This window comes from Cohnella candidum (assembly GCF_003713065.1).
GTDB lineage: Bacteria > Bacillota > Bacilli > Paenibacillales > Paenibacillaceae > Cohnella > Cohnella candidum.
Genome location: NZ_CP033433.1, coordinates 456,439 through 514,109, shown reverse-complemented (window position 1 = coordinate 514,109; position 57,671 = coordinate 456,439). Strand labels below are relative to the sequence as shown.

The 57,671-nt window shown below is 57.2% G+C and carries 49 protein-coding genes and 1 riboswitch (2 of these 50 only partly in view); of the genes, 3 read left to right on the top strand and 46 right to left on the bottom strand.

Annotated elements, in window-relative coordinates; all coding sequences use genetic code 11:
- The 19 genes from EAV92_RS02405 to EAV92_RS02315 all read right to left on the bottom strand — a co-directional run.
- Window positions 1-950, bottom strand: the 5' portion of a protein-coding gene (locus tag EAV92_RS02405) for an ABC transporter substrate-binding protein (RefSeq protein WP_123039597.1). Its footprint begins 439 nt before the window's first position; the window shows 950 of its 1,389 coding nt (coding positions 1-950); the start codon lies at window positions 948-950; its stop codon lies beyond the left edge, outside the window.
- A gap of 147 nt (window positions 951-1,097) precedes the next feature.
- Window positions 1,098-2,585 carry a response regulator transcription factor gene (locus EAV92_RS02400; RefSeq protein WP_123039596.1) on the bottom strand — a complete coding sequence of 496 codons (1,488 nt, stop codon included), beginning with the start codon at window positions 2,583-2,585 and terminating at the stop codon, window positions 1,098-1,100.
- Window positions 2,578-4,347, bottom strand: coding sequence for a cache domain-containing sensor histidine kinase (locus tag EAV92_RS02395; protein ID WP_123039595.1), 1,770 nt, complete (start codon window positions 4,345-4,347; stop codon window positions 2,578-2,580). The genes EAV92_RS02400 and EAV92_RS02395 overlap by 8 nt, the downstream gene beginning before the upstream one ends.
- 315 nt (window positions 4,348-4,662) lie before the next feature.
- Window positions 4,663-5,532: an NAD-dependent epimerase/dehydratase family protein gene (locus tag EAV92_RS02390; protein WP_123039594.1), complete on the bottom strand. Its 870-nt coding sequence runs from the start codon at window positions 5,530-5,532 to the stop codon at window positions 4,663-4,665.
- Between the two features lie 365 nt (window positions 5,533-5,897).
- Entirely contained in the window at window positions 5,898-6,902 is a 1,005-nt protein-coding gene (locus EAV92_RS02385; protein WP_123039593.1) for an ABC transporter ATP-binding protein, read from the bottom strand.
- Window positions 6,903-7,700, bottom strand: a complete 798-nt coding sequence (locus EAV92_RS02380) for an ABC transporter permease (RefSeq protein ID WP_164472609.1) — start codon at window positions 7,698-7,700, stop codon at window positions 6,903-6,905.
- A gap of 5 nt (window positions 7,701-7,705) precedes the next feature.
- The gene (locus tag EAV92_RS02375) at window positions 7,706-8,503 is read right to left on the bottom strand and encodes an ABC transporter permease (RefSeq protein ID WP_164472608.1); all 798 of its coding nucleotides are present in this window, start codon (window positions 8,501-8,503) and stop codon (window positions 7,706-7,708) included.
- Window positions 8,500-9,459 (bottom strand): glycoside hydrolase family 43 protein, encoded by a 960-nt coding sequence (locus EAV92_RS02370; protein ID WP_123039590.1) that lies wholly within the window; start codon window positions 9,457-9,459, stop codon window positions 8,500-8,502. Before EAV92_RS02370 ends, EAV92_RS02375 begins: the two co-directional genes overlap by 4 nt.
- A gap of 87 nt (window positions 9,460-9,546) precedes the next feature.
- Window positions 9,547-11,700: a 3-keto-alpha-glucoside-1,2-lyase-like domain-containing protein gene (locus EAV92_RS02365; protein WP_123039589.1), complete on the bottom strand. Its 2,154-nt coding sequence runs from the start codon at window positions 11,698-11,700 to the stop codon at window positions 9,547-9,549.
- Between the two features lie 101 nt (window positions 11,701-11,801).
- Window positions 11,802-13,559, bottom strand: coding sequence for a glycoside hydrolase family 2 protein (locus tag EAV92_RS02360; RefSeq protein ID WP_123039588.1), 1,758 nt, complete (start codon window positions 13,557-13,559; stop codon window positions 11,802-11,804).
- Between the two features lie 19 nt (window positions 13,560-13,578).
- Entirely contained in the window at window positions 13,579-14,925 is a 1,347-nt protein-coding gene (locus EAV92_RS02355) for a family 43 glycosylhydrolase (RefSeq protein WP_123039587.1), read from the bottom strand.
- 74 nt (window positions 14,926-14,999) lie between these two features.
- A complete protein-coding gene (locus EAV92_RS02350) occupies window positions 15,000-17,072 on the bottom strand; it encodes a methyl-accepting chemotaxis protein (protein WP_123039586.1) in 2,073 nt (690 codons plus the stop codon).
- Between the two features lie 39 nt (window positions 17,073-17,111).
- Complete coding sequence (locus EAV92_RS02345; RefSeq protein ID WP_123039585.1) at window positions 17,112-19,562, bottom strand: family 43 glycosylhydrolase; 2,451 nt, start codon at window positions 19,560-19,562, stop codon at window positions 17,112-17,114.
- A gap of 67 nt (window positions 19,563-19,629) precedes the next feature.
- Window positions 19,630-21,387 carry a glycoside hydrolase family 2 protein gene (locus EAV92_RS02340; protein WP_123039584.1) on the bottom strand — a complete coding sequence of 586 codons (1,758 nt, stop codon included), beginning with the start codon at window positions 21,385-21,387 and terminating at the stop codon, window positions 19,630-19,632.
- Window positions 21,388-21,409: 22 nt separating this feature from the next.
- On the bottom strand, window positions 21,410-22,474 hold the full coding sequence (locus EAV92_RS02335; RefSeq protein ID WP_123039583.1) for an acyltransferase family protein: 1,065 nt from the start codon (window positions 22,472-22,474) through the stop codon (window positions 21,410-21,412).
- The gene (locus tag EAV92_RS02330; protein WP_123039582.1) at window positions 22,471-23,277 is read right to left on the bottom strand and encodes a carbohydrate ABC transporter permease; all 807 of its coding nucleotides are present in this window, start codon (window positions 23,275-23,277) and stop codon (window positions 22,471-22,473) included. Before EAV92_RS02330 ends, EAV92_RS02335 begins: the two co-directional genes overlap by 4 nt.
- Window positions 23,277-24,167 carry a carbohydrate ABC transporter permease gene (locus EAV92_RS02325; protein WP_123039581.1) on the bottom strand — a complete coding sequence of 297 codons (891 nt, stop codon included), beginning with the start codon at window positions 24,165-24,167 and terminating at the stop codon, window positions 23,277-23,279. The genes EAV92_RS02330 and EAV92_RS02325 overlap by 1 nt, the downstream gene beginning before the upstream one ends.
- Window positions 24,168-24,249: 82 nt before the next feature.
- The gene (locus tag EAV92_RS02320) at window positions 24,250-25,608 is read right to left on the bottom strand and encodes an ABC transporter substrate-binding protein (RefSeq protein ID WP_123039580.1); all 1,359 of its coding nucleotides are present in this window, start codon (window positions 25,606-25,608) and stop codon (window positions 24,250-24,252) included.
- 181 nt (window positions 25,609-25,789) lie between these two features.
- Window positions 25,790-26,740, bottom strand: coding sequence for an ArsR/SmtB family transcription factor (locus EAV92_RS02315; RefSeq protein ID WP_123039579.1), 951 nt, complete (start codon window positions 26,738-26,740; stop codon window positions 25,790-25,792).
- Window positions 26,741-27,218: 478 nt separating this feature from the next.
- On the opposite strand from EAV92_RS02315, the gene EAV92_RS02310 reads away from it, so the two are divergent.
- Complete coding sequence (locus tag EAV92_RS02310; RefSeq protein ID WP_123039578.1) at window positions 27,219-27,962, top strand: MBL fold metallo-hydrolase; 744 nt, start codon at window positions 27,219-27,221, stop codon at window positions 27,960-27,962.
- 69 nt (window positions 27,963-28,031) lie between these two features.
- On the opposite strand, the gene dgoD is transcribed toward EAV92_RS02310, so the two are convergent.
- The 8 genes from dgoD to nrdR form a co-directional block, all read right to left on the bottom strand.
- Window positions 28,032-29,180, bottom strand: coding sequence for a galactonate dehydratase (gene dgoD, locus EAV92_RS02305; protein WP_123039577.1), 1,149 nt, complete (start codon window positions 29,178-29,180; stop codon window positions 28,032-28,034).
- A 16-nt stretch (window positions 29,181-29,196) separates the two neighbouring features.
- Window positions 29,197-30,813: a response regulator gene (locus EAV92_RS02300; protein WP_123039576.1), complete on the bottom strand. Its 1,617-nt coding sequence runs from the start codon at window positions 30,811-30,813 to the stop codon at window positions 29,197-29,199.
- Window positions 30,788-32,578, bottom strand: a complete 1,791-nt coding sequence (locus EAV92_RS02295) for a sensor histidine kinase (protein ID WP_123039575.1) — start codon at window positions 32,576-32,578, stop codon at window positions 30,788-30,790. Before EAV92_RS02295 ends, EAV92_RS02300 begins: the two co-directional genes overlap by 26 nt.
- Window positions 32,579-32,629: 51 nt before the next feature.
- On the bottom strand, window positions 32,630-33,448 hold the full coding sequence (locus tag EAV92_RS02290; RefSeq protein ID WP_123039574.1) for a carbohydrate ABC transporter permease: 819 nt from the start codon (window positions 33,446-33,448) through the stop codon (window positions 32,630-32,632).
- Window positions 33,441-34,325 (bottom strand): carbohydrate ABC transporter permease, encoded by an 885-nt coding sequence (locus EAV92_RS02285; protein ID WP_123039573.1) that lies wholly within the window; start codon window positions 34,323-34,325, stop codon window positions 33,441-33,443. Before EAV92_RS02285 ends, EAV92_RS02290 begins: the two co-directional genes overlap by 8 nt.
- 77 nt (window positions 34,326-34,402) lie before the next feature.
- Window positions 34,403-35,782, bottom strand: a complete 1,380-nt coding sequence (locus tag EAV92_RS02280) for an ABC transporter substrate-binding protein (protein ID WP_123039572.1) — start codon at window positions 35,780-35,782, stop codon at window positions 34,403-34,405.
- Between the two features lie 181 nt (window positions 35,783-35,963).
- The gene (locus EAV92_RS24375) at window positions 35,964-36,137 is read right to left on the bottom strand and encodes a hypothetical protein (RefSeq protein WP_164472607.1); all 174 of its coding nucleotides are present in this window, start codon (window positions 36,135-36,137) and stop codon (window positions 35,964-35,966) included.
- A gap of 72 nt (window positions 36,138-36,209) precedes the next feature.
- A riboswitch (cyclic di-GMP riboswitch) is annotated at window positions 36,210-36,296 on the bottom strand.
- Window positions 36,297-36,408: 112 nt separating this feature from the next.
- The gene (gene nrdR, locus EAV92_RS02275) at window positions 36,409-36,870 is read right to left on the bottom strand and encodes a transcriptional regulator NrdR (RefSeq protein ID WP_123043526.1); all 462 of its coding nucleotides are present in this window, start codon (window positions 36,868-36,870) and stop codon (window positions 36,409-36,411) included.
- Between the two features lie 119 nt (window positions 36,871-36,989).
- On the opposite strand from nrdR, the gene EAV92_RS02270 reads away from it, so the two are divergent.
- Window positions 36,990-37,214 carry an alpha/beta-type small acid-soluble spore protein gene (locus tag EAV92_RS02270; RefSeq protein ID WP_123039571.1) on the top strand — a complete coding sequence of 75 codons (225 nt, stop codon included), beginning with the start codon at window positions 36,990-36,992 and terminating at the stop codon, window positions 37,212-37,214.
- Between the two features lie 81 nt (window positions 37,215-37,295).
- On the opposite strand, the gene EAV92_RS02265 is transcribed toward EAV92_RS02270, so the two are convergent.
- From EAV92_RS02265 to EAV92_RS02235, 7 genes are all read right to left on the bottom strand, one after another.
- Entirely contained in the window at window positions 37,296-37,877 is a 582-nt protein-coding gene (locus EAV92_RS02265) for a lytic transglycosylase domain-containing protein (protein ID WP_123039570.1), read from the bottom strand.
- On the bottom strand, window positions 37,874-38,470 hold the full coding sequence (gene coaE, locus EAV92_RS02260) for a dephospho-CoA kinase (RefSeq protein WP_123039569.1): 597 nt from the start codon (window positions 38,468-38,470) through the stop codon (window positions 37,874-37,876). Before coaE ends, EAV92_RS02265 begins: the two co-directional genes overlap by 4 nt.
- A 13-nt stretch (window positions 38,471-38,483) precedes the next feature.
- Window positions 38,484-39,188: a sporulation membrane protein YtaF gene (gene ytaF, locus EAV92_RS02255; RefSeq protein ID WP_123039568.1), complete on the bottom strand. Its 705-nt coding sequence runs from the start codon at window positions 39,186-39,188 to the stop codon at window positions 38,484-38,486.
- A gap of 91 nt (window positions 39,189-39,279) precedes the next feature.
- Complete coding sequence (mutM, locus tag EAV92_RS02250) at window positions 39,280-40,179, bottom strand: DNA-formamidopyrimidine glycosylase (RefSeq protein ID WP_123039567.1); 900 nt, start codon at window positions 40,177-40,179, stop codon at window positions 39,280-39,282.
- A gap of 109 nt (window positions 40,180-40,288) precedes the next feature.
- Window positions 40,289-42,967, bottom strand: a complete 2,679-nt coding sequence (gene polA, locus EAV92_RS02245) for a DNA polymerase I (RefSeq protein ID WP_123039566.1) — start codon at window positions 42,965-42,967, stop codon at window positions 40,289-40,291.
- Window positions 42,968-43,120: 153 nt separating this feature from the next.
- Window positions 43,121-44,350: an EAL domain-containing protein gene (locus tag EAV92_RS02240; RefSeq protein ID WP_164472606.1), complete on the bottom strand. Its 1,230-nt coding sequence runs from the start codon at window positions 44,348-44,350 to the stop codon at window positions 43,121-43,123.
- A 131-nt stretch (window positions 44,351-44,481) separates the two neighbouring features.
- Complete coding sequence (locus tag EAV92_RS02235; RefSeq protein ID WP_123039564.1) at window positions 44,482-46,293, bottom strand: GGDEF domain-containing protein; 1,812 nt, start codon at window positions 46,291-46,293, stop codon at window positions 44,482-44,484.
- A 172-nt stretch (window positions 46,294-46,465) separates the two neighbouring features.
- Between EAV92_RS02235 and EAV92_RS02230 the strand changes: the two genes are divergently transcribed.
- Window positions 46,466-46,924: a GNAT family N-acetyltransferase gene (locus tag EAV92_RS02230; protein WP_241158518.1), complete on the top strand. Its 459-nt coding sequence runs from the start codon at window positions 46,466-46,468 to the stop codon at window positions 46,922-46,924.
- A gap of 69 nt (window positions 46,925-46,993) precedes the next feature.
- Here EAV92_RS02230 and phoU (EAV92_RS02225) read toward each other — a convergent pair whose 3' ends face one another.
- The 12 genes from phoU (EAV92_RS02225) to EAV92_RS02170 form a co-directional block, all read right to left on the bottom strand.
- Entirely contained in the window at window positions 46,994-47,650 is a 657-nt protein-coding gene (gene phoU, locus EAV92_RS02225) for a phosphate signaling complex protein PhoU (protein WP_123039562.1), read from the bottom strand.
- 40 nt (window positions 47,651-47,690) lie between these two features.
- The gene (gene pstB, locus EAV92_RS02220; RefSeq protein ID WP_123039561.1) at window positions 47,691-48,449 is read right to left on the bottom strand and encodes a phosphate ABC transporter ATP-binding protein PstB; all 759 of its coding nucleotides are present in this window, start codon (window positions 48,447-48,449) and stop codon (window positions 47,691-47,693) included.
- Between the two features lie 10 nt (window positions 48,450-48,459).
- The gene (pstA, locus tag EAV92_RS02215; protein ID WP_123039560.1) at window positions 48,460-49,347 is read right to left on the bottom strand and encodes a phosphate ABC transporter permease PstA; all 888 of its coding nucleotides are present in this window, start codon (window positions 49,345-49,347) and stop codon (window positions 48,460-48,462) included.
- A complete protein-coding gene (gene pstC / locus EAV92_RS02210; protein ID WP_123039559.1) occupies window positions 49,344-50,270 on the bottom strand; it encodes a phosphate ABC transporter permease subunit PstC in 927 nt (308 codons plus the stop codon). The genes pstA (EAV92_RS02215) and pstC (EAV92_RS02210) overlap by 4 nt, the downstream gene beginning before the upstream one ends.
- An 88-nt stretch (window positions 50,271-50,358) precedes the next feature.
- On the bottom strand, window positions 50,359-51,309 hold the full coding sequence (locus tag EAV92_RS02205; protein ID WP_420888799.1) for a phosphate ABC transporter substrate-binding protein PstS family protein: 951 nt from the start codon (window positions 51,307-51,309) through the stop codon (window positions 50,359-50,361).
- Window positions 51,310-51,548: 239 nt separating this feature from the next.
- A complete protein-coding gene (phoU, locus tag EAV92_RS02200) occupies window positions 51,549-52,208 on the bottom strand; it encodes a phosphate signaling complex protein PhoU (protein ID WP_123043524.1) in 660 nt (219 codons plus the stop codon).
- A gap of 37 nt (window positions 52,209-52,245) precedes the next feature.
- Complete coding sequence (pstB, locus tag EAV92_RS02195) at window positions 52,246-53,001, bottom strand: phosphate ABC transporter ATP-binding protein PstB (RefSeq protein ID WP_123039558.1); 756 nt, start codon at window positions 52,999-53,001, stop codon at window positions 52,246-52,248.
- A 112-nt stretch (window positions 53,002-53,113) separates the two neighbouring features.
- Entirely contained in the window at window positions 53,114-53,959 is an 846-nt protein-coding gene (gene pstA / locus EAV92_RS02190; RefSeq protein WP_123039557.1) for a phosphate ABC transporter permease PstA, read from the bottom strand.
- Window positions 53,956-54,915 carry a phosphate ABC transporter permease subunit PstC gene (pstC, locus tag EAV92_RS02185; RefSeq protein WP_123043523.1) on the bottom strand — a complete coding sequence of 320 codons (960 nt, stop codon included), beginning with the start codon at window positions 54,913-54,915 and terminating at the stop codon, window positions 53,956-53,958. The genes pstA (EAV92_RS02190) and pstC (EAV92_RS02185) overlap by 4 nt, the downstream gene beginning before the upstream one ends.
- Window positions 54,916-55,008: 93 nt before the next feature.
- A complete protein-coding gene (locus EAV92_RS02180) occupies window positions 55,009-55,863 on the bottom strand; it encodes a phosphate ABC transporter substrate-binding protein (RefSeq protein WP_123039556.1) in 855 nt (284 codons plus the stop codon).
- A gap of 27 nt (window positions 55,864-55,890) precedes the next feature.
- Entirely contained in the window at window positions 55,891-56,964 is a 1,074-nt protein-coding gene (locus EAV92_RS02175) for a TolB family protein (protein ID WP_123039555.1), read from the bottom strand.
- A 138-nt stretch (window positions 56,965-57,102) separates the two neighbouring features.
- Window positions 57,103-57,671: the 3' end of a methyl-accepting chemotaxis protein gene (locus tag EAV92_RS02170; RefSeq protein WP_123039554.1), read on the bottom strand. Its footprint extends 577 nt past the window's final position; 569 of the gene's 1,146 nt are visible here — the last part of the coding sequence; its start codon lies off the right edge, out of view; its stop codon occupies window positions 57,103-57,105.

Sequence of the window (57,671 nt, the reverse complement as noted above, 5' to 3'; positions counted from 1 at the left end):
TCGGGATTGTTCTGAACGAGGGCCGGCACGGCGAAGGTCAGCATCGGATAATGGGCGCCTTTGCCTTCCGCCAACATCTTGAGGCCCGCGTCATACGTCGTTGCCAGGAAGTCTTTGTTGTAGTAGCCGACGGTCTCCTCTAGTTTCTGGAAGCCACGGAGCGCGGCGGGCGTCGTCGCGTACTTGGCTTTGTTCCCTGTGTAGTCGGCAGCAAAGTTCGGCATCTGCGCCTGGACGTTGAAGTAATCCGCCAAGACGATCAGCTGCGAAGTCCACGTATCCTTATAGGAGCCGATCATCGCCGTAATCCCTGCGGCCTTGATTTTCTTGTTGTTCTCCATCAGCTCCGCCCAAGTTTTCGGTACGGAAAGTCCGAGTTGGGCGTAGATTTTCTTGTTGTAGAACCATCCGCCGCCCATCGTGGAGCCGACGGGAGCGCCGTAAATTTTGCCGTTGAACGATACCGTCGGCTTGAACGAATCGATCACGTTCGCCTGGAACGGTTCGTTCGTCAAATCCATCATGTTCTGTTCGGGATTGAGCGCCTGCATCAGCGATCCGGAGTTGTAGAAGAAGACGTCGTTCATGTCGCCGGTGGACAATCTCGTCTTCACGAAGTTATCCCCTTCGCTGCCGGTCGGGCGGGTTTCCGTCTCGATCGTGATGTTCGGGTATTTAGCCTGGAACGCGTCTACCAGCGCTTTCGAATAGACGACGGTATCCTGGTTGTTGTCCACCAGCAGGGTCAGTTTCACTTTCTCCTGCGGTTCGCTCGAAGCGGATGCGGATGCGCTGGGCGAGGCGGAACTCGCGGATGGAGAAGCGCTGCCGGAAGCGGATGGGCTGGAGCTGCTTTCTTTGTCGGACGAGCCGCCTCCGCAGGCGGCAAGCAGGCCGGTCAGCAGCATCACGCTGGACAGCACGGCGAGAAACTTTCTGGGTTTGCTCATTCGTTTGGTCCCCCTGATTCTTTCGAAAATAAGGTTCGTTTGAAGGGCCCGGGTACCCTTTGAACTTATTCTAGAAGAAAGCGCATTCAGCAGACAGCGCCATATTCTTTAGATCGGGTTCCGTTTTTTTTGTATCCGTTCCCGGTTTTACGAATCTTTGAACTGGCCCGGCGTCTGTCCCGTGTACTTCTTGAATACTTCCGTAAAATGGCGGTGCGTCAAATAGCCGACCTTCTCGCTGACCTCGTTCACCTTGAGCCCTTTGCGAAGGAGACTCTTGGCCCGTTCCATGCGGAACCGGGTCAAATACTTGATGTAGGTCTCCCCCATCACTTCCTTGAAAAGCACGCTGAGATAGGTCGCGTTAAGCCCGACATGATCCGCCACCTCCTGCAGCGAGACGTCGCGCGCGAGGTTGCTTTCGATATACCTCCTGGCTTGCTGCACGGCCGTATGCTTGGTATTCTCCCGAAGATTCATGCCGCTTTCCGCGATGCTCTCCATCCGGTCCCGGAACCATGCGGTCAACTTGCCTTTAGCCGCCATCTCCCGGATCTCCAGATGCGGAACGAAGGTTTCCGGCGGCACATACGACCGGCCCGCCTCGACCCCGGTTTCTTTCGCGGCTTCCCAAGCCGAATAGATGAGCTTAAGCATTTCGCTTTCCGCCAAATCCGGATCGAGTTTGGACGTCTGGATCCATTGGATGAACCGGTCCACCTGTTCCATCAACATGGCTTTGTTGCCTGCCCGCATGCTGAGAATGATCGCTTCCTCTCTTTCCGGCAATTCGTTCGAAGAGGTCATCCTTCCGCCGAGTTCGCCGAACGGCAAAAATCCTTTGACGCCAAGAAACAAGGCCGATCTTAATGCCCTCTGCGCTTCTTTTAAGCTGTCCGGAACTTCTCCAGGTTCCATGCGTTCGTTACCCAAACCGACGGCAACGTTCGCGTTCTCCAAATCGGCGGAGACATCGTCCCAATACGTATTCGACAACTCCATCAGGCAAAAAACGACCGCCAAATAACTTTGATCGCTTCGCAGATAGACGGTACGGTAAGCCGGGTGATCCGGCAGCTTGAACGGCTCCACGGCAGCCAAAACCGTAATCCCGTGCACTTGACCGGCCTGCGGACCGAATACTTCCCGCCACTTGTTTTCCGCCTCCCGGCCGCGCAGCAGCAAATCCCAAACCGCTTTCTCCAGCAGATCGTGTTTGCTTGCCTCCCACAACCGTTCCAGTTTTCGGGTTTCTTCCTGTTTTCCGATTTGTCCGAGCGCCTTGCGAAGCGCCTGCTCGATGCTGATTTCCGTGATCGGCTTTTCGATGTAATCCACCACGCCGAGCCGGATCGCCCGCTTGACGTAATCGAATTCGTTGAAACCGCTGAAAACGATGCAGCAGGTTTCGGGAGCCTCGTCCATGATCTCCCCGATCAGCTGCAAGCCGTCCTTTCCGGGCATGCGGATGTCCGTCAGCACGATATCGGGACGAATTCGGCGGAACAGCTCCATCGCGGACAAGCCGTCGGATGCCGTGCCCGCCAATTCAATGCCCAGCCCCTTCCAATCCACCAGGGCGCCGAGCGCCTCCAGGACAATAAACTCGTCGTCGAAAAGAACCGCTTTAAGCATGCTGCCTCACCTCTTCCGGAAACGGTTTGAAGCGGATCTCGATGCGGGTTCCCTTCCCGGGCTTGCTATAGACGGTAAAAGAGCTGGAAGGGCCGTAATAGAGCGTCAGCCGCTCCTTCACGTTCCTTAACCCGTACCCCTGCTCCGTCCGGGCCGTGTCTTCCATGCCCACGCCGTCGTCTTCCACGGCAAACTCCAGGAAATCGCCGTTCCTCCGCCCCTCGATCCGAATGCTTCCATCGCCCACCTTGGGCTCCAACCCGTGATAGATCGCGTTTTCGACCAAGGGCTGAAGAATGAGTTTGAGCATCTCGATGCCCATGATGGAAGGATCGATGTCGGTCTCGTAATGAAAACGGCCATTGTAGCGGATGTTCTGGATCGTCATGTAATGCTCGATATGCTTCAGTTCCTTGTAGACCGGGATCGTCTCGCGTCCCTTATTCAAGCTAAGTTTAAAGCTTTCGGACAGCGCCAGGGCCATCGCCGCGGCTTCTTCCGTCTTCTTGAGACGGGCCATCCAGTAAATCGAGTCGAGCGTGTTATAGAGAAAATGCGGTTTGATCTGTGCCTGCAAAGCGCGCAGCTCCGCTTCCCGCTCTTTCAGCTCCGAATGGAACAGCCGGGCGTCCAGCTCCTCGTTTTCGAGCGCCATCCGCTTGAAGGTTTCGCCGATCGCGCCGACTTCGTCTTCCCGAAAAACGCCGCCGAAATCGCGGGAGCCTTTATTCCAATCCACCATCATTTTCTTGAGCTGCAGCAGAGGCCGGGTGATGCTCCCCGAAACGACGAAGGAGATGGCCAGCGCCAAGAAGGCGAGCAGAGCCGCGATGAGCGCGGTCGCCGTGCCGATCCGGTTCGATTGCTTCAGCAATTGCTTTTCTTCGATGATATGGACGAAGGTCCAATTCGTCGTCTGGTTGCGGAATTCGCTGATCAAATAACCGCGGCTCTCCAATTCGTCCCGGATTTGTTGAAAGCTGCCCGGCTTGATTCCCAAGTCCGCCGGCAACTTCGCCGGAAAGAGGATGCGCGCCGGGTCCCCGGAAGAATCGATGGCCAGAAACCGCCCGTTCTCCTCGCTGCCGTTAAAGACGCTGCCGAACATCGATTTCGACAAGTTGGTCACCAGAAGGCCGATCGGTTTCCCGTCTCCGATCGCCGAATCCCGGAACAGCTTGACGGTGGAGAAAGTATCCGCCTTGTCGCCGAGCACGTTATAGCTGAAAAACACGACTTTGCCCTGAGCGTCGAACGCCCGCCGGTACCAGTCCGTGCTTTCGATCGCTTGTTTCTTGCCCGGAATCTCGTAAATCCCGGCGTCATCCGATCGGCCGAGACAATAGGTTTGATAATGGAGGTCGAAAATGCACATGGAGTCTACGTAGCGGGTATCGAAGGAGTTGCTGTTGATCACCCGCTGCAGGCGGTTAATCGTGAGGGTGTTCATTTCGCTCAGCTCTTCGCTGCTCTTGACTTCGCTTTCCCGCAAGTCATTGCGGATCTCGTCGTTGAGTACAATGAACCGGTTCAAGTTCACCACGTTACGGAACAGCAGGTCCGCCACCTCGCTGGAAGTCTGCAGGTGGTCGTAGTTGGTTTGCGTATTGTTTTGGGTGATCGTGCTGCGCGCGATATCGAAAGAGATATACCCCAGCAAACAAAGCGGGGGCAGGGAAAGCAGGATCATCGTCGTGAAAAATCGGCTGCGGACCTTCCGGAAACGGAAGCGGGTCGCAAACTTGCGCATGCTGCCGGCCATGGCCTTCTCCCCCCGGTAGGCCAACAAGCTGCCGAGAATCGCGATCCGGGCAGCTTGTTTTCTAAGTATTCTATTATTGTAAGCCAGAAGACCCCCTCCAGAGGAAGCTATTTTTTTTGGGGTGGTGTCCGTTTTTTTTGGGTGGGCGCAGCTATCCGATATAAGGTGATTATATAATAGGCGAAATGGGAGAATGGTGGGGAGAAGTGACAATTTGGAGGGGTATAAATGACAAAAAGCCATCCACCGTAAAAGCCGTCAATAACTGGATTACGTGGATGGCATTATACCAATAATCTTAATACGGCCGGGAAGTTAGGGCAGCTCGGAAGGAACCCAAAGGTTCGTGACATCGATTTCCCGCTCATCGCGCTCTTTCAAGTCGCGCAGAAAATCCAGGAAACCGATTTGCGGCTTCCAGCCCAGCACCTCCGCGGCTTCCGAGAGGTCGTGCTGTTCGACTTGTTCCGGAAGAGGGATTTGATATTTTACAAGCAGCTCCCGTGCGCCCGGAACTTGCTCCTCGCACCATGCCGGTCCGAGATTCCGAAAATCTTGGATCACCTGCGCTGGCATTCCATGATTCGTATGTACGATCGTGCGGAACAGGCCGATGCGTTTCTCCAAAGCCGCTTTCACGGATGCGACGGTGGCGGCGGCGACGTCTCTCCGATCCACGCCGTTTCGAAGCAGGCGCTCCCCGAATTCCAAGTACGGACGCGGGATGAATTCATGGTAACGCAAAATCGCGATCGATGCGTTCGTCATTTCGTGATAAGCCTTGCAGAGATCCTCTCCGATGACCTTCGAAACCCCGTACACGGACCACCAGCCATAAGCCATTGAAGACGCATAAACGATCGATTGGATTCCCTCTTGCCGGCAAGCCTCCAGCACGTTAAAGGTACCGTCGACGTTCACGGCGAAAATCGTGTCGTCGCTCACCGGCGGATTGTGCGCGCAGTGCCATGCGGCTAGGTGCACGACCGCGTCTACGCCTTCTACCGCTCGCCGAACATCGGCAGGAGTGCGGGTATCGCATCGGATAAATTCGAGTTTTTTCAAATCTTCCGCCTGCGGAGGAAAGACGTCCGCCATGCGCACGATAAATCCATCCTGCTGGAATGCACGGCAGACGGCTTGTCCGCCGTTTCCGGAAGCGCCGGTAACAAGGATTTTCGCCATCGTTTCCACACCTTTCGTTTCGTATCCTACTAAACAACATCATAGGGATATCGCGGGTGTCAAATGAATAGAGGGATGTAACGGATATATGGAAAATTGTTACTGAACTTCGCTCCCTCTTCCGAATCTGTTACAGCAGTTCGAATTTGCACACTTATTTCGGTCCTCCGACTCTATCGGTTAAATGTAATTCGATTTTGCACACTTAGAACCGCGATTTTTAACTCCGCAATCTTAAAACGGCCTCTAAGTGGGTGAAATCGAACTGCAGCGGCGACAATCGGCATCTCCCCCCCTGCAAGTGGGCAAAATCGAACTGCAAATGCGGCCAGTCCCAACCTCGGCGTACGCATTTATCAACATGATTACGCCAACGCCAATTCTTTCTCTTCCCCCTGTTCTTTCAGCGTGTACAGCTGTCGGATGATCTCTTCGATTCTCGGCTCGGATACCGTAAGATTCTGGATCGTCAAATGTTCGCTGAGCTCCCGGATCAATCCGGCGACCTGGTCGTCATGCGTGATGCGGAACCACAAACGGCCGCCCTCCTCCTTCTCGATTCGGGGCCCTTTCCATCCCGCGGCTTCCCAACCCGCCGTTTCCACGACCACGTAACGGTGGCCGCCGAAACGGCGGGTCATTTCCTGCATGCTGCCGTCATAGAGAGACCTGCCTTGATCGATGAAAATCACCCTGCTGCAAAGCTTCTCGATATCGTCCATGTTGTGGGTCGTCAGCATGATCGTGATCTTTTTCTCTTCGTTGATCGTTTTCAGGAAGTTTTGGATTTTCTCCTTGGCGACCAAGTCCAGGCCGATCGTCGGCTCATCGAGGAACAGCAGCTTCGGGTCATGCAGCAAGGCGGCGGCGATATCCCCGCGCATCCGTTGACCTAAGCTCAGTTGCCTGACGGGTGTCTGGAGGAAATCCCTCATTTCGAGAATTTCCGTGAACATCTCTATGTTCTGCCGATAACGCGCAGGCGGAATGTCGTAGATCGCCCCGAGCAGACGGAAAGATTCGTGAAGCGGAAGATCCCACCAGAGCTGCGTGCGCTGTCCGAAAACGACCCCGATGTTCGAGGCATGCTCCTTGCGCTGCTTGTACGGTTCTAAGCCTAGAATACGAATGTTCCCGGAAGACGGAACCAGCACACCCGACATCATTTTGATCGTCGTGGATTTTCCCGCTCCGTTCGGCCCCAAATAACCGACGAACTCCCCTTCTCCGATGCTGAAGCTCAATCGGTCAACGACCCTCTTCACGGTGCCTTCTTGAGAAAACAGGGATTTTAACAGGCCTAGAGCTCCCTCGGCTTTGCCGTTCACTTTGAATTCGCGAACCAAATCGTTGACTTCGATGATACTCATTCAGGAACCAGCTCCTTTGTAGGCGTCCAAACCGAGTTTCCAGAACCGATAGGCGATAGCGGCCATGATGACCGCCGCCACCGGAGGTGCGTACACCAGCACGGATGAGAACGGGACGTCGGCCTGCTTGTCGAAAAACATCGCGGACGGAAAATAACTGATAAACGCAACGCCGAGCACGAATGACAACACGATTTGCACGGCCTTGTTGTAAACCGTCAGCGGAAATTGGTTGAATTGGAACAGAAACGCATTCAGGATCGTGCGCAAGCCTTCCGCTTGATAAGTCCAAAATCCGACGCAGCCGACGATCGTATACAATGCCCATTGGATCAAGGCTCCGCTCAGCACGATCAGCAGCAGGAACAGCAGCTTTCCCGCATTCCAGCTATGAAGGTGCGTTCCGGAATAGACCATGCCGATGAGGCCGGAGCTCATGTCTCCGAATCCGGCAACGGTGACCATGCTGGTCGCATAGGAGAAGAGCGGGTTCAGCGGCCGAATGAGAAACCGGTCGAATTTCCCTTCCCGGATAATATATTCGATCCTTCTGATTTGCTGGAACGTGATAATGAACACGCCATGGGTCACCTGGAACAAGGCCGCGAGGAAAATCAGCTGGTAGTAGTTCCAACCCTGCACTTCCGGCACCCGGCGGGTCAGCACCCAGATCAGGATGAAGTTGCCGATCCCGACCAGGCCGACGCCCCCGATGCCGATGAAGAAATTCAGCCGGTAAGCCGACCGGGAGCGGATGTTGGCCATTTGCAGCATCCAATACAATTTCACGAGACGCATCAACTTTAACCTCCGGTCGTGACGAGACGACGATTCAGTGTAGCAAGGACCAACTGGCCGGCCGCGAGCAGGACGATCGTCCATACGGCTTGAAAACCGACCGCCCCCCACGCTTCGGCGCCCGAAACCTTCCCGATCCAGATCGACAGGGGAATGGAATACATCCCTTGGAACGGAAGCCATTGCAGCACGGCTTGCATCTTCTCCGGGAACAGCCATAACGGAATGAACGAGCCCGAGCACAATTGGATGACCGTGTTCTTCATGAACCAGAAGCCCCATATTTCCGTAAAAGAAAAAGCGAGCATCGCGATCAGAAAATTAAGCGTAAAACCGAGCGCCACCGCGAACAGCAAACTCATCAGGAACGGAAGGACGTTGCCGAGAGTCGGCAGTTTCATCCGAAATAAGAGAAAGGAAGCCGTGAATAACGGTACGACGTTATACAGTAGAGTCGACAAGCTGACGCCGATTTCTTTGCACAAATAGAAAAACTGGTAGTTCCAAGGCTTTTGGAGCTCGAAGACGACATCTCCCGTCGACACGCGGTCGGCGATTTCGTACAACGTGGATTGTCCGAACAGCAGGACGAGCATGCTGGAGAGCATGGCGTAAGTCGCCATCTCCTGCAAAGAAACACCCGTGTTTGACGGCATGCCCGTACCGCTTCCGTAAATCGCGATCCACGTTTCCCGCATGGCGACGACCAGCAGGAACGAGCCAAGGATTTTGAACAGCAGGTCCATCCGGTAAACCTGCGTGTTTTTGAAGGTGACCGCGATGCACGCGGCGTATTTTCTCATGGCGCCTCCTCGCCAGACGGCACGGGATAATCGACATCCGGTACCCACGGACTGCCGAAATCCGGCGTTCCATCCGCCGCCCATCCGAATCTCTGCATATGCGTCCGCCGGTTTTGCGCGCCTCCGTTCGATTCCGGGATCGCGTGGTAGACGATCCAATCTTCGGTGCCGTCGGGAGAACGGGTGAAGCTGTTGTGCCCCGGCGCGAACACGCCGTTCTCCGGCGCCTTCTTGAATACCGGACGATCATTCTTCGTCCATGACGCCGGATCCAACAGGTCGCTGCCCTCCTCCGCGGTAAGCATGCCTAGCGAATAATCATCCGACCACGTCGTACTGGCCGAATAGATGAGGAAAACCTTCCCGTTCCGGACGAGGAAGCAGGGCCCTTCGTTAATCGCCATGCCCCCTTGCTTCTCCCACTCGAACTCCGGCTTCGTCAGCAAAGCTTCCGAACCCTCCAACGTCCACGGATTCGCCATCTTCGCGGCGTAGATCGCCGAACCGTAATCGGGAAAATGCCCGTAACCGGCGTACATGAAATACAATTCGCCGCCATGCTGCAGCACCGTGCCATCCAAGCCGGCGATGGCCGTGTTGACTGCCCCTTTCAAGCTCCAAGCACCGGACATCGGATCGTCGCTATCATTCTCCAATACGTATATCCTTCGGGAGGCGTCCCCGCTCCCGTCGCTTGCCGTGTAATAGATGTACCACTTGCCCTGGATATGATGGATTTCCGGCGCCCACAGTTCCCGGCTCCCCGGGCCTTCCTGCGGCGGAATCCAGACGGTAACCGGCCGTTCCCGTCCGATCCGGCTCATGGAGTTGGACTTGTACAGCTCCAGGCGATCTCTTTCCGTCACCATGAAATAGTAGTTTCCGTCGTCATGACGGTACATCCAAGGATCCGCGCCTTTGGACTTGATCGGATTGCGGAATGCAGCGTTGTTCATATGTTGTTCTCCTCCCATCCTGCTTTGCTTGCCTCTCTATATATTAAAAAGAGGGTAACCCTGTCCCAGCGGTTACCCCCACGTAAATCAGTAGACCTTCAAGTTGTCGAAACTCACGTTGTTGCCGAAGCCGCCTCTGACGCCGAAAGAACCGTTATTGAAGGAAGAATCCGTCACGTCGATCCGCAGTACGTTGTTCACGTACACCTGGATGCGGAAGCCGGTGATGACGATTTTGATTTGATGCCAGGTGTTCGCGGGAAGGGACGCCGCCGCGCTGCCCAGCTGGGTGTAATTGTTGTTGAATTTGCCCAGCCATACCGTACCGTTCATGTCGATGCCGGCTCCGTACCCTTTGAAGCTGTCAGTGCCGACGCCCGGACTAGAGACGTTCCAGATCAGGCTGCCTTGCCCGCTGTTGTTGACCCGGATGCTGCCTTCGATCGTGTAGTTCGTCCCGGTAACCGGGGTGTTCAGAACCGACTTGGAAATCGCCGCGTCGGAAGCGACGGTATATTCCCCGGAAGCCACGCTCCAGGTGCCGCCGTAATGCGTCCAGCCGCCGTCTTCGTTGCTCGCGAAATCGTTCGAGTAAGTGAACGGCGTTACGGTGACGTTGTCGAACGTGGCGCTGTTCCCGAAACCGCCGCGCACGCCGATCGTCCCCCGCTTGTAAGTCGTGTCCGTAAAGTCGATTTTCAGGACGCCGTTGACGTAGACCTGCATGCGGCCGTTGTTTTTCGCGACCTTCAAATGATAGGTCGTGCCTGTCGCGATCGTCATCGGAACGCTCGCGAGCGAGGTGAAGCCGTTGTTGAATCGGCCGAGCCACACCGTGCCGTTCGAATCGATGCCGGCGCCGTAGCCGACGAACCCGTCCACGTTCACCGAAGGCCCGGTCACGTCGAAAATCAGGCTGCCCTGCCCGGCGTTGTTCAGCTTCACGTCCGCTTCCACGCTGTAATTCACGAGCGAGACATAAGGCGTGACGATCGATTTGTCCGCATTCGCCGACGTTACGGTGTACGCGCCGCCCGTTGCCGACCAGGTTCCTCCGTATCGGGTCCAGCCGTTATCGTTGCCGGCCGCGAAGTCGTTGAAGTAAGACGTCGCGAGGGAAGCGAACTTCATCTGCACGTTGTGCCCGCCCACGGAGCGGGGCGCCGACGTCATGCCCGCGATCTCTCCGGGTCCCGTCTGGTACAAGCTGCTCCAATAGTAATCCGGGAAGCTGCCGGGCCACAGCGCCGTATCGTTGAGGTACCAGGTCGCGCCGTAATCGTTGCTGAACGAGAGCTGGTTCGTGTTGGACGTCAGCGCCAATCGGCCGTCGCTTAGCGAGATCACGTAGGGAGCGCCGGACTGATTCGGCACTTGCGTGCCGATTCCGCTCGCCCAGGTGAAGCCGTCGTTCGAAATCTTGTAGTAAATGTTGCAGCCGTTCGTCCCGCAAACCTCGGATGTCAAGATGTACTTGCCGTTGTTCATTTTGGTCCAGACCGGCATGCCCGGACGGGAGGCCGAATTGGCGGGATTCCATACCGCGAAAATCTCGGAGCCCCAAGTCGCCCCGTTATCGGTCGAAATCTTCTCCGAAATGATCTGGCTGTACGCCGGGCTTTCCAAGGCATTCTTCTCGTTCGCGTAGAACACGGCAAGACGTCCGTCGCCCAGAACTCCCAGATGCGGCTCGTAGACGCCGCGGTCCGGGTTGCCCAAACTGCCGGGCGCGCCATTGTTCTGGTCGATCGTGCTCAGATACGTCCAGTTCGCGCCCAGATTGGTGCTTTTGTAGACGTCCAGCCGATACGACTCCTGCCACCGGACGGAGCGGCAGGCGAGCAGGATGTCCCCGTTCGGAAGCTGGAACATCTGCCCGTTATCCATGTCCCTGCCGGGATCCGCCAGCGTGGCGATGACGGTCCACGTCCTTGCGTTGTCCGTGCTCCGGGCGACCTGCAGCTTGGTTCCGCCGCTCGCCGTTTTCGTGTATCCGTTGTTATCGTAGATCGTGTAGACGGCCAGCCAGTTGCCGTTGGTCAATTTCAGCATCCGGCCGTACTCCGAACCGAACGTACCCGGGGAAAAGCCGCGGGCGTCGGTGCCGGCGTCGGTGAAGGTAGGCATGTTGTTGACGGTGATCGCGCTTCCGATCGAAGCGGGACCGCCCTCGGCGAAAACCGACGTCGCGAAACCCAAACCAAGCAGGATCGTGATGAAAAGAGTGAGCGTCTTTTTCATTACTATTGCCTCCTATAGGGTCCTATGGCTCGAACGACCGTATTCTGCCTGACCGGGTGCCTCTTCTCTTCTCTTCTCTTCCCTTCGCCGGCCTCCTTTCCTTAAGCGAGGTTGATCGCTTTGATTATGTCAAGCGGAAGCTTCGGCTCGCGGTTTTCCGTGAGAAGGCCGTTCACTTCCTGCTGGACATCGGACACTTGCGTGTAGCAGTAGCCGCAAACATAATCGAGGTCTTTGATCGCCTGCGTAATGCTGCGGAACCGCGCGATGAACGCTTCGTCCGAATCGACCTGGTTGCCGTAGCCCCATCCCTTGTCGGTCTGGAAAGCGATGCCCCCGAATTCGCTGACGATGATCGGCTGTCCCCGGTATTCGTAACCCTGCGCGAACGCGTACTTCCAGTTGTTGAACGCGATTTCGTTGTTCGTGATCGCGTCCTTGTTCGTGTAGCGCTTGAATAAAGCTTCGCCGGCTTCTTCGTAATCGTGCAGTGTGAGGATATCCGAAACCGTATGCTCCCAGCCGTCGTTGACGACGACAGGACGGTACGGGTCGAAAGATTTGGTCAAATGGTAGATCGCTTCCGTGAACTGTTGCTGCTTGACGTCCGCGTACACGTTGCCGATGCCCCACGACTCGTTAAACGGCACCCAAGTCACGATGCAAGGATGGTTGTACTGCTGCTGTACGATCTCCAGCCATTCGCGGGTGAAGCGGTCGACGGCTTCGTCGTTGAATTCGTACGTCGCTGCCGCCTCGGACCATACCAGCACGCCCTTCACGTCGCACCAATAGAGGAAACGCGCGTCTTCGATTTTCTGGTGTTTGCGCACGCCGTTGTATCCCATCGCCAGGATCGCGTCGATGTCCTTGAGAATGGCTTCCTCCGATGGCGGCGTCAGATGGCTGTCGGGCCAATAGCCTTGATCGAGGATAAGGCGCTGGTAAATCGATTGGTTGTTCAGCAGCACTTTGCCCTTGTGGATCGACACTTTGCGCATGCCGAAGTACGATTGAACGCGGTCGACGACGCGGTCCCCTTCGGTCAGGACGAACTCTACTTCATACAATTTCGGGCTCTGCGGGCTCCACTGTTCTACCCGCCATTCCCTCGTCTCGCTGATCAGCTCGACGGTGGCCGAGGTCGTAGAACGGTCGACGCCGATGCTCGTTTCCTTGACCGGTAAGCCGTCCATCGAAATTTTCGTCGTCAGGCGCAGCGGCTGTCCCGCCGCGTCGCCCGCCACGCGGTAATCAAAGCGTACGGCGTTGGCGTCTAGATCCGGCGTAATTTTGACGGAAGAGACATGGCTGCTCTCCACGTATTCCAGCCACACCGTCTGCCAAATCCCGGTCGTCTGCACGTACCAGCAGCCGAAGTTTTCTTTCCTCCAGCGCTGTTTGCCCCGCGGCTGCGTGACGCTGTCGCTGTCCTCGACCTTCACGACGACGCTGTTCGCCGCATCCTTCAGCAGGTAAGGAGTGACGTCGAACGAAAACGCGGAATACCCGCCTTCGTGCCGGCCGACGTAAGTGCCGTTCACCCACACTTTCGCCACATAGTCCACGGCTTGAAAATGGAGTACGATCCGTTTGCCCTGCTGCTCAGCCGGAATTTCGAACGTGCGGTGATACCAGACGTAAGGGTGGAAGGTCTCTTCGCCGATGCCGCTGGCTTTGGTTTCATAGACGAACGGAACTTCGATTTTGCGGTCCCCTTGGAAGTTGGAAAACCACTGCAGGGCTTCGCCTTCATTCGCGTCGTCGAAACGGAAGTCCCATTGGCCGTTCAGATTGAGCCAGTCCTGGCGTACGAATTGGGGTCTCGGATAATCTTTGCGGTACATGCTCAGTGCCATTTTGGCTTCACCTGTCCTATTATGGTTTGGTTTGCGGGGGCAGCACGTCGATCGCGTCGAGCGAAAGCCAGGAATCCCCGCCGCTGAATTTCACTTCATTGCTTCCCTTCTTAAGGGGAACCGGAATGTAATCGTTCGACCATTCGCCGTTGAAACCGGCGTCCAGCGAAACGTCGACTTTGAGTTTGCCGTTCACCGTCACCGTGAGCTGCTCCACGACCGCGCCTTCATTCAAATAACGCAGCGCGAGCGTGTACAAGCCGTCCTTTTCGACTTCGATGTTGAAGGTGGCCGAGCGGGCGCCGTCCTTATCGCTGCCGACCGTTTTGCCTCCGGAGGCGTCCTCGCGATCCTTCACCAGCAGGCCTTCCAGCTTCGCTTCTTCCGCTTCCAGCCGCACGCGGCCGTTCTCGCCGGAAGGCAAGGCCAGCGCCGTCCGGGTCGAAACCGGCTTGCCGAAGTTCGGCGTGCCGTCGTCGTTCCATTGGAACGGCTGGATGCGCACGTTCCGGTCCCAGCCGGCGCCTGCCGTCTTGGCCGCATGGTAGACGATCCAATCCTCTTTGCCGTCCGGCGATTTCACGAACGAGGCGTGGCCCGGACCGAATACGTCGTCCGTTTTGGCGAATGCCGGCTCGGGGTGCTTCTTCCACGAAGCCGGATCCAGCAGGTTGCTGTCCGGATCGGCCGACAGCAATCCAAGCGTGTAGTCGTCCGTCCAGCTTCCGCTGGCCGAATAAACGATGTTGATTTTCTTGTCGGAAACCAGCACCTCCGGCCCTTCGTTGACCGTCGGCTGCCCGATCGTTTCCCACGCCAATTCCGGTTTCGAAATTTCGACCCGGTTCCCGCTGATCGTATACGGGTTGCTCATCGGCGCGATGTAAAGCTTTTGGGTGACGTTTTCGTCGCCTTCCCAGCCGGACCAGACGAAGTACAGCGAGCCGTCTTTCTTGGTCAGCACGGTGCCGTCGATCGCCCATTTGTCGGTCGGGTCGGTGATCTGGCCCATTTCTTTGTAGGCGCCGAGCGCGTCGTCGGTTTCGGATTGCAGCACGTACATCCGATGGGTTTCGTTGCTGCCGTCGTCCGCCGCGAAATAGATGTACCATTTGCCCTGGATCCAATGGAGCTCCGGCGCCCAGATGTCCGACGAAGCCGGTCCTCCGCCGGATGGCTGCCACACGGTCGCCGTTTCCGCCGCCGCGAGATCCGTCAGCGAATTCGATTTCCACAGTTGGATCGCATTGCCGACGGTATGCATGTAGTAATAATAGCCATCCTTCCGGACCACCCATGGATCCGCCCCACTTTTCATGATCGGGTTATAGAAGGTTGCCTCCCCGGTCTTCTTGCCGTCTTTCATACTGCATCCTCCCAACCACAAAGCAGAGACCGTCAGAACGCTGAGCGTCAATAGCAACCAAGATCGCCGACGCTTCACGAAGCCAATCCCCCTTCATTGTCGCCGCCTTCCGCGGACACGAATTTGCCGAGAGAGTCGTGAAGCTCCGCCGACAACCGGTCCAATTTCCCGGACAGGCCGACCAACCCTTCGCCGATGCCCGACTGCTCCGAGCTCAGGGAAGCGACCTGCTCCGTCGTGGCCGAAGATTGCTGGGCGACGGCGGTGACGCTGCCCATCGCGTCGCTCAGGATTCCCTGTGTGGCTTCGAGTTCTCGAACCGCCTCCAGCACGAGAGCCACCCGGTCCGCGAAGCCGTCCATGCGTTCCCCGACCCGCGCGAAAATTTCGTCCGCGCGTTTGACCGAAGCCGTCTGCGCTTCAAAGACGGGATAGGCCGCAGCCAGGCTGCCGACGACCGCGTCGATCTCGCCGTGGATCCGGTCGGTAATCTGCCCGACCACGTCGATCGATTGCCGCGATTGATCGGCCAGCTTGCGGATTTCGTCCGCGACGACCATGAAGCCTTTGCCCGCGGCGCCTGCTCTTGACGCTTCAATCGCGGCGTTAAGCGACAGGATGTTCGTCTGCTTCGTCATGCTTTCCAGCACTTCAAGGATTTTGCGGATGGAGGACGCGCTTTCCTTCAGCAGGCGGACATTCTCCGCCATAGAGCGGGTCAAATCCTCCGTAACCTGCGTCTTGTCCAGCAGGTCCTTCATGTATTCGGCGCCCTGCTCGCCCGCCGCACGGACGTCCGCCGCGTTGCGGCCCATCTCGTCGCTGGCCGCCCTCATGTTCCGCATCTGGCTGCCGATCCGCTCCACCACTTCAATGCCGCGCTCGGCTTCCATCGATAAGCTCGTGGCGCCGCTCGCGATTTCCTCCGTCGCGACGGCGATTTCCTTGGCGGCCAGCGCGGTGCGCCGGGACGCCTCGGACAAGTCCTGCGACGTGACCCGAACTTGGTCGGCGGAGGACTTCGCACGGTTCACGAGCTCGCTCAGATTGCCGATCATCGCGTTAAAGTTGTCGGCGAGTTCACCGATTTCGTCCGAACGCCGCATCTTCGCGCGGATGGACAGGTCGCCGTTCGCTCCTTGTTTCATCATTTGCGCCAGCGAGCGCAGCGGCGTTCCGATCATCCGGACAACCGCATACCCGGTGCCGAGCGCAACCGCGATCGCGGCTGCAACCATGAGCAGGGTCATGTTCAGGATCGATTTCGTTTCTTTGTAAAGCTCCTTCTTGGGCAGCGTTCCGACGGCGTACCAACCCGTCGATTGGATGGGCGAGACCACGACCAGGCTGTCCGTGCCTGCCACGGCGGCATCCAACGTTTTCGCGTCGCTGCCGCCTCCCGTGCGGACCGGCGACGGGTCCGCGAGCTGTTCCGGATTCACCGTATACACCATATGGTCGTCCGCGGATACGACGTACTTTTGGCTGCCCGCTCCCAGATTCACGTCGTTCATCAGCGCTTCGAGCTTCGCCATCTTGAACTCGATGCCGAGCACTTTCGGCTTCGCGCCTTCACTGGCGCTTTTCAGCAGCATGCCGACCGCGAACGCCGAATTGCCGCCTTTGTTCAGGTAGCCTTCCTTGGCCGTTTGAAACCACGCCGCATCCCCGTCGGCTTCCGCCGTTTTCTTCAACCATTCGGCGTCCGTCGCCGCCCCCCTCGTGGAGGAGCCGGTGATTTCCGTCCCGTCGGTCTCGTAAATGCCCCAAGCATAGATCAGATCGCCGTCCGACAAAATGAGCGACGTTTTACGTTGCACCGCGTCTACCGCATCCAGCGAAGAATCCGAGCCGGCTTCCGACTTGTCGTAGGCGAGCAGAGCGTCGGCGATTTCGCTGTCCCCCGAAATTTGCTTGGCCAGGCTATTCAGTTGGGCGAAAAACAAGTCCAGCTTGGAGCCGGTCTGCACGATCGTCTGCAGGGACGCGTCCGTCACCTTGTTTTGAAGCATTTTTTTGGACGTCTGGTACGAAGCTGTTCCCAGCACGGCGACGAAGGCCGTAATGCTGACGAAGAAAACGAGGAACAGCTTCATGCCGACGGATTTCAGCGGATTTCCTTTGAACCTGCCTGCTCGGGTCCACATGGAATCGAATTTCCTCCTCAAAGTTAGAAGCCGGTTTCGTTAAGGCTTGCCTCCCGCGGGTTCAATCCGCACCTTGTCGAACCTCGACGCGGTGCCGACCGATTTCAATCCGGCTTTGCCCTGCAGGAACGCGCGCCCGCTCTTGTCCTCATACTCGAGAACCGGTTTGCCGCCGTCCCCGGCATAGACCGTGAGCCGGCTGCCCTCAGCCAGGACCTTCAGATGCACCATCTCGCCGGGCTTCGGCGTCGCGAATGCAGCATCCGCCAGCGGAACCGTGTCGTAATCGTGTTTGACGAGATGGATGCCCTTCGCGTCCACGTAGACGAAGTAGCCCTGCAGGAAATCGTCGCGGTTCTGATTCTGATCCATGCCGTTCGCCGGATTGGCGACCCGGACGAGCAGTCCGGTTTGCCCGCCGTCCTCCGGCACGGTGAGGTCCGCTTCCACGGAATAATCGGTCCAACCGTAGTCGCCGATTACCGTCTTCGCGGGTTGCAGCGACGAGGCGCGAAGCTGGCCTTGTTTCACGGACCAACCGCCTTCGTAACGCGTCCAACCGAAATCGTTCTTGTCCTCGAAGTCATCCTTCACGGCGGTAACCGGGGCATAAGCCGCGGTCTCCATCTTCGCGAAATCCATCGAGCCCTTGTCGACTTCGAGCGTCAGCCGTTGATAGCCGGCTTCTAATTTCATACCGACCGCGGATACCGTTACCCATTCGCCGGTTTTACCGGCAGGCACTTCAATTGCCGGGATCACTTCGGTATCCCCGTCCTTCAGGCGGAATTTCACGCCATCCGACCCGGGCGCGACCCGAAAATGGAAGTTGTAGGTCCCGCTCTTCGGGACGCTGACGAGATAAGAGAGCTTCTTGCACGCTCCAAAATTCTTCACGACGGCGCCTTCCTCACCGGCCTGCGCGATGCCGAGCTTCAAGGCCTCGCCGGCTTCGTCGTCCGCCGCGTTCACGAATCCCGGCAACGGCGCATAGGCATGCCGAACGCCGCTGCCGCCGACGCTTCCGCTGAAGGCGACGTAGCCGAACCGGGCTTTAGCGCTCTCCGCCGCATAGCCGATCTTCCCTGCGCCCGCGGCATCCTTGAGCGCCAGGTCAAGCAGATGCATCCCCTCAACGTAGATGCGGACCGTCTTGCCGCTCACTTCCAAGCGAAGCGTCTGCAGCTGGCTGATGTCGAGGTCACCCGGCAGCTTGGCCGACCCGGTCACCGCGACCTTACCGCCTTCGCGTACTTCCGCGGTCAATTGCCCGGATTGCGCATCGAGCATCGCGATGCCGTAGTTCTTGTCGTTCTCGTAGGAGAACACGGCGCCGGCTTTCCCTGCTCCTCCGTCCAGCCGAACATGGAATTCCGCCGTGTAAGCCGACGGTGTTTCCGTCTTCGCAAGCAGCATCGAGCGGCCTTCCTTGCCCGCCGCGTCCACGCTTAGTCCGTCCTTCGCGTTAACGCTCCAACTGCCATCTCCGGCCGTCTTCCAATCCTTGCCGAGGTCATTCCGTTCGAACCGATCGGCGAAAGCCGGCAGCTCGGGCGCCGGCTGAGCGTCCGATGTCGGACCCCAAACCCGAAACCCGTCCCCGTTCCAGACGATCCGGTCCATGTTCATATGCCGGAGCGGTCCGACGACCCCATGGCCTTCAAGGTTGTGATAGATCATGTACTGGGTATCCAGATCGGGTCCGGTCACAACGGAGTTATGGCCCAAACCGACCGTCGCTCCGTCCGAACGCAGCAGGACCGGATTGTCTTCGAAACCTCCGAAGCCTTGCAGCGGAGAATCGCTGACCGCGGCATCCACCCTGTATCCGGCGCTGAAGACGTGGTTGCCGGTATACGTCATGTAATACTTGCCGTTCCGCTTGAATACGGTCGGCCCTTCCGTCCATCCGCCCATGTAAGCTCCGGTCTGATCCTCTTCGGGAGCGACCGTCAGCGGATCGCTCATCGGGGCCGCTTGTATGCCATTCGGTCCAGCGTAGTAGAAGTACCACTGCCCGTCGTCGTCCACGAACGTCGAACCGTCGATCGTCCGCCCGAAGTTGCCGGTCGCGACCCTGAAAGGTCCGGTCGGGCTGCCGCTTTCCAGCACGTAATGGCCTTGCCCCGCCGGAGACGTGTACATATAGAACTTTCCGTTCCAGTAGCGTACTTCCGGGGCGTAAGCCCCCGTCGTGAGCGGATCTTCCGTGCAGAGCCCTTCGTATTTCCAATCCGCCAAATCCGCCGAGCGCCACACTTTCACGCCGGCGTCGGTGTCCCTCGTGCTGACGTAGAGATAATAGTAGCCGTTATAGGAAAACACGAACGGATCACCCAGCCCGTATTCCCCCCACTCATCCGGAAGGGAGATCGGGTTGGTGTAGGTGCGGGCCGGCAGTTTCGGCGCATCCTCGGTCTGCGGGGTGCAGCCCGCCGCGAGGAGACCGGCGAGGAGGAGCAGCATGCCGGCCCCGCTTTTTCTACTCATGACAGAGCACTCCTTAGCAAAAACGACGGAGGGTCCGATAGAGACGTCCGTCGTTTCCTTCGCTTCGTTACCGGCCTTCGACGATCCGGCGGATCGTTTCCAGCGGGATTTTGGGCTGGCGGTCGTACGTCAGGAGCCCGTTGATTTCCTGCTCGACGTCGGTCAGCTGCGTGTAGCAAAAGCCTTGAATGACCGGCGATTTCAGCATCGGGACGATGACGTCCTCAAGCCGTTTCGTATAGTCCTCTTCATTGGCTGCGCCGGAATATCCCCAGCCTTCCCAATCGCTCTTCTTGAACGAGATGCCGCCGAATTCGGTCATGAGGAGCGGCTGGCCTTCGTACGGGAACCCGGGCACGAGAATCCAGCGGTTGCCCGGACGCGCGGACAACGCTTTATCGACCTCGGAATAACGCTCCGTCAACACCTCGCGGCGCCATTCGTAATCGTGGATGGTCACCAGGTCCGTCTTGACGAGCTCCCAGCCGTCGTTCGAGATGACGGGACGGGTCATGTCCAGCGATTTGGTCATGTGATACATGGCCAATGCGTGCTGCTGCTGCTGCTGGTCCACGAGAATGTTGGTGACGCCCCAGCTTTCGTTGATCGGCACCCAAGCCACGATGCACGGGTGATTGTAATCCCGTTCAACGGCCTGCAGCCATTCCCGGGTCACGCGGCCCACGTACGTCTCGGAGAAGTGATAGGCGTTCGCCATCTCGCCCCACACGAGCAAACCGAGCCGATCCGCCCAGTACAGGTAGCGGGGATCTTCGATTTTCTGATGCTTGCGGGCGCCGTTGAAGCCCATTTCCTTCGTGAGCTCGACGTCGCGGCGCAAATCCTCGTCGCTCGGCGCGGTCAGCAAGCCCGCAGGGAAGTACCCTTGGTCCAAAACGAGCTTCATATAATAAGGACGGTTATTGAGCAGCACGACGCCGTCTTCGATGGAAATCTTCCGCATCCCGAAATAGCTGCTGACGTTGTCCGTTTCTTGCCCGTCCACGAGCAGCGTAAGCTGCAGATCGTACAGGTTCGGCTTCTCCGGGCTCCACCAGCGTCCCAAACCATGGTCGTTAAAATCATGGATGCCGATCGTCCGGGATTCCGTTTCATTCGTCACCTTGAACGTATCCTCGGTGACCGGCATTCCCTGGAACGTGATCGTCGCCCGCATCGAAACTTCCGCCCCCGCCGGCAATCCGCCGAAAAACGCTTGCAGCTTCAGTTCGTTTCGATCGATGTCGGGCGTCAGGCGAACGCGGCGCACGTGCGTTTCCGCGACGGGCTCCAGCCAGACGCTTTGCCAAATGCCGGTCGTCCGCGTATAGAAAATGCCGGCGGACTTCTCTTCCCAGAACTGCTTGCCCCGGGGAAGCGTGACGTCTTTGCTGTAGTCCACCGCTCTTACGACGATCACGTTTTCCCCGTCCGTCAGCACGTCGGTGATGTCCGCGTGGAACGGCGTGTGCCCGCCTTCGTGCGCGGCCACGCGTTTGCCGTTCACCCATACGGTGGCTTCATAATCGACGGCGCCGAAGTGCAGGTGCAGCCGTTTACCCTTGTACTCGGCAGGAACCGCTAACGTGCGGCGATACCAGACCACGTCATGGAACGACGTGTCGGCAATGCCGCTCAATTCGCTTTGATAGCAGAACGGCACTTGGATCTTCTTCGAGAACGGGCGGCTGCCTTCGTTCCAGCCTTCGCGTTCTCCGACGTTGCCGTCGTCGAATTCGAAATCCCATTCGCCGTTCAGATTCATCCATTGGCCGCGTACGAATTGCGGCCGCGGATACTCTGATCTTCTCTGTAGCTCAGTCATCTCTCTCCTGCTCCTTTTGCTCTTACGATGGGGTAGACATAGATGGTTTGGTTTCAGCAGGTTTCGATTTCGGCGGCTTGGTCACGATCCAGACGCTGAACGAGACGACAGCCAGGAAAACGAGGGCCATCCAGAAACCATCCGATGCGCTGACCATGAAGTTGTTGGGCTGCTGGTTGTTTTTAAGCGCGAAAATGAGTACGTTGCTCATCACGAGATACCACAGGACGTTACGTCCCATCGCTTCAAAAATCATGAAAGGTTTAGGGTAACGCTCCATCAGGCGGGCCAGCAAATAATAGCCGTATAACAGCAGCGCGGGTCCGACGATCCACCAGACGGACGGCGGAAAACGTTCCGGCAGCGGATGCCCTTCCGACGACAGCCACTTCCACAGGAAGGCCGCCGAAGCCAGCACCGCGCCTGCGAGAACGCGCCAATCCCACACGATGCGGTATCGCGCGAACAGCATGCCGATTAAATAGTACGGAAAATATTGCACGACGGGGAACGAGGCGAAATCCCGCGTCCCGATCAGCGGCCCCAGCTTCATCGCGTGAATGGAACCGTAGGGGATGAACGTCGTCAGCAGCAGCAGGCCGGCAACCGCGAAGCCGAGCCATTTGCGTTCGGCCAGCCATTTCAGAGGCACGAACAGGACGAGCCCAACGACCATCAAATACGTGAACGAGGCCAGAAATTCCGACCAGCCGGGCATGTCCTGAAGCAGCAGTATCGGCTTGATGTTGTTCCACTCCAGCAGCCTGCCGTCGATGAACAGCCGGTAGGCCGTGCCGGAAACGTAAAACGCGACGAGCGTCTTCAACGCGGTCATCAGCATGCGCGGCGCGGATTCGCGGAACGGCTTGTTATAGTAGGCCAATTGGGAGACGTAGCCGAAGCTGAACACGAACCCGGAAAACGTGATCAGGTTGATCAAATCGATCCATATTTGGCCGTTCGGGTAGATCTGCTGATCGCTGAAAAACTGAAGCGTATGGCAATACACCATACCGAGCACGAGCAAGCCTTTGAAGAGGTCGATGGCCCTCTCCCGCTTCCTCGCGGGCGCGGCAGCCTTGCTCACCCTTTAATCCCCGACAGGCTGACGCCTTTGACGATTTGCCGTTCGAAGATGAGGAACAGCAGGATGATCGGCAAGGAGGAAATCGTGTTGACGACCATCGGTTTCACGTAGTCCTCCGAGTAAGAGCTCATCAAGGTCGGGATTCCCATTGGAAGCGTGAACAGGTTGTCGTCCGTCACGGAAAGGAACGGCCACAGGAAGTTGTTCCAGGACCCGATGAACGTCAGGATCGCCATGGAAGCGAGCGCCGGACGGGTCAGCGGCAGCATGATGTTCATGAAAATCCGCCAGGTGCCGCCGCCGTCGATCTGAACGCTTTCGATCAGATCGTTCGGCACGCCGTCGAAGAAGCTTTTGAGCACGATGACGGCGACCGGCGAAGCCAGTACCGGAATGATCAAGCCTTGATAGCTGTTCAGCAGCGACTGGTCTTTGGCGACTTGGTACAACGGAATGATGATCGCTTCGCCTGGGATCAGCAGGCCCGCGAGCACGACGAAAAACATGAGCGCGCGGTAACGGAACGGGATTTTCGATAACGCGAATCCCGCCATCGCCGCGAAAGTCACGGTCAACAACGTCACGCAGATCGCGACGAGGAAGCTGTTGCCGATCCAGTTGGTGAGCTTGGTGCCCATCAGAATCTGGTGATAAACCGCGAAGGAATAAGGCGGCGTAAACCAGTCAACCAACGTGATGATTTTCATGCCTTCTTCTTTAATGGAAACGACGAGCATCCAGACGATCGGGGCGACGAAGAAAAAAGCCGCGAGGATGGAAATGATGCGATAAAACCATTTCATTACGCTTGCGCCCCTTTCCGGTTGTTCATCCAGTACTGAATGGCCGACAGGACGAGCAGAATGACGAACACCACGTAAGACATCGTCGCGGCGTATCCCAGGTCGTTTTTGCGGAAGCCCGTCGTGTAGATCAATTGGATGATCGGCCGCGTCTTGTCGAGCGGTCCGCCGCCCGTAATAATGTAAATCTGCAGGAACACCTTGAAGGAAGCGATGATCTGCAGCATCGTGATCGTTTTCGTGATCGGATTCAAATAAGGCAGCGTGATTTTCCAGAACACGTGCCGGTCGCTGGCGCCGTCCAAGCGAGCCGCTTCGTAAATCTCATCCGGGATATCCTGCATGGCGGACAAGTAGAGAATGAAGTTAAATCCGACCGTCCACCACAAGGTGATTACGGACAACGCGACCCAGGACAGGTTCAGTTCCGTCAACCAAAAAAGCTCGGTGCCGGACGGAAGAAGGCCGATGAGATGCAGCAGCGAGTTGACGAAACCCATATAGGGCTGGAATATGAAAAGTCCGAGATAGGAAGCGACCGCAACGGAAAGCACGCTCGGCAGGAAGAAGACGCTGCGGTAAAACTTCTGCAGACGCGATTTTCGATTGGCGATTAACGCGAGTACGATCGCGAGCACGATCATGGTCGGTGTCGTGATCAGAACGAATATCGTGGAGTGCCAAATGGCTGCCCAAACTTCTTGGTCGTGGAACATCTTCGTGTAGTTGTCCCAGCCGATGTATTTCATCTTTCGAATCAGGGTCCACTTGTAGAACGTCATTTCGACCCCTTTGATCATCGGCCAAATCGTATACAAACCATAAATCACTAAGAATGGAAGCAGGAATAGCAACGCCTGCACGTCCGCTCTCAGTTTGTTCATTCTCATTGCGCCTCACCTCTTCCCTATTTGGTCGACAAGCTTGCGGCACGGGGCCGCAAGCTTGTCGAAACCGTTTGAAGGTCGGAACCTATTCTTTCAGTACTTTATCGATTTCCGTGGAAATTTTGCCCATCGCGTCCGCCGGCGCCATTTTGTTCGCCCAAACTTCGTTCAGGTACTTGAAGAGCGCCAGGTCGCGGATTTGCCAGGATTTCGTGGAATGGCTCATGAACTTAACCGTATCGGCTACTGCGACATAGTCACTGCGGTATGGCAAAGCCTTAAATTCCGGCTTCTCCAATACGGACGGCTTCGACGGGATATGGCCCGCTTTCGCCCAGATTTGGCCGTTGTCCGCTACCCAGTTCGCGAAGGTAATCGCAGCTTGGCGTTTCGCCGGGTCGTTGTCTTTCGTCGCCGGCAGGATGATCGTATGGGAGTCGCCCCACGTAGCCGGTTGGTCGTAAATTTGCGGGATCGGCATAGCGCCGAAGTCGAGACCTTTCGTCGATTCCCAAGTACCCGTCGCCCATACGCCCGTCATCATGACGGCAGCCGTACCGCTCTGGAAGTTCTTGTAGAAGTCGGGGTCGTTCTTCTTGATGAGGCCTTTGGTGTACAGGTCTTGAATGTATTGCGCAGCTTTCGCGCCTTTGTCTGCGTCTACTTGAGCCTTCGTGCCGTCTTGGGAGATGACGTCATTGGCGCCCAGTTGGTGATACAGCGCCCACCAGAGACGGTAAGGGTCGTCATTCGTGTTGGACAGCGCGAACGGCGTGATTTTCGGCAGTTTTTCATGAATCGTGGTCAAGAATTTGACGAAACCGTCCGCTCCCGGCTCGATGACCGGTTTGCCGTCTGCGCCGAGCACGCCGGCGTCGGTCAGCAGCTTCTTGTTGTAGTACATGATGAACGGATGCGTATCGATCGGAACGGCGTAATGCTTGCCGTCTACGACGGTAGCGTTCAGCAGGTTCTGGTTAAAGGAATTCCAGTCGACTTGCGCAGCTTGAGCGGCATCGTCCACTTCCGTCGCGACGCCTTGATCGATCAGGTCAGGCAGGCGGGACGTGTGGGAAATGCCGATGTCCGGGCCGTTGCCGTTGCCGACGGCCGTGATCAGCTTCGTATAGTACTCGCCCCATACGAGCTTCGTGTTTTTGACTTCGATGTTCGGGTGCGTTTTGTTGAATTCGTCGATCAGAGCTTGCATGTTCGCGCCGTCGCCGCCGTCGAACAAGGTCCAGAAAGACAGGGTTACTTTTTGGCCGCTGTCGCCGGACGGTGCAGCGCTTTCAGAAGCGGCCGCGGAAGACGCGGGAGCGGAAGAGTCGCTCGGAGATGCCGAAGGCGAAGAACTGCTTTCGTTTTTGCTGCCGCCGCACGCGCTCAGCAACAGGGAAATCGAGAACAGCAACGCCAAGACCAATCCAAAACTTTTTTTCATGTTTGCCTCCCCTTAGGAATAAAATGGATTTTTAGGTACAAAACACTTTAGTTGTTTTATTACATATTGTTTGTACCTATGAGCCTATCTTAATGCCTATAACAAAAGTTGTCAACGGTTTCATTTAAAAACTTTGTAATAAAACAAAAAATAAAAACCTTTAATTACAGGAATTTTGTAATTAAAGGTCGTTTGTTCCAACATCCTCGAGAGAATAGTGAACCTTCATCATGATGTCCTGCTCGTAGTCACCGAATTGCCGGCCGAACAGATTAACGCCCCCCTGGTGCACGGCGTCCGGTTTCACGCCGATCCGCAGCCGGATATTGGGGCGGTACATGAGCTTGAGATCGTCGATGACGATGTCCGACACCTTCACCATGTCCAGCGTCGTCCGCTCCCTGTCGATCCGCCAAGTCTTCAGCAAACCGTATTGGGTCGTCCAATCCAGCCACCAGGAAGGATTGAGTTTTCCCCTTCGGTCTCCGAAATCGCCGGGGCTCGTCCAAGTCCCGATTTCGACGCCGTTGAGCCAGAGCGTAATGTCGGAAGGCCAGTTATTGTCGTAGTTCGGAGCTTCCGAGCACATTTCCAGAGACAATTCCAGCGAATCGATGCGCGCACCTTGAGGCACTTCCAGCGGCAGCAAATATTCGACGTAACCCTTGCGGAACCAAATGATTTGGGCGCCGATATGCTTCGGGTGATAGAAGCTCGCAGGCTCGTCCTCGCGAACGATCATGCCGTCCGAGTTGGCCATTCCGCACGTCGGATGAACCTCGCAATCGCTGTAGTGGCCGATCGGCATCTCCATTTCGTAAACGCGCAAAGCGCCCTTCGGCACGGCTTTCTCCAGATTGCAAGCGATGTGAATGTCGTCATAGTTCCGGGTACAGACTTTCATGGCACCCCGGGAAGCCGGCAGCAGCTCCGTGTTGATCAGCTTGGCGGCCTCCAGAACTTTGATATTGTTCGCGACCGTCGATACGGGCAGCTTCAGCGTCTCCGCGATTTCGACGACATTCAGGTTTCGGTTGCTCAGCAATCGGAGAATGTCGATTCGGGCCCGCGTCGAGAGGGCATGCGCCACCGTCACGAGTTTGTCGGGTTCATTGAAGTTAAGCTCGAGCACGTTCCAAACCGCCTTTCTTCTCGAATGTTTGTTTCTTACAACGATTTTACATTCAGAATTGAATTAAATCAATATTTTTGAAATAAATCATAGTTTTCGTTTTGTTATAAATCCAACGATGATCATTTCATCTTAATTTCTTTGTGAGAATGTTACACACGTAGAGGGAGAAACTCCCGTTGGAGTGGGGCTTCGCCGGGATTGGCTGCTGTAGAGGGAGAAACTCCCGTTGGAGTGTGGTATCGGCGGGATTGGCCTGCTGTAGAGGGAGAAACTCCCGTTGGAGTGGGGCTTCGGCGGGATTGGCCTGCTGTAGAGGGAGAAACTCCCGTTGGAGTGGGGATTGGTTGTTCCTTGACAAAAATTTATTTTTATGTTATGATAATTTATTTACTTATTTACACGGAATCTTCCCTTTGCTAAGATGTCCTCGGGATCATGACGGATCAAGTGCCCGTCAATTGAAGGAGGTATCCTCATGCAGAAGGAACATGGAATCGAAATGTTGAAAATCGAAGCCGCGATGATGGGGAGAACGGAAACGGTGTACCCGGTCCTCATCTGGGACGAGAAGGATGCCGTGCTTATCGATACCGGTTATCCCGGCCAGCTTCCCCTGATCCGTGCAGCCGCCTCTGAAGCCGGCAAACGGCTGGAGGAACTCACGAAAGTGCTCATCAGCCACCAGGATATCGATCATATCGGTTCGCTCCCCGCCCTGCTGGAAGAACAGCCGGATCTCGAAGTGTCGGCTCATCCGCTTGAACAGCCCTACATCCAAGGAGAAAAGAGGCTCCTCAAAATCACGGACGAAGCCATCTCCCAGGCGGTCGCCGCCATGCCGCCGAACGTTCCAGAGGAGTGGAAAACGGCATTTCGCAGAACGCTCGAAAATCCGCCGAAGGGACGCGTAGACCGGCTCCTTGCCGGCGGAACCACGCTGCCCTTCGGCGGAGGGATCGTCGTCATCGAGACTCCCGGACACACCCCCGGACATCTCAGTTTCTATCATTTGCCGAGCCGCACCCTGATCGCTTGCGACGCGCTAACGATCGAAGGCGGAAAGCTTGCGCCCCCCGCCCCCCATCTATGCTCCGATCCGGATCAGGCATTGCGTTCCCTCAAACGGTTCGAGGAATTCGACATTCAGCGCCTCATCTGTTACCACGGCGGTTTTTACCGAGAAAATGCCAACCACGATATCAACGCCTTGAATGCATAGCGTCCATATCTTAACGGCGGACTGCCGGAGATGGTAAGGGGGAGATGCCGCTCATCGCGGCATCTCCCCTTACCACTCTGCTACCGTCCCGTCTTCCTGACGCCAGACAGGATTCCTCCACCGATGCCCGATCGCAGCCATTTCGCGCACTTTGTCCTCATCGATTTCGATTCCGAGCCCGGGTCCCGTCAAATTGTCCACGAATCCGTCCCGATAACGGAAAACGAGCGGATCCTTCAAGTAATCCAATAAATCGCTCCCCTGATTATAATGGATGCCCAGGCTTTGCTCCTGAATGAAAGCATTGGGCGTGCACGCGTCCATTTGGAGGCATGCCGCCAAGGCGATCGGCCCAAGCGGGCAATGAGGAGCCACGGCCACGTCGAAAGCTTCGGCCATGGCCGCGATTTTGCGGGTTTCGAGAATCCCGCCGGCATGGGACACGTCCGGTTGGATAATATCCACCATGCCCTGCGACAACAGCTCCTTGAACCCCCAGCGTGTATACATTCGTTCCCCCGTCGCGATCGGACATGACGTGTGCCTTGCGATCTCCCTGAGCGCTTCGTTGTTTTCCGGAAGGACGGGCTCTTCAATGAACATGGGCCTAAACGGCTCCAGCTCCTTGGCGAGAATTTTCGCCATCGATTTGTGGACGCGGCCGTGGAAGTCGATGCCGATCCCGACGTCTTTCCCGACAGCGTCGCGCACGGCCGCGATGCGCGCGATCGCCGCATCCAGCTTACCGTTGGAATCGATATAATGGAGCTCCTCGGTCGCGTTCATTTTCACCGCGGTAAAGCCGGCTTCGACCTGACGCTTGGCCGCCAGGCCGACGTCGCTCGGGCGGTCCCCCCCGATCCATGAGTACACCCGCGTTTTGTCCCGGCAGGCGCCGCCGAGCAATTCGTAAATAGGTGCGCCAAAGTACTTTCCCTTGATGTCCCACAGTGCCTGTTCGATGCCCGAGATGGCGCTCGACAGGATGGGACCTCCGCGGTAAAAGCCGGCCCGGTAAAGCACCTGGAACAGATCCTCGATCTTCATCGGGTCTTGGCCGACCACGTAATCGGCCATCTCCTCGACGGCGGCCCTGACCGTGTCGGCTTTTCCTTCAACGACCGGTTCCCCCCAGCCCACGATGCCGTCATCCGTTTCGATTTTCAAGAACAACCACCTGGGCGGCACCGTAAACAGTTCCATTTTCGTCACTTTCATGCGCGATTTCTCCCCTTCAAGAATATTGATCCCGGTAATCCTGAGGCGTCATGCCGAAAGCCTTCTTGAAAGCATGATGGAACGAATGAGGACGCTGATAACCCAATTGCGCCGCGATTTCGTAAATTTTAACCCCGCTGTTCTTAAGCAGGAATTCCGCTTTCTCCATGCGGACCCGCTGCACGTAGTCGCTCAAATTTTCGCCGGTTACGAGCTTATAAATTTTCGAGACATATACCGGGTGCAGGTAGACGTGCTCGGAAATGGATTGCAGCGAAACGTCTTTGAAGACGTTCTGTTCGATAAAGCCGCGGATTTCGTTGATGAGCGCGGCGCGCGAATGCTTCGTCTCCTGGTCCATGTCGTCCCGGATCCGCTCGAGCCCGCGCAGCGACCATTCCTTCAATCCTTTCACGGTGCGGAACGGCTTTCCGTCCGACATCCTGTCGAAGTCTTCCCCTAGCAGTTCGCCGAGCGGCTTTCCGTTCTTATGGGAGATATAGGAGTAAGCCGACGCGATCGCGAAGTAAACCTCCAGCAGCCGCTCCGGGAAACAGCCGTATTGGCTCTCCAGCTCGGCGAATGCGCACTGAAGCTTCTCGCCGATATCCGTCCAACGCCCGGCCTCTAGCAAATGAATCAACGAAGGAGGTTCATACAGACGATGCAGAGATCCGATCTCCGCCGGCATCCGCTGCGCTTCTCCGAGCCGCATTAAGAGTTCCTCCGCGTTGCCGAACCGTCTGCGGAACAAAGAGACGGACCTGTCGTATAGCTCGCGAAGCTCCTGGGGAAACCGCCCTTGGCCGCTCACCAATACGGATATTTTTCCTTTGAGATAAGCCCTGACCGCAGACTGCAACTGGGAGGCGGTGCGCTCGAACCACGCGGGGTCGGCCGCGGGCGTCGCCGGCGCCTTGTCCATCAGCACGAAGACCAAATAATCATGCGAATCCTTGGCTTGCCAGCAGGAGTACCTTTCGCCGAACAATTCCTCGACGATGTTGCCGATGGCGTATTCCATCAGAGAAAGGCTGTCGGCGTCATATCCCAAAGTATCCTCCGGGCGGATCATCAGGAGCTCGAAAACGTCTTCGGCGCTTCTAGAAATACCGAGCAGCTCCATTTTCTGACGGAGCGCCGATTCGTCCATTCTTCGGCCTTGAAGCAAGTCGAGAAGCAGGTTGGCACGGAGCAGCGGCAGATTTTCCTTGAGCGTATAGGCCAACCGCTGCCTGGACAATACCTCATCCCATTCGGAGCGAAGCTTCCGGATGACCTTCTCTACGGCGGCGATCAATTCTTGTTCTTTCACCGGCTTGAGCAAGTAATCTTCCGTACGGTGCAAGATCGCTTCCTTGGCGTAGTTGAATTCCGAATAGCCGGAAAGCAGGATGCATTTGGTCCTTGGCCATCGCCGGCGGATATCCCCGATGAGCTGCAGCCCGTCCATGCCGGGCATCCGGATGTCCGTCAGGACAATATCGACCGAGAACTGTTCGAGCAAAGCTAAGGCTTCTGCGCCGGAGTAAGCTTTGTGCACTTGCTCGATCCCAACCGATCTCCAATCTACGGTCTGGGAGAACCGCTCCACGACGTGTACCTCGTCATCGACGATCAACAGTTGAACCACTTCGGACGCCTCCCTCATGGACATCTACCGGTTCGGACGCGCCCTTCTTCCTTTCCCATTCCAACACCACACGCAGTCCGCCGCAGGCGGACTGCCCGAACGTAAGGCCGGACCTTTCGCCGAATTGGTACTTCAAGCGGTGATGGACGTTCCATACCCCGCAGCCGATTTCCTCGGACATCGGCTGCATCAGCTTAATCCGCAGGTTTTGCAGGTCAATCTCGGCCATTCCTTCCCCGTCGTCTTCCACGATCAACCTGTTCGCTTCCGCATCCTGTTCCCCCATCACGGAGATCGTCCCGCCGCCTTCCCGGTGCTCGACCCCGTGAATGACGGCATTCTCGACGATCGGCTGCAGGATCAAGCGGGGAACCTCTTCCCCGAGCATGGAGTCGGGTACGGTAATCCTGTATGCCAAGCGGTGCATCCGCATGTTCTGGATGCTCAAATAATTTTCGACGAGATGGAGCTCCTCTCCCAGGCGCACCGTTTGGTTCTCTACTCTCGTCGAATAACGGTAATACTCCGCCAAATTTTCTCCCATTGCGATCACCGCTTCGCTGTCCTCGATTTTAGCGGAGTTGATCATGAAGAAGAGAGAGTTGTACAGGAAATGGGGATTGATCTGCGATTGCAATTGCTTTAAGGCGGCTTCCCGAGAACTGATTCTCTCCGCATAAACGACCTCGACCAGTTTCTGGATCTGCTCCGCCATTTCGTTGAATCGCTGGATCAGAAACTGGAATTCGTTTTTGGATCGGTAGCGGATGCGCGCGGATAAGTCTCCCCGCTTCATCCGTTGGAGGCTGCGGATGATATTTTTAATCGGAATCTGCACGTTCCGGTAGAGCAGGAAAGAGGCAAGCACGCTCATCCCGAGCAACAGGGCTACCGAAACGTAAAACAGGTTTCTTGATTTCGCGATGGGAGACAATATGCGCTGCTCCGGTACATAGTCGACAAGGTACCATCCCAATTGGCGCGACTTCACGTAGCTTACGAGCACCTGCTGACCGTCCGCCACCATGCGCAATTGGCCGGTATCCGGCAGCGTACCTCGGCCCAACCTGTCGGCGATCTCGCGAACGGTCCGTTTCGCCGAAGTGCTGTTTCCAATCGGATCGAAACCGGGATGGTATAAAAACGGATCGCTTTGTTTGTCCTTCTTCGAAACGTCGAGCAGATCGCTGATGTTTTGTACCGGAAAGCGAATTTGAAAAACCGCGTTCGCCTCGGAGAAAGAAACGGCTCTCGTCGGCTCCCCGATTTCGCGAATGAAGGATCCGACAGGCTGTCCTCGCGAGGCATCGGTTTCGAACGTCCACGACGAATGAATGCGGTCCCTCCACGTGCCTTGCCTCGCGGCTCCGTGCAGAAATATGTTGGTCGAAATCACCTTCCGGTCGCGGGGGAGAAACAGCGACAAATCGTTGGACCAGCTGCTCGACACGCTCTGCAGGCCAAGTTTGTCCACGACTCGGGATTCCGCCTTCAGCGATTCCGCCGATCGATGCTCCTCCTGCTCGACGAAGTCATTGATATGGGGATCCAGGCTCAAGATGACCGGGAACATCGATAGATTCTCGATCGCGGAATCGATTTGGTATAGAAAAAAGGATAGCCGATTCAAATTGGAGGATTGGATCTCCTCTTGGATGACCTGATTGGCCGTACGGTTGGAATAGCTGTACAGCAGCAAGATAGGCGCCAACAGAAGCACGACCAGGGTCAGGATTTTATTGAAAATGTTCAGTCTGTACTTCATTGCCGGTCACCTTCCCGCGCGCGTATATGCCATCTTGGCAACGGTTACATTTTAACCTTTGACGGCTCCGGCGGCTAGACCGTTGACGACATATCGCTGAGCGAGAAGCGCGATGACCAGCACGGGCAACGTAATGACGCATGCCGCCGCCATTAACGCGCCCCAGTTGATTTCCGAGTAGGACATGAAGTTGAAGACCGCTACCGGAAGCGGCTTCGTCTTGTCCCCGGACAGAATGATCGAGAACATGAAATTGTTCCAAGAAAAAATGAAAGAAAGCAAGGATGAAGTGATGACCCCGGGACCGGAGATCGGGAGGATAACGCGCATGAACACTTGATGATGCGTACAGCCGTCGATCAGGCCGGCTTCCTCGATTTCTTTAGGCAACGCCTCGAAGAAGGAAATCATGATCCAAATGATAAACGGCAGTCCCACCAGCATGTGGCTGAGTATCAAGGCCGTATAAGTGTCCACCAGTTTGATTTTCGAGAAAAGAATGAACCATGGGATCAAGAACGTAATGCCGGGAATGATCCGGGCGACGAGAATGACCAATCCGAGCTTGTGAAGATGATGCCTCGCGATGGCATATGCGGCAGGGAGGCCGAGCAGCAGCGCGAGCACCGTCGAACCGAGACCTACGACGAGACTGTTTAGGATATAACCGAGAAAATCGTACTCTTCGAACACGCTCGCGTAATTATGCGTTGTCGGCTTGAATGCGAAGAGCTGGCCCGTGGACATGATTTGGGACTGCGTCTTGAAAGAAGCGAGCAGCATCCAAAGGAACGGAAAGGCAAACGCGAGCAGCACCGCAGCCGTTAAAACGCCCATGATGAGCCGTGCCGTCTTGTTGCGTTTAGTCATACTGGGCCTCCATTCTTTTGCGCATCCAGATCATCACGAGCGTCAGTCCCATCACCAACGCGAAGAAAAGGACCAGCAGGGAAGACGCCATGCCGAGCTTGAAATATTGAAAGCCGAGCACGTAACCGTAAATATTCAGCGTCTCCGTGGCAAGATCCGGACCGCCCTGCGTGGTGGCGTAGATGATGTCGAAGGTTTTGAGCACGTCGATCAGCCGCAGCATGGCGGCGACCAGGATCGTCGGTCGCAGCAACGGAAGCGTAATGGACGCAAACTTCTTCCATCTGCCGGCGCCGTCCACGTCCGCAGCCTCGTAAGGCTCTCTCGGAATCGTGGCCAATCCCGCCATGACGATGAGGGAAATCATCGGCGTCCACTGCCATACGTCAACGATGATCAGAGAAGGGATCGCTTGGGCCGGAGAGCCGAGCCAGAGCATCGGTTTTAACCCGATGGCTTTGAGCATCAAATTGGCCGCGCCGATCGTCGGCTCGTAGATCAACAGCCAGACAAGCCCCATCGCGACGGGCGTCGCCACCATCGGGAGCAAGAATACCGTCTTGACCAGGTTTTTGCCGCGGAATTCGCGCGAGAGCAGCAGCGCGATCGCGACGCCCAGCACGACTTCGACCGCGAGAGCGACAACCGTGAAATACAAGGTCGAACCGGCCGCGTGCCAGAATCTGCTCTCCTTCAGCAAGGCTGCGTAATTATCGAGCCCAACCCATTTGGGCGGGGTAATCGCGGACATGCTCCATTCGTAAAAACTGATGCGGACGGTATACAGAATCGGAAACAGCATCATCACGAGCACGAATGCCACCGCCGGAAGCACGTAAATCCATTTCAGGTTTCGGTCGAACCAGTTGTAGGGCATGGGACTCTCCTTCCTCTCTTCGCCGTTGCCGTATAAGCCAAAAGGGCCATGGAATGACCCTTTTGACCGTTCGGCTTTTATTTGTTTTTGTCCTTATCGATGACCGCCTGCAGCGCTTCGTTCGCTTTATCCGCGACGGGCTGCACGTTCGTTTCGCCGGTAATGATCTTCTGCACGATTTCGCCTACCGCGTCGCGCGCTTCCCCGACGTTGATGACGGTGGGACGATCGTGGTCGATGCCGCCTTTCACGCTTTCCTTGATGACGGCCACCAGTTCCGGCGGAAATCCCGTCGTTCCTTGGGGGTTGTCCCAGACGGAAGTGCGCGCTCCCGGGTTGCCTTTCTCCTGGGTTTTCAGCACGATTTCTTTGCTGGTTGCCCACTGGATGAATGCCCAAGCCGCGTCTTTGTCGACGGATTTGGCATTGATGGCTAATCCCCACGAGGTGATGTTATACGGCTTGGATCCCGCGGCACCCGCCGGAAACGGTGCAAAACCCACCTTGTCGGCCACTTGGGACTTGGACGGATCCGTAGCGTTCTTGTAAAGCGAATTCGCGTCCGTGAGGAAAGCGACCTTCCCTTGGCCGAAAATGCCGAACGCTTGCGGCCAGGACATATTCAGAACACCGGGAGGGCCGTAGTCTTTCAGAAGCGTGCCGTACGTCGTGAAGGCCTTTAACGCTTCCGGCGTGTTAATCGAAGCCTTGTCTCCGTTCATGAAGTCTCCGCCTTCCGAGTACAGGAACGAGGACACCTGCGTGACGAGCGGCGAACGCTGCCCGCGGGCAACGAATCCATACATCTCCTTACCGGGATCATGAAGCTTCTTCGCCGCGGCGACCAACTCATCGATCGTTTTCGGAACCGGAATGCCCGCAGCCTCCAGCAGGTCTTTGCGATAATACAAAATTTCCTGTTCCGAGATAATGGGGATGCCGGCGAGTTTGCCGTCGACCGTGGCCGTCCCGATTGCGGATTTGGAAATGTCGGCGAAATCGTATGCGGGATCTTTGTTCACGTAATCATCCAGCGCCTGCAGCCAGCCGTTTTTGAAAAACAGCTTGCCTTCCTGCAAAGGGCGATACATGAAAACGTCCGGCGTTTCGGAACCCGCGGTGAATTGAACCGTCAGTTTTTGGGTCAGCTGGTCTTCGAAATAACCTTGTACGTTGACCTTCATCCCCGTTGCCGCCTCGAAATCCGGTATCAGCGGTTTGATGGCGTCGGCCCATGGATGGTTGGCGGTGACCAGATTAATCGTCTTGCCTTCGAATGGCTTGGCGGAAGGCGCCGCCTGTCCGCTCGAGGGGCTCGCGCTCGCTTTAGCGGACGGTTCCGCCTTCATAGTGCTTTCTGCCGAGCCGCCGCCCGATTTGCCTGAGCATCCGGCTAGCATCGCGACTGTCATCACGATGGCGAGTCCGGCGCTCAGCCGTCTTTGCAACAAATTCATCCTTAACCCTCCGTTTTGGATCATATTGGATGCGCTTTCTATTTTCAGCATATAGAACCCGGGATTCGGATGAAATAACGAAAACTCAACATCGATAACTCTCCATGAAGGAAGTTGGCTCGGCTTATCGCAACAAAAAAAGATGCAACGAGTATTCGCTGCATCGGAATCGGAATCGAAATCAATGATAAACGGCCGGCCGCATATGGCAGCAAATCATCTCGAGCGCGAGGCACAGCTCGCGGATATCTTGTTCGGCCATGTTTTCCACGATGTCGTAAACGAGCTCTTCCAGCTCGCGATCGCTTAAGGTGTCTACGCCTCCGTTGGCGCTCGGCATCATGTAAGAACGCATTGTTTTCCCCCTATCGTGTTTTAACGATAAAAAACCCTTCATCGGAAGCCAATGAGGGTGAGGAAACACCCCTTTGGCGGCTTGGCAGTCATCGTCCCGAGGAACATTAGACCCATAGCTTTGCGTCCTTGCCTTTCGGCAAGTTTGCCTTTATCAGCGGGTTTATGCGCTTATATCCGTACGATATCAGTTCATTCCGCTCCGGTCAATAGGATTTGATCAATTCGCATGAATGTATCGACGATCGGCAATCCTAACTCGGCGGATGGATTCACATGCCGTGTTTGCTGATGAGTCCGTTCAGTTCCTTCAGGAACATGTTGATGTCCTTGAACTGCCTGTACACCGACGCAAAACGGACGTAAGCCACTTCGTCGACGGGATACAGCATTTCCATCACGAGCTCCCCGATGACGCGGCTCTCGACTTCCGCGAGGGCCGTGTTGCGGACTTCGCGTTCGACGTCGGAAACGATGACCTCCAGCTGCCCAACGGAAACGGGGCGTTTCTCGCAGGCTCGGAGCAGCCCGCGCAGGACCTTGTCCCGGCTGAACTCTTCGCGGCTGCCATCCTTCTTGATCACGACCAAAGGCGTTTCTTCCACGGTCTCGAACGTCGTGAAGCGACGGTTGCACTTCTCGCACTCGCGGCGGCGGCGGATCGACTTATTGTCGTTGGCCGGCCTGGAGTCGAGCACTTTGGTTCCGTTGTAGTCGCAGTACGGACATTTCATGATTCGGAAGGGACCCCTTTCGCAAGCTCGAAAAAAAGATTTTAATTCCAACATTCTCCTATCATGAAACCTGAGGAAACGGACACAATACGATTACCAACCGCAAGGAGGTGAAGATCATGAGCAACCGCCGCAGCAACCAACTGGTCGTTCCCCAAGCGAACCAAGCCCTGGACCAAATGAAATATGAAGTAGCTCAATCCCTGGGCGTAACCCTTTCGCAGGACGGCTACTACGGTAACATCCTTACAAGAGACGCCGGCCGTATCGGGGGTAACATCACCCGTCAACTGGTCCAAATCGCCGAACAACAACTTGCCGGTCAATTCGGTGCAAACCGCTAATCGCAACAATTTGTCTTAAATAAAGGGAAGCTTTGAGGCGGAAGCGCTTCAAGGCTTCCTCTTTAATATAGGCCGGGAAGCTCACTTCTCGTCGTAAATCTTCTGATACTTCTTATAATAATACATCACACGCTGTACGTAATGTCTAGTCTCTCCGTAAGGAATATCGCGCACGGTGCTCTCGCTGCCGTCCCACACCTTATCGTTCAGCCACTGCTTGACCCGGTTCGGCCCCGCATTGTAAGCGGCCAGCACGACGGGCAGGCTGTCTCCGAATTGCCGGCGCAGTTCCTTCACGTACCAAGTGCCCAGCCGGATGCCGGCGTCGGCGCTTTGTCCCGCATCCTCGACCGTCATTTCCCCGAACTTTTCCTGCTTCAGGATCCAATTGGCCGTATCCGGCATCAGCTGCATGATCCCGACCGCCCCTTTGGGCGATACCGCATTTTCCTTGAAATTCGATTCAACCCGGATAATGGCCGCGATGAGCAGCGGATCCTGGCCGTAACGCTCCGCATTCTGCTTGATTTCGTCCATGTAATACACCGGATACACGAGCCGGCCGATCCACTCGGAACGGATGAATAAGGCCGCGAGGACGACGATGAGCAGGAGCAGGAACCATCGCTTCCGTTTTCCCTTGATTTTTTTCCTTTTCGTCATGCCAGCCCCATTTCCCGCCACAACCGTTCGATCTGACGCTCCGTATCCTCGAGACTGCCGCCGTTGTCGATCACGTAGTCCGCGAGCCGCTTCTTTTCTTCGATGTCCATTTGGGCGGCCAGCCTTCTCTCCGCTTCCGCTGCCGAAAGCTTGTCCCGTTCGATCAACCGGCGAAGCTGCTCTTCACGCGGAACGTAGACGACCATGACCTTGCTGAAATACGAAGTCAGCTGAGATTCATACAGCAACGGAACATCCACCACGGTCAGCCGCTCCGGAAACTCCGATTCGTATGCCTGCATCCGTTCTTTCATGACGGCGCGGATCGCCGGGTGCGTAATTCTCTCCAGCGCTTTACGGCGATCGGTATCGGCGAACACGATAGAGCCGAGCTTCTTCCGGTCAAGCGTGCCGTCCGGCTGCAATACGGCTTGTCCGAACTCCCGGGCGATCGCTTCGAGAGACGGCTGTCCCGGCTCCACGATTTCCCGGGCAATGCGGTCCAAATCGATCAGCAGAGCGCCGCGCCGGGCAAGAAGGCTCGCCACGGTGCTTTTCCCGGTGGCGATACCTCCCGTTAGTCCGATGTTCATGTGCATCTTCCTTCTATAACAGTTTGAATAGTCCCATGGCGATGAGAATAATGCCGGGCAGCACCGTCAGTCGCCGGACCCATCTCCAGCCCGATACGCGGAAGCCGACGCGCGTTCCGATCCACAAGAACGATCCGCTCGACGCGGCGATCAAGGCAGCCGTTAACAGCGGCGGAAAACCGACCATCGCGGCTCCGATTCCCGCTCCGAACGCGTCCAGCGAGAGCGCTGCACCGAGCAGAGAAGCTTCGCCGGCGGAAATCGTACCCGACCGGTCCATATCCGCGGCCGCAGGCGTGCGGAGAATTTGGATGATGATGCCCCACTGCCGGATTTCGAACGTCCATAGCTCCCTCTTCAAGGGTACGGGCGAATCGTCTGCTTTCTCGGCGCCGGCGGCAGCCCTTTTCGATCTGCCCGCCGCACGTTCCGTGTCATCGGAGTCGCCGCCTCTGGCGAATTGGACGAGTGCCCAAATGCCGATCCCGATGAGGATAACGGCGCCGACCGACGACGCGCCGTGAGGGGACATCCATTTGACGAGCAGATTACCCACCGTCATCGACAACAAGATGACCAATCCGGAAAAGACCGAGATGATCATGACCGACGGAATCGGGATTCTGATTTTACGTACGCCGTACGTGATCCCGACCCCGAACCCGTCGAGACTGACGGCGAAAGACAGCAGAATCAGCGATGTGAACGAAGCCAGCATGCCGTTTCTCCCCCCGGATGATGTTCTCAACCATCCTATGCAGGGAAGCGGGCGAATGCCCCGGAAGTTTCCCGAAGCCGATATTGAACCTCTATTGCTTGCCGTCCAATCGGTGTTTGACCGCGTTGCCGCGTGCTGCTTTGAGCGTTTGCCGCGTACCGCGGGGCGCTCGCTGGCAGGCCGGGCAAACGTGCGTGCCGCGCCCGCCGACCACGGATTTCTCGATCGGCCTGCCGCAGGTGTCACAGGGTTCGCCGGTGCGTCCGTAAGCGCGAAGCCGATGCTGGAACATGCCCATCTCGCCTTGGCCGTTGACGTATGACTTCACGGAAGAACCGCCCGCTTCCACGGCCGCGTTCAGCGTATCGATAATGGCGTGGTACAGCTTCTCTTTCTCCCGCTTCGTCAGCGAATCCGCCGTCCGTTCCGGATGAATGCCGGAAGCGTGCAGCGCTTCGTCGACATAAATATTCCCGAGGCCGACGATAACCTCCTGGTTCAGGAGCAGCGGTTTGATTTTCGTCGTGCGCTTGCCGAGCGCCTTCGCGAACGCTTCCGGCGTGAATTCGGCCGAGAGCGGCTCCAATCCCAGTTTATTCAGCGGCGGAGCCGACCATTCTTCACCCGGCGCGAACAAATGCATCGTACCGAACTGGCGGACATCCTTATATCTCAGTTCCGTTCCGTCCGTGAAACGGAAAATGACGTGCGTATGGGGCTCGACCGGTTCCTCCGAACGGTACAGGCCGTAGCGTCCTTCCATCCGGAGATGCGAGACGAGCGTCACCCCGTCCAGCAGCAAGCGAAGGAACTTCCCCCGCCGTTCCACGGTCGTGAAAGTACGCCCTTCCAAAATCGCCGAGAACGCGGCGGGATCGTCGGGTTTCTGCAAGATGCGGGGAAGGTTCACCGTCACCTCGGAGATCGTTTTTCCCGCAATGAGCGCGTTCAACGTGCGGCGGACCGTTTCCACTTCCGGCAATTCCGGCACCGGTTTCACCTGCTTCCCAAAAGATTGCGAATGGTTTCATTATACCGGATGACAAAGGCCGGGACCACTTGTCCCGGCCTTTAAGCAATATTTAACGGTTCGGCCCGGCTTACTTCGCCTCGTACCAATTCGAACCGAAGCTGACGTCGGCTTTCAGCGGCACGTCCAGCTCCAAGGCCGATTCCATCACCTGGGGAACGAGCACCTTCATCGTTTCGAATTCCTCTTCCGGCACCTCGAACACCAATTCGTCATGGACCTGAAGCAGCATCCGGCTCTGCAGGTTCCGTTCGCGCAGCGCCTCGTCCATCCGGACCATCGCAAGCTTGATGATGTCGGCCGCCGTGCCTTGGATCGGCGTATTCATGGCCGTGCGTTCCGCGAACGAACGGAGATTGAAGTTCGAAGCCCGGATATCCGGCAAATAGCGCCGGCGTCCCAGCAGCGTCGTGACATAGCCGTCCTGCTTGGCCTGCTCCACGATCGTGTCCATGTATTTGCGGACTCCTTGGAACACGCTGAAATACTGCTCGATGAACGCCCCCGCTTCTTTCCGGGTAATGTTCAGGTTCTGGGAAAGCCCGTAATCGCTGATGCCGTAAACGATGCCGAAGTTGACCGCTTTCGCCGACCGGCGCATGTTCGCGTCCACCTGCTCCTTCGGAACGCCGAACACGTCCATCGCCGTTTTCGTGTGGATGTCCATTTCCTGCAAAAAGGCTTCCTTGAGGCGGTCGTCTCCGGAAATGTGCGCCAGCACGCGGAGCTCGATCTGAGAATAGTCGGCGCCAAGGATACGCCATCCGGGCTCGGAAGGCACGAACGCTTTGCGGATTTGGCGTCCTTCCTCCAGCCGGATCGGAATGTTCTGCAGGTTCGGATATTGGCTGGACAGCCGCCCCGTCGCGGCGATCGTCTGGCGGTAGAACGTATGGATTTTGCCTCCGGTATCCTGCCGGATTTCCTTCAGCAGTCCCTCGATATACGTCGACTGGAGCTTCGCCAGCTGCCGGTAATGGAGAATAAGCCGGACGATCTCATGATAGGGTTCAAGCTTCTCCAGCACCTCGGCGTCCGTGGAGTAGCCGGTTTTGTTTTTCTTGATGACAGGGAGGCCCAACTTGTCGAACAGGATTTCCCCGAGCTGCTTGGGCGAACCGATATTGAACTCAGTCCCGGCCTGTTGGTAGATATCCGACATGATCCCTTCGATCCGCGCCTGAAAGTCTTTGCCGAGCTCCTGCAAAGTGCCGCTCTCGCACTTGATGCCTTGCAGCTCCATCCCCGCAAGTACGACGGCGAGCGGCTGCTCCAGCTCGTGGTACAGCTTGCTCATGTTGAGCCGCTCGAGCTCGTCCTCCAGCACCGGCTTCAATCGGCGGACCGCATCCGCCTTGGCCGCGAGGTGGGCGGCCAGCTCCTCGGTCGGCGGTACGCGGAACTTGGCGCCTTTGCCGTACACCGACTCGTCCGAAGCCACCGAAGGCAGGCCGTGCCGCTGAAGCAGTCCCGTCAGCGAAGGATCCGCTTCCGTCGGATCCAGCAAATAAGCGGCGAGCTGGACGTCGAACGTCTGGCCGCACAGCTTGATGCCCGCCCGCGCCAGCACAAGCTCCGCCCGGTGAAGGTCGTACCCCGCCTTGGCGGCTTCAGGATCGGACAGCCACGTGAGCAGCGCTTCAGCCTTCTCCGACTTGAGCTGCGGGAAAGCCAGCACGAAGCAGCGGGAATCCGCCATGACCGCGAGGCCGATGCCTTCGCTCGCGTGCGGATTGTCTCCGGCCGCTTCGATGATCAAAGTATCGGCGTCGGGCAGCGAGGCGTCCAACTGCTCCCAGCCGCCCGCGTCATCGCCTACGATGATCGTCTCGTACTCGATTTCCGCCTTAGCCAACTCCCCTGAGCCGGCATCCGCCCCGCTGAGATCCAGACGTTCCATCAGCGACTTGAACTCCAGCTTGCGAAGCGCGGTAGCCAGCGACGCGGCGTCGTACCCGCTCCAAGCGACGTCGTCCACGGTGCGGTCCAGCGGCACCTCCCGGAAAATGGTGGCCAGCTGTTTGCTCATCCGCGCGTTGTCGACGTTATTCTCGATGTTTTCCCGCAGCTTTCCTTTCAGGTTCGGAATGTTGTCCAGCACGTTCTCGACAGAGCCGAATTCCTGCAGCAGCTTCACGGCGGTTTTCTCGCCGACGCCCGGAACGCCCGGGATATTATCGCTCGGATCCCCCATGAGGCCTTTCAGGTCGATGATCTGCTCCGGCTTCAGGCCGTAGCGGGCATTCACGTCTTCCGGCGCGTACTTCTCCACTTCGGTGACGCCTTTGCGCGTCAGCAGCACCGTGACCTTGTCGGACGCGAGCTGAAGCAAGTCCTTGTCGCCCGACACCACGACGACCTCGCGGCCCTCTTCCTCCGCCAACCGGGACAGCGTTCCGATAATGTCGTCCGCCTCATACCCGGGAAGTTCGTATTGCGAGATCGAGAAAGACCGAATGAGATCCTTGAGCACCGGGAATTGCTGGGACAGCTCGGGCGGCGTTTTCTCCCGGCCTCCCTTGTACTCGGCGTAACCCTCGTGCCGGAACGTCGTTTTCCCGGCATCGAAGGCGACGAGAATATGGGACGGCTTCTCTTCCTCCAACACCTTCAGCAGCATGGTCGTGAATCCGTACACCGCGTTCGTCTGCAGTCCGCTGCTGTTGGTCAACGGCGGTATCGCGAAAAACGCCCGGTAAATGATGCTGTTGCCGTCGATCAGCATCAGCTTGTCCGTTCCTTTGGCCATGAACCGTATCCACCTCACCGACTTGTCGCTTCCTTTGGTCTATCATACCATACGGCGAATCGGGAGCGGAATCCGCGGGCCGAATCGTGCCGAACGCGAAAAACCCATCTCCGCCGGGAAGGCGGGAGACGGGTTACCATCCGGGTTATCGCATTATCCGAGTCCAATCCCGGCGGGGAACGCAAGGATCGGATGCTCGCTGGGCCTGCCGATCAGGAAGCCCTGGCCGAAATCGATGCCCATCTTCCGGACCAACTGAAGCTCTTCCGGCGTTTCGATTCCTTCCGCGACGGTGCGGATCCTCATTCGTTTGGAAAAGCGGACGAACGTTCGGAGCATCTGCAATTTCATTTCGTCCCGGTCCGCGTTCTGGACGAGGGATTTGTCCAGCTTGATGTAATCCGGCTTCAACTCCACGATCGCCTGAAGGGAAGAGTACCCGGCGCCCGCGTCGTCGATCGCGATCTCGTAGCCTTGGCTGCGATAATGGTCCAGCATTTGCTTCGCTTCCTCGAAATCGTCGATGGAGTCGCGCTCCGTCAGCTCCAGCACGACCTGTCCCGGCTGCAGCCCTCTGGCCGCCAGCCACTGGCGCGTTTGTCCGGACACGAAATGCGGGTCCTTCATGATGCCGGAATTGACGTTGATGAAAATTTTCTGCTTCGGACCGAGCAACGGACAGGAACGGATCGCCGTTTCCCGTGCCAGTCGGTCGAGCGCGAAGGAGTAGCCCTCCCGATCAGCGAACCTGAACAAGGCCAGAGGACCGTCAAACAAGCTGCCTTTCGGACAACGGGTCAGCGCTTCATAACCGTACAAATGGCCTCCGCGCAAATGGAAGATCGGCTGGTACGCGCTGCGGATATCCCCCTCGCGCAGGATGCGCTCCATCTCGAGCCCCGCTTGCGTCTCCTTTTCGGTCCGCCCCCAGCCCGAAAGCTTGGAAGCCGCCATGAGGAACGCTTCATACAGACGGTGTTGGAACGGGCGCGAGGCGGGACCGGCAACGACGGCCGCTCCGTAGCCCCTGTCCGCCCGATGATGGAACCCCGCCCGCACGCCCAGCAGTTCGTCGGAATCCGCAAGCAGACGTTCACGCAGCTTTCGGGCGAGGCCTTCGAGATCAACCAGGGAACGCGCGGTTTCGATGCCCGACATGTCCGCGAACAGCCACAGATGGGAACCGATCCGGTCCCCGAACCGGACCGCATCCCCTCCGAGCACCCGGCTCAGCCATGCGTTCCAGCGAACCGGCTCCTCCGCGTCGGGCAGCGGGCCCTCATGCGTTCCGTACAAGGGCAAATCCAAGCCGATCAGCCCCAGCGCCCCGGCTTCCGGCCATGTCCCGCTCCTGCCCCATGGGTCCCTCGTAAACATATCCATCGGAGCCATACCTCCATCTATCGCCGATCTCATCCGAAGCCTCCAGGCCGTTCTTGTCGAATCGTGCCGCTTCAGATTATCAAAAAAGTGTTAACGTTCGTCGTGAACCGCATTAACGCACGGTAAAAACCTTAGCAGCCGGCGACCGCCCGGTATTCCTCGAGCGTCTTCCAAACGAGAGCGCTGCCGGGCTTGCTTTTGGCCTCCTTCTTCAGGAGCGCGGAATGCTCCGACAGCCGCTCCGGCGTCCAGCCCTCCGCCTTCTGGCAGGAGAGCACGGCCAGGGACAAGGAGAGTCCGGCGCTTTGCACGGCTTTCCCCGACCTGTCGGTGACTTGGCCATGCGAACGGTCCTGAAAGGAAGAGATGCCGTTGTCGAACTCCGACAGCGCTTCCTCCCCGATTCGGACCGGATTGCCGTAATCGAAAATGGCGATGAAATCGTCGCCGCCGATATGCCCGACAAAGCTGTCTTCGGGACAGTATTTGCGAACCGCCGACTGAAGCGCCTCCGACGTAAAGCGGATGACATCGTCCCCGCGGTGGAATCCGTACCGGTCGTTGTACCATTTAAAATGGTCCAGGTCCGCGTACAATACCGTAAAAGGCCGGCCTTCTTCCAGGCGCCTGGACAGCTCGCGCCGGATCGGTTCATTGCCCGGCAGGCCGGTCAAAGGATTCGCCCATTGGGCATCCGACATCCGTGCCTGCGTGACCCACTCCAGCAAGGACCGGATCGAAACGATGCCCGAGACCTCGCCGTTTCGGGTCAATATCACCGCGTCATACAGCTTGTCCGGCTCCCGAGCCATCGCGGTTTGCGACAACTGGTCCACCGGCGTTCCTTCGTCGACGACGAGCGGCTGGGCATCCATGATTTTCGATACGGGACGGTTGCCGTACAGCGGGAGGCCGAATTGGCGGGCCAGCATTTGGTGCAGTTTTTCCCTCATTAACATGCCGACCGGCTTGCCTTCTTCGACGATCACGAAGCCGGGCGCTTCCCGATGCAATTCGAATCGCCTGGCGATCTCCGTCACAGGCGTCGAGCCGGGAAAGGCGACGGCCGGTTCCGCCAATTCCACCAGTCCGCCGGCGGATCCGCGGAACCTTCGCCTCATTTCCTGACGGATCCGGTCCGTGACCAGCCGGTTGACGGGTTCGGCGCTTACGGACGCCGCGCCGATCCACGGCCCTTGGCCGCAGCCGACGCCCGCGGACATGAGCGGACGCAGTTGATCCTCCCGCTCCACCCCTTCCGCGATCAGCACGAACTTCTCTTTCCGGCCAAGCGCCGCCACCGCTTGCAGCAAACATTCGCCCGCGGGATCCCTCGCTTCGCGGGGGTACCATTCCCTTCCGATCCGGACGTAGTCCGGCTTCAGCTCCACGATCCGTTCCAGGGACTCCCGCGCGGTTTTCATTCCGGAGAAGGCCATGCGGAAGCCTTGCGTCCGATAATGGCGAATCGCCGCATGGAAGGTCCCCGCATGGCTGTCCGTTTCGTCCGTCAGCAGGAGGACGACTTGCTCGGGCCGCAAGCCCGCCGCTTCTATGCGTTCCAGCGTGCTTCCGGGATACAGCCGGGGTTCGAACACGATGCGGGCGGGCACGGGCAGAAACAGCTTTACAGCCGGCACTCTCGAAGGAATGCCGCCGATCGCCATTTCCCGGAACCGCCGGTCATTATCGTACAGCGTTCCCTCCCGCTCGGAAAGGCCGTAGAAATCTCCGGTTTTCCAGTCTGCTTGGCTCCACGTATCGAACGGAATCGCCTCGTACCCGAACAAGGAGCCGTCGGTCAGCGAAACGATAGGCGAATAACGCACGCCGATCCTTTCTCCTGCCGGAGGTCCCTCGGATACAAAGCCGACCCGGATGACCTCCGCCGCGAGCCGCTCCGTCGTTTCGACGTCCAATCCTTTGCCGAACTTTTTTTCCATCGCGATCCCTCCGACCAAAATCCCACTTCCCGCTTGGAATTTGGTTCGTTTTTCCTATTTCCTTCAAAATATCACGAGCTTGTCCGTTGAATGTCGAAAACATGTTAAATGCTTGTAAATTTCCAAGTATACTTATCTTAAATAGAACCCCGGAGGGATGAATTTGGAGAGAATCTTCGATATTAAACGGGACGATTTAACCGGAGTCGAAATCAGAGCGCTCATCGGCGAGCATCTTCGCAGTATGGCGTTGCATTCCCCGCCGGAAAGCGTGCATGCATTGAACGTCGACGGATTGAAACATCCGGACGTCACGTTCTGGAGCGTATGGGAGGGGGAAGAACTCGCCGGCTGCGGCGCATTGAAGGAGCTGGACGCCGGCCACGGGGAAATCAAGTCGATGCGGACGGCCGCCGCCCACCTGAGGAAAGGCGTTGCGGCAAAGATGCTCGCACACATCATCGACGAAGCCAAGCGGCGCGGCTATGCGAGGCTAAGTCTGGAGACCGGCTCCATGGACGCCTTCGAGCCGGCGAGAAGACTGTACGCCCGTTTCGGGTTTCGTGAATGCGGGCCGTTCGCGGATTATATATTGGACCCTTACAGCGTCTTTATGACGATGGAAATATAAATCCTGCCGCATACGACAAACGGAGTGCCGGCCCCTGCGGGTCTGCACTCCGTTTGTCGCGACAACCACTCAGTTCAGATCGGGGCGTTTGCCGGTGACCAAATACACGACGCTTTCGCCGATATTCGTCGCATGATCGGCGATCCGCTCGATGTAGCGGGCCACGAACGACAGCAGCATCGATTGGCTGACCGTCTGGGGATCCGCCGCCATAATGGCCGCGAGGTCCATGAAAATGACGCCGAACAAACCGTCCACCTGGTCGTCGTCCTTGGCCATCTTGTGCGCCAGGTCCACGTTCTCTTCCACGTAGGCGCGGATCGAATCCGCGATCATCGTCCGGACCAATTCCGCCATGCGAGGCAGATCGACCAGCGGTTTCACCAGAGCCTGTCCTTCCAGCCGGATCGTCGCTTTGGCGACGTCCACGGCCAAGTCGCCCATACGCTCGAGATCGGAAGCGATCTTCACCCCGGCGAGTATTTTCCGCAAGTCCTTCGCCACCGGCTGCTGCGTCGCGATCAGGCGGGCAGCCTCCTCGGAAATCTGTTCTTCGATCCGGTTCAGCGCCGGATCCTCGGCGACGACGCGCCGGGCTTCTTCGGCGTTCAAGCCGACCAAGGACGCCATCGCATCCTTCAGCTGCACCCCCACAAGGTCTCCCATTCGGCACAGCATGTCCTGCAAATGCTTTAACCCTTCGTCCAGTTCCCTGCGCGTCACCATCTAGACGGCCTCCCTTGTCATCTCGACCCCGGCGTTCCGATTAACCGAACCGTCCGGAAATGTAGTCGTCCGTCGACCGGTGCGACGGATTCGTGAAGATCTTCTGGGTTTCGTCGTATTCGACGAGATCCCCCATGAGGAAAAAGCCGGTTTTATCCGACACCCTCGCGGCTTGATACATGTTGTGCGTAACGATTACGATGCAGTAGTCGCGCTTCAGTTCGGCGATCAGTTCTTCGACCTTGGCCGTCGAGACCGGATCAAGCGCGGACGCCGGCTCGTCCATGAGCAGGATGCTGGGCTGTACGGCGACCGACCGCGCGATGCACAAGCGCTGCTGCTGTCCGCCGGACAACGCCAGAGCCGATCCGTGGAGCCGGTCTTTGACCTCGTCCCACAGCGCCGTTTTGCGCAGGCTGTTTTCGACGATTTCGTCCAGCTCGCTTTTCTTGCGGACGCCATGGTAACGCGGACCGAACGCGATATTTTCGTAAATCGATTTGTGGAACGGATTCGGCTTCTGCCACACCATGCCGATTTTCTGTCGCAGCCGTACGACGTCGGTGCCCTTGTCGTTGATGTCCCGGCCGTTGATCCAGATTTCTCCCTCGACGCGCGCGCCCGCGATGACGTCGTTCATCCGGTTCAGCGAGCGGAGGAACGTCGATTTGCCGCACCCGGACGGGCCGATCAGCGCGATGACCTCGCGCGACGGAAAATCCATGCTGATGTTTTTGATCGCCTGTTTTTCGCCGTAGAAGACGGACAGATCCTTCGTGTAAAATGCCGTTTCGCTCATGGGATCCCTCCTACTTCGTCGCCGTGAACTTGCGGTAGATCGCCCGGCCGAGCATGCGGGCGCCGAAGTTGAACAGCAGCACGATGATGATCAGAACGGCGGAAGCGCCGGCCGCGATTTCGGGAGCGTCGGGCGCCCGCCCTTCGCTGTTGATTTTCCAGATGTGCACCGCCAGCGTCTCCGCCGGACGGAACGGATTGAGCGGAGAATGGGGATCCGCGGGATTCCAGTTGGTGAAGTCGAGCTTCGGCGTCGTCATGCCGGCCGTGAATAGCAAGGCGGCCGCTTCGCCGAATACGCGGCCCGCCGCGAGGATCGTCCCGGTCATGATCGCCGGGAAAGCCATCGGCAGCATGATCGACTGGATCGTTTTCCATTTGGACAGTCCGAGTGCAAGCCCCGCTTCCTTCTGTTCACGCGGAACGCCGCGCAAAGCTTGCTCCGTGATCCTTACCATCAGAGGCAAGTTGAACACCGTAAGCGCCAAGGCGCCTGCTGCGAGCGAATATTTCATGTGGAACAGATTGACGAACACGAGCAAACCGAACAAGCCGATGACGATGGAAGGAAAGGACGACAGAACTTCGACGACCAGCCGTATGAACCCGGTCAGTTTATTCGCCTTGGCGTATTCGCTCATATAAATGCCGGCGCCGACGCCGAGCGGGACCGTGATGATCATGGTAAGCACGAGCAGATACAGCGAGTTGAACAGCTGGGGCCCGATACCGCCGCCCACTTTAAAGGACTGTGGAGGCGAGGTCAGGAAGTGCCAACTGATGTGGCTAAGCCCGCGATAAAGCAGATAGACGATCAGGCCGGCGAGAATCGCCATGATGATCCCCGCGATGCCGATGATGACGCCGGTAGCGATGCGGTCCGTGATTTTCGGTTTCATCGTTTGGCCCTCCTTTCCAGCAATCGGACGATAAAGACGAACAAGAAGGTCATGACCAGCAAAATGAGAGCCAAGCTCCACAGCGTGTTGTTATGCAGCGAGCCGCCGACCGTATTGCCCATTTCGAGCGTAATGATGCTCGTCAGCGTGGCTGCGGACTGCAGCAGCGAGGTCGGCACGTGAGGCGCGTTGCCGATGACCATCTGCACGGCCAGCGCTTCGCCGAACGCACGCGAAATGCCGAGCACGATGCCCGTCAGCAAGGACGGCAGCGTCGTGGGCAGGATCAGGCGGTAGATCGTCTGCCAACGTGTCGCTCCCAGCGCGAACGAACCTTCCTTTAGTCCCGCGGGGAGTGTGCTGAGCGCGTCCGTCGCGATCGAGGTGACGGTCGGCAGGATCATGATGGACAGCACAAGCGATCCGGCTAGAATGCCGAAGCCTTGTCCCGGAAACGTATCGCGCAGAAACGGCACGATGACGGACAAGCCTACGAAGCCGTATACGACGGAAGGGATACCCGCGAGCAGCTCAATGGCCGGCTGGAGTACGCGGCGTCCCACCTTCGGAGCGATCTGCGTCATGAAAACAGCGGCACAGAAGCCGAACGGAGCTGCAATCGCCGCGGCGATGAACGAAACGTACGCCGAACCGGCGAGGAACGGCAGCGCTCCGAACAGGGGCGGTTCGCCCTCGGGCTTCCAGACCCGGCCCGTCAGCAAGTCTTGGATTCGGATCGCCCCGGAGACGAAAGGCGTCAATCCTTTCGACGCGATAAACCAGACGATCGAGAAAATCGTCACGACGAGAAGGGCCACGCATGCATACACGTACACCCTTCCGACCCACTCTTCTCTTATATGCTTGGGAAAATGGCTGACCCGGTCCGCTGCTGCATTCTCTCGCTTGACGGGGGAATTCATAGGGTCTCTCCTTTAACGGCAGACAGAGGCCGACATTTGTCGACCTCTTCCGCTTGTGGTGTAATCAAGCCCGGAGTAATCTGTCTATTTATTTGTTCGATACGGTGCCGTTCACGTCGCGAGCCACTTTCATGTCGCCGACCGGAATGTAGCCCATATCCGTGACGTCGGATTTTTGGATCTCGTCGGACATCAGGTAATCCAGGAACGCTTTGACGACCGGAGTCGGTTCGCCTTTCGTGTACATGTGCTCGTAAGCCCATACCGGATATTTGCCCGTCGTGATGTTTTCGACCGAAGCGTCAACGCCTTCGTATTTCAATGCTTTCACGGTGTTGTCGAGGTAAGAAAGCGCGAGATAGCCGATGGCTCCCGGAGTTTCGCCTACGAGTTTCTTAACCGTGCCGGAGGAATCTTCTTGTATGGAGCCCGGAAGGTCTTGGGACGGGCCGCCGAGTGCCAGGTTTTCGAACGTTTTGCGCGTGCCGGAGCTGCTCGGACGGTTGACGATGACGATCTTCTGATCCGCGCCGCCTACGTCTTTCCAGTTCGTGACTTTGCCGGAGAAGATGTCGACCAGCTGCTGCTTCGTCAGGTTGTCTACGCCGACGTTCGGGTTGGCAACTGGAGCGATCGCGACGACGGCGACTTGATGGTCAACCAGTTCTTTGGCTTTGTCGGCGTCTGCGTCTTTGAATTTCTCTTCGGCGAAGATATCGGAGTTGCCGATATCGGCTTGGCCGCCTTGCACTTGCGTCAGGCCGCCGCCGCTGCCGCCGCCTTGGACGGTTACGCTGATGCCGCTGTATTTGCTGTCTGCCATGAATTTCGTCGATACTTGTTCAACCAGAGGTTGGAGAGCCGTGGAACCTGCAGCGAGAATCGTACCGCTGAGAGCTTCGCCGCTGGCGGAGCTTGCAGGCGCGGAATCGGAAGCGCTCGGGCTGCCCGATGCGGCGCCTTCGTTGTTGTTCTTGCCGCATGCTGCCAATGTCAGGGCGACGATCAAAGTCAGAACCAGGACGAGCGATTTCTTCATAATGTTTGATTTCCCCTTCCTCATATAAGGACCTCTTTTTTTGTAAGCGGCTTGGATTCCTATCCTCGCTCCCTCTCACATTTGTAATTCTAGCGTCTCTTTTTCAAGGTCATGTTTTCGTTTTGTTAACGGAATGTAAAATATACACGGCGTTAATCGAATGCCATGTTAGCGTTTACATTTCCTGTTTGGCGCTTCTCGGAGCGCAAAAAAACAGCCTTTAAAAAGGCTGTTCGCGATTAGGTATTCAAATCCGGCCGCTTGCCGGTTACGAGATACACGGTACTTTCCCCGATATTCGTAGCGTGGTCCCCGATCCGTTCGATATAACGCCCCACGAAGCTGAGCAGCATCGATTGGGAAATCGTCGAAGGATCAGTCGCCATCAGAGAGAACAGTTCCCGCAAAATCTGGCTGTAGAGCGCGTCTACCTCGTGGTCGTCCTTGTCGAGCTTGTAAGCGAGGTCGACGTTCTGCTCCAAATAAGAACGGACGGAGTCGGCGACCATGGCCCGCACCATCTCGGCCAGACGGGGCAAATCGATGAGCGGCTTGATCAGTTCCTGGCCTTCCAGCCTGACGGCGGCCTTGGCGATATCGACCGCGAGATCGCCCATCCGTTCCAGGTCGCTGCTGATTTTGAGCGCCGCGAGGATGTTTCGCAAATCTTTCGCCACCGGCTGCTGCGTCGCCATCAGCTTGGCGCCGATTTCGGTGATATGCATCTCCAGCGCGTTGAGCTCCAGGTCTTCCGCGATCAGGCGCCTGGCTTCGTTAATATTCAGCGTTCTTAAAGCCTCCATGGCCTCGGTCAGCGCGGTTTCGACGCGGTGTCCCATTTGAACCAGCAGCTGCTGTATTTCGTCGAGCCCGTGATCGAGCTCTCTCCGTTTGACCATCATGGATGCTTCCTCCGCTCTCTGTTCAAAATAATACTTATCCGAAGCGTCCGCTGATGTAGTCTTCCGTACGCTGATCTTCCGGATTGGAGAACAGCTTCTCGGTTTCGGCGTATTCTACGACCTCGCCGTTCAGGAAGAACACCGTTTGGTTCGATACGCGTGCCGCTTGGTGCATGTTATGCGTAACCATGACGATCGTATATTTATTTTTCAACTCCTGCGCCAGTTCCTCGATTTTCAGGGTCGAAATCGGGTCGAGGGCGGAAGTCGCTTCGTCCATGAGCAGCACGTCCGGCTCCACGGCGAGCGCCCGTGCGATGCACAGCCGCTGCTGCTGACCGCCGGATAAACTCAGCGCGGAACGCTTCAGATGGTCTTTGACCTCATGCCACAGGGCGGCTCCGCGCAGGCTGGCTTCCACGATTTCGTCGAGCTTCTGGCGGCTCGTGATCCCGTGCAGGCGGGGACCGTAAGCTACGTTATCGTAAATCGACTTGGGGAAAGGATTCGGCTGCTGGAACACCATGCCGACCTTCTTGCGAAGCGTCTCCACGTCGATGTCTTTGCCGTAGATATCCGCGCCGGAAATCCGGATCTCACCTTCTATGGAAGTCCCGGGAATCATGTCGTTCATCCGGTTAAGCGACCGGAGCAGCGTCGATTTGCCGCAGCCCGACGGACCGATGAAGGCCGTGATCGCCTTTTCGGGAATGTTCATCGATACGTTTTTGAGCGCGTGAAACGTTCCGTAAAACAAATTCAAGCGATCGATCTCGATTAACGCTTGCATAGGAGCTCCTCCGCTCGAATTTAATAGATTTAAGTCTTACCCCGCGAATTATACTCGGCCTTTGTAAAGCAGGCGTGCGCGAATTGTTAACGCAATGTAAAATCGGGAGCCGTCAGCGGAATCTTCTTTCCCGAACCCACAGCGGAATCCGGAACACGACGTTGATCGCAAGCACGAGAAACAACAGCACCGCCGCCGCTTTCTGCGAAATTTCCTGGGCGTCCGGAACGATGGCTTCCGACTGCACGTACCACAGATGCACGGCCAACGTTTCACCCGGGGACAACAGATTGAAATCCCACATGACGCCGGAAGTCGTAACGCCTGCGGTCAAGATGATGACGGCGCTCTCTCCGAACGCGCGCCCCGCCGCCAAGCAAATCCCCGTCACGATCCCGTTGACCGCGGAGGGAATGAGCACCCGCCGAATCGTTTGCAAATGGGTGGCTCCGAGCGCGAATGACGCGTTTCTCAGTTCCCCGGGCACCGCCCGGATCGCTTCTTCGGTAACGCGCGTAATGACCGGCAGGTTCAGGAAGGCCAGGCTGACCGCGCCGCCGATAATCGTCAGTCCCAGTTGGAACATCTCAACGAACAAGGCGATTCCGAACAAGCCGAAAATGATGGACGGCACGGATGCCAGCCCTTCCACGCAAATGCGGACGAATCCGATCCATTTGTTGTCCGGCGCGAACTCGGCGAGATAAATGCCGGCGGCCATGCCGAGCGGAATGGCGATCGCCATGGAAATGATCAACATATAGAAGGAATTGAACAACGCGGGCCCGATGCCCCCTCCTTCTTCGATCTCGCTGGGCAGCCCGAAGATGAAATCCCAGGTCAAGGAAGGCAAGCCCCTCTGCAAAATCAAAAAGAGAAGACCGAATACGAACAGGATCACGCAGGAAGCGATGGTCCATACGGCAATCGTAAAAATGCGGTTCTTGACGCGGTTCACCGTTTGGCCCCCCTTCTCTGAACGACGCGGATCACGACGATCATCAGCAGCGAAATCGCGAGCAGCAGGAAGCCCATCATGTACAGAGCGTAATTCCAGGTCGAATCGAACGGCACGTTCGGGATTTGCATGACGATGTTGCTGGTCAGGACGGAGGTCGGCTTCAGGAAAGCGTCGGCCAACTGAGGCGTGTTGCCGATGACCATGACGACCGCCATCGTCTCGCCGACGGCCCGGGCCATGCCCAGGATCACGCCGTACAGGATGCCGCTGCGAGCCGAAGGCAGCACGACGCGGAAGGTCGTTTGGAACCGGGTGGCTCCCAGCGCGTACGAAGCGTCCCGGAACTTCTTCGGCACGGCGCTGATCGCGTCGTCGCTGATCCGGCTGATCGTCGGAAGCACCATGATGCTAAGCACGATCGAAGCGGCCAATATCCCGTCCGCCAGATCGGTTCCCGCGGCCTGCCGCAGGAGCGGAATCAGAATCGTCATGCCTAGAAATCCGTAAACGACGGACGGAATGCCGACCAGCAAATCCAGGATCGGCCGAAGGAGGTTCCGCAGCCACAACGGCGCTACTTCCGCCAGGAATACGGCGACGAATACGGAAATCGGAACCGAGAAGAGCAGCGTCAGCACCGTCAGGGCAACCGTACCGAAAATGAATACGAATGCGCCGTAGGATTCGTTCTCCGGCGACCAGTCCGTCGAAAAGAAGAACTTGGCGGGAGACACGGTTTGGAACGTCAGCACGCCTGTCCGGAACATGAAAAACAGGATCGAAAGCAGAATGAGGCAGACGAACACGGCGCTGGCAATGCAGGCGATGCGGAACGCCCGGTTGTAGAATCGGAGCCGGTTCTTGCGGTCCGTCCGCCGGCCGGATCCCGTGCGTATGCTGCGGCCCAGTTCGCCTTTTACGGCGATGGCCGGGTTGCTGGTAGACTCGATCATGGCGAAGCTCCCTTCATGAAGAAGCCAGCCCGGCGCGTTGAACGCCGAAGCTGGCCGCTTCCGTTTCATAGGTTTCTCTTCCGAGGCAAGCTCTTACTTCATCGCCGAAAGCGGGATGAATTTGAGCTTCTTCAGGGAACCGTTTTGGAACTTCGCGCTTTGCACGTAGTCGATGAACGCTTTCGTCGCGCCCGTCGGCTGGCCCTTTGTCATGTAATAGCCGTAGCCCCAAACTTTATAAGTGCCGTTGATGACGTTGGCTTCCGTCGGAGCGACGTCGTTGATTTTCAGGGCTTTGATGCTGCCCGAGACATATACGAGATCCAGGTAACCGATCGCGTTCGGAGTCGTGTCGACGGCCGTCTTCATGTCGCCGCTCGATTTGACTTCTTTGTAGTTGCTGCCCTTCGTCATGAAGTCGACGCCGTTCAGCGCCTTCAATTGGAAATTAACGCGCGTGCCCGAACCGAAAGCGCGGTTGACGACGACGATGTCCGCATCGGCTCCGCCAACGTCTTTCCAGTTCGTGATTTTGCCGGAGAAAATGTCGGCCAGCTGTTTGTTCGTCAGGCTGTCGACTTTCACGTTCTTGTTGACGACGGCAGCGAACGGGATGACCGCGACGCGGTTCGCGACTTGGCCGTCGAATTTCTTGAAGCCCGGTACGTCCATCGAAGCATCCCAGTCGCAAGCGCCGATGTCGGCTATGCCTTTGCGGACGGATTGCGGACCCGTTACCGAACCGGCGGCGGAAGCCGAAATTTTCACTTTCGGGTTCAGCTTCTTAAACTCGTTGGCCGCTTGCAGTGTCAGAGGAAGAAGCGCGGAGGAGCCGTTGATGACGATTTTGCCGCTAAGGGAGCTGGCTGCGCCTGCAGCGGTGACTCCGGTCGTCGTAATCGCGATCGCCATAGCGGCGACGCCGAGCGATTTAAACCATTTTTTCATATCGTTGATGTTCCCCTCTCCAGGATATTAACGGGTAACCGCTACCCATTTGCCGTTTTGGTCTACATACGTAATGCCGTTCGCTTCGATGGCGATCATACCGCTCGAGCTCACTTCGATGTCGGTCGTGTCGTCGCCGACGGTGTAAAGAACTTTGCTTTCGCCGGTCATCGGGCTGATATCGTAGATCAGGTTTTTGCCGGCCGGACCGGAGGTCAGCGCATAGAGGTGGCCGCCTGCGTACCTGGCCTGGTAAACGTCCTGCTCTTCGAACAGCGTGCGCTCTGCGCCTTTGTCGTCTACGGAAACCAGCTTCGCTTTCGCGTTGTCGCCGGCAGGCACGTCGATGTAGTACGCCGCAGCGCCGAACAGGTTCGCGCCGACGAAAATTTTGTCATCGGTCGATTTGCTCAATTGCACGGCTTTGTTGTCTTTCAGGGAAGGATCGTTTTGATACTGGTACACGTTGAGGGCGGCGGCGGAATCGTCGATCGTTACCGCGTCGTCATCGACCGGCTTGTCGGACGGAGCCGTCACGACCGGAGGAACCGTCAGCGTGTACGTAAACCACAAGCCGTTCGGCGAGACGTTCAGGTTGGCTTTGTAATCTTTTTTGTCGTCGAACACCGTCGCGACTTTGCCGCTCGCGATATCGAGCTTGCTGACCACGGTGCCTTTGTCGCCTTGCAGGAAGTAAAGAGCTTTGCCGTCGATCGACCAGACGAGCTCCGGCTTGATATTGGAATCGGTGCTGACCGTTTGGGACGTTTTCGTGGTCAGGTCAAGCAAGTACACCGCACCGCTGTTGTCGGTGTAAGCGGCTTTGCTTCCGTTCGGGGACAAGACGAGCTCGGAGGCGTTAGACGCGTCCAGCAGCTTTTCGAATTTGCCCGTGTTCACGTCGACCAGATAGTCAACCCGTCCGGCATCGGTGTCCTGGGATGCGATCAAGCGGTTCACGTCCAGCCACTGGACATGATCCACGTTCGCAAGCAATCCGGCGCCTGCGCTTGCCGTTTCCGCGGCGGAAACGCCGGCGGCAGTCGTGCCGAGAAGTACCGAAGCGATCGAAGCCGAAACCATCATTTTCTTCAACGACATTGTGAAGTTTCACCCTTCTTTTTGAATTGGCCTACCTATGTAAGGATTGGTGCGCTTGCTAGATTTATCTTAAAGGCGATTTATTAATAGCCCGTAAAAGGGAATGATTGGATTTGTTAATTTTTCTTAATCCGGGCGTTAAAGCATCGTGCTCCCGTTCATCTGCTCCATCAGCCTTCCGATTTCCGTCCGGATGCCGTCCGACGTGTCGGCCGCTTCCCGCGCGGCTTCGCTGAGACGGCGGGAGGCTTTGCCGTTTTGGGCGGAAATGTCCCACAATTTGGCGAACGTCTCCTCCGCGCTCCCCACCTGTTCGATGCCGCGGTCCGCGCCCTGCTTTCCGGCTTCCACGAGGCCCACGGTTCTCGAGACGGCCTCCGTCATGGCCTGAAGCCTCCGGTTGATTTCGCCCGCGGAACGCTTCGTGCCGTCGGCAAGCTCGCGAATCTCCCCGGCGACGACGGCGAAGCCTTTCCCGTATTCCCCCGCTCTTGCCGCTTCGATCGCCGCGTTAACCGCCAGCAAATTGCAGCGGTCGGCCAATTCCGCAATCAGCTTCGCGATCTGGTTTGCCGCCGCGGTACCCTCGTTCAACTCCGCCATGGCCGCTTCCTGCTGTTTGGCGTGGTCGGACCATTGCCGGAACAGCCGCAGCATTTCTTCCATCACTTGACGGCCATGTCCCGTCACTTCCGTCATTTTCTCGC

Coding starts and splice junctions, on each gene's coding strand:
- phoU (WP_123039562.1), bottom strand. CDS start 47,650: ATGGTGACGCGCAGGGAACTGGACGAAGGGTTAAAGCATTTGCAGGAC.
- pstA (WP_123039560.1), bottom strand. CDS start 49,347: ATGAAACCGAAAATCACGGACCGCATCGCTACCGGCGTCATCATCGGC.
- EAV92_RS02235 (WP_123039564.1), bottom strand. CDS start 46,293: ATGGAAAAAAAGTTCGGCAAAGGATTGGACGTCGAAACGACGGAGCGG.
- EAV92_RS02395 (WP_123039595.1), bottom strand. CDS start 4,347: ATGGCCGGCAGCATGCGCAAGTTTGCGACCCGCTTCCGTTTCCGGAAG.
- ytaF (WP_123039568.1), bottom strand. CDS start 39,188: ATGCTGGCTTCGTTCACATCGCTGATTCTGCTGTCTTTCGCCGTCAGT.
- EAV92_RS02375 (WP_164472608.1), bottom strand. CDS start 8,503: ATGAGAAAATACGCCGCGTGCATCGCGGTCACCTTCAAAAACACGCAG.
- EAV92_RS02350 (WP_123039586.1), bottom strand. CDS start 17,072: ATGTGGACCCGAGCAGGCAGGTTCAAAGGAAATCCGCTGAAATCCGTC.
- EAV92_RS02280 (WP_123039572.1), bottom strand. CDS start 35,782: ATGAATTTGTTGCAAAGACGGCTGAGCGCCGGACTCGCCATCGTGATG.
- pstB (WP_123039561.1), bottom strand. CDS start 48,449: ATGAGCGAAACGGCATTTTACACGAAGGATCTGTCCGTCTTCTACGGC.
- EAV92_RS02205 (WP_420888799.1), bottom strand. CDS start 51,309: ATGAAGAAATCGCTCGTCCTGGTTCTGACTTTGATCGTCGCCCTGACA.
- pstB (WP_123039558.1), bottom strand. CDS start 53,001: ATGCAAGCGTTAATCGAGATCGATCGCTTGAATTTGTTTTACGGAACG.
- nrdR (WP_123043526.1), bottom strand. CDS start 36,870: ATGAAATGTCCGTACTGCGACTACAACGGAACCAAAGTGCTCGACTCC.
- EAV92_RS02355 (WP_123039587.1), bottom strand. CDS start 14,925: ATGAAAGACGGCAAGAAGACCGGGGAGGCAACCTTCTATAACCCGATC.
- EAV92_RS02270 (WP_123039571.1), top strand. CDS start 36,990: ATGAGCAACCGCCGCAGCAACCAACTGGTCGTTCCCCAAGCGAACCAA.
- EAV92_RS02320 (WP_123039580.1), bottom strand. CDS start 25,608: ATGAAAAAAAGTTTTGGATTGGTCTTGGCGTTGCTGTTCTCGATTTCC.
- EAV92_RS02390 (WP_123039594.1), bottom strand. CDS start 5,532: ATGGCGAAAATCCTTGTTACCGGCGCTTCCGGAAACGGCGGACAAGCC.
- EAV92_RS02295 (WP_123039575.1), bottom strand. CDS start 32,578: ATGAAGTACAGACTGAACATTTTCAATAAAATCCTGACCCTGGTCGTG.
- EAV92_RS02400 (WP_123039596.1), bottom strand. CDS start 2,585: ATGCTTAAAGCGGTTCTTTTCGACGACGAGTTTATTGTCCTGGAGGCG.
- coaE (WP_123039569.1), bottom strand. CDS start 38,470: ATGAACATCGGACTAACGGGAGGTATCGCCACCGGGAAAAGCACCGTG.
- EAV92_RS02180 (WP_123039556.1), bottom strand. CDS start 55,863: ATGAAAAAATGGTTTAAATCGCTCGGCGTCGCCGCTATGGCGATCGCG.
- EAV92_RS02360 (WP_123039588.1), bottom strand. CDS start 13,559: ATGGCACTGAGCATGTACCGCAAAGATTATCCGAGACCCCAATTCGTA.
- EAV92_RS24375 (WP_164472607.1), bottom strand. CDS start 36,137: ATGCGTTCTTACATGATGCCGAGCGCCAACGGAGGCGTAGACACCTTA.
- dgoD (WP_123039577.1), bottom strand. CDS start 29,180: ATGAAAGTGACGAAAATGGAACTGTTTACGGTGCCGCCCAGGTGGTTG.
- EAV92_RS02380 (WP_164472609.1), bottom strand. CDS start 7,700: ATGCGTCTCGTGAAATTGTATTGGATGCTGCAAATGGCCAACATCCGC.
- EAV92_RS02385 (WP_123039593.1), bottom strand. CDS start 6,902: ATGAGTATCATCGAAGTCAACGATTTGGTTCGCGAATTCAAAGTGAAC.
- EAV92_RS02330 (WP_123039582.1), bottom strand. CDS start 23,277: ATGAAATGGTTTTATCGCATCATTTCCATCCTCGCGGCTTTTTTCTTC.
- EAV92_RS02370 (WP_123039590.1), bottom strand. CDS start 9,459: ATGAACAACGCTGCATTCCGCAATCCGATCAAGTCCAAAGGCGCGGAT.
- EAV92_RS02365 (WP_123039589.1), bottom strand. CDS start 11,700: ATGAAAAAGACGCTCACTCTTTTCATCACGATCCTGCTTGGTTTGGGT.
- EAV92_RS02290 (WP_123039574.1), bottom strand. CDS start 33,448: ATGACTAAACGCAACAAGACGGCACGGCTCATCATGGGCGTTTTAACG.
- EAV92_RS02265 (WP_123039570.1), bottom strand. CDS start 37,877: ATGACGAAAAGGAAAAAAATCAAGGGAAAACGGAAGCGATGGTTCCTG.
- pstC (WP_123039559.1), bottom strand. CDS start 50,270: ATGAATTCCCCCGTCAAGCGAGAGAATGCAGCAGCGGACCGGGTCAGC.
- EAV92_RS02175 (WP_123039555.1), bottom strand. CDS start 56,964: ATGTCGTTGAAGAAAATGATGGTTTCGGCTTCGATCGCTTCGGTACTT.
- EAV92_RS02340 (WP_123039584.1), bottom strand. CDS start 21,387: ATGACTGAGCTACAGAGAAGATCAGAGTATCCGCGGCCGCAATTCGTA.
- pstC (WP_123043523.1), bottom strand. CDS start 54,915: ATGATCGAGTCTACCAGCAACCCGGCCATCGCCGTAAAAGGCGAACTG.
- EAV92_RS02310 (WP_123039578.1), top strand. CDS start 27,219: ATGCAGAAGGAACATGGAATCGAAATGTTGAAAATCGAAGCCGCGATG.
- polA (WP_123039566.1), bottom strand. CDS start 42,967: ATGGCCAAAGGAACGGACAAGCTGATGCTGATCGACGGCAACAGCATC.
- EAV92_RS02325 (WP_123039581.1), bottom strand. CDS start 24,167: ATGAGAATGAACAAACTGAGAGCGGACGTGCAGGCGTTGCTATTCCTG.
- phoU (WP_123043524.1), bottom strand. CDS start 52,208: ATGGTCAAACGGAGAGAGCTCGATCACGGGCTCGACGAAATACAGCAG.
- EAV92_RS02285 (WP_123039573.1), bottom strand. CDS start 34,325: ATGCCCTACAACTGGTTCGACCGAAACCTGAAATGGATTTACGTGCTT.
- EAV92_RS02240 (WP_164472606.1), bottom strand. CDS start 44,350: ATGGATATGTTTACGAGGGACCCATGGGGCAGGAGCGGGACATGGCCG.
- EAV92_RS02345 (WP_123039585.1), bottom strand. CDS start 19,562: ATGAGTAGAAAAAGCGGGGCCGGCATGCTGCTCCTCCTCGCCGGTCTC.